The organism is Nitrosomonas halophila (assembly GCF_900107165.1).
GTDB lineage: Bacteria > Pseudomonadota > Gammaproteobacteria > Burkholderiales > Nitrosomonadaceae > Nitrosomonas > Nitrosomonas halophila.
Window position 1 is genome coordinate 1 of sequence record NZ_FNOY01000016.1, and the last position, 53,586, is coordinate 53,586.

The window sequence follows — 53,586 nt, forward strand, 5'->3', positions numbered from 1 at the left end:
CCCCTACTTTTAGCATCATGGTACGTCCAAAATTTTAAAAGATAAATCTTACCGCCTTAAAGGCGGTGGTTTTAACCTTACTTCGGACTAATAAAGCGTGGGGCTGGAGGCTCGATTCTAGCCAAGGATTTAGTTTCAAAAATTGACAAGGCTCAAAGTGATATTGAAGAGCTTATAAGTAATCTACGTGAGCTATCGGATATAGATTTAGTTAAAAATGGATTGTCTGAGGTGGTCAAAGAAATTCCAGAGAACCCCAGACCGCCTAAAGATAAAACAAATACTCCGGCAGCCATATCAAGTTATCAAAGTAAGAGAAAAGGACTGCGGAAGTATTTTGATATAAGCAGTTAACAATACGCTCGTGCGGGACGCTGTGTTGTGTTGCGACTTGCGCCCCACACAAGCACAGGACCAAGTCCCGAATTACAATAGACAATAACCTCTCCTGCACAATATTGAAATTTGGCAATTGACAAATTATCCAACCAATTTCTGCAGGCGCTGACAAAGCGCCATCACATCAGCTTTATCCTGATAAAGTCCGAAACCGAACCTCAAGCGGGCGCCACGGCGGTCTATTAAAATATCGTGACTATTTAAGGTCTGCAAGCATCTCTCGGCAAGATCCAGGGAGGATGCCTCAAACGTCAAGAAATGCCCATGCCAGACTAATGCCGGGTCGAACAACGGCGTCAGCGACCAATTCCGCATAAAATGCCGGGGCAGGTTTTCAAGAAAGGTTTTTTGCAATCCGGCAACGTAATCGTGAATGCCTGGTATGCCGATACCCTCCGCGTTGAATAAATCCCAGACCGCGTTGAAACGATAAAAGCCGCTTGGGTCCTGTGTCGAACCCATGAATGCCATGGCATCATTGGCATAACCGACTGTCTGTCCAGTTGGCCCGGAGAGCTTGGCATATTCGGCATACCAGCCGGTATAGGCCGGACGCCAATCCCCCTTGGGTACCACCATAAAACCCACTCCCTCGCCGCCTTGCCCATATTTGTAGCCGCCGCCAAGATAAAAAACCTTTCCTTCCAGCTTGGTCAAGCAACAGGGCAGGGCGGCAAAACCATGGTAGCCATCTATGGCGAAAAGTGTTGATTCGGGTGTGACCGCCACCAACGACACGATTTCGCTATCCGTCAAGGCTGCACCGGAATCAAAAAAAACTTGGCTCAGATAAACCAAGTCATAGTGTTTAGCAAGCTCGGTCCGCATGGCCCGCAGGAAAGCGTCCCGGTCATGAGGAAAATTATTTGCATCCACCTGATGGATGGTAATGTTGGGGATTTCCATCAGCCTAAAAAATTGCCGGCGCCAGGAATGAAACTCATTGGTTGTGGTAAGAATGTTTAGGCTTTTTCTGCCCAGGAAAAGCGAGAGCAAACGCGTGGAAAGCTCGTGGGTGTTGGGCGCCAAGGCAATTTGTCTCGCGTCGGCCAATCTCAGAATGCTGGCGATATGGTTTTGTGTGCGAGGAATCGTCTCGGAAAAAATCTTGTCCCACTTATCATCGCCCAGTTTCGCGCACTCGTCCCAATAGGCGATTTGCGCTTCACGGCTGATATCGGGCCAGAAGTGGTGGGAATGCGCGCGAAAATGCAATTTACCAGCATGGCCTGCCCAGAACCGTTGATAGTATTGCTTAGGATTGGAAGGCATCATAGACAATATCCAATTGATTCTTGACAAATTCCGGCAATTTCGGCGCTATGGATTTAGGTATGAGAAAAGTCGCCAGATTGAATAGATCCACAAAAACACGATTCCTTTCCGTCGTTGCCCGCAGGTATTGATGTCCAGAAGAACCACCGGTTCCAATTTTTGTGCCGAGTATCCTGTGCACCATCAGCGCATGGCGGAAACGCCAAGTGGTGAACTTCTCGTCGATTTCAACCAGCGAGCTGAGGATTTTGAAAGGCATTTGCAGGGCTGGATAATCACGATAGAGAAAAATGAAGACTGCGGATAGCATCGCTTTCTGCGACAGCCTGACACTGCCCTGCATCCGCTGTTTGGCAAATTTATCGGCGTCCAATAGCGTTGCGAAAGTCTCGCGCGTCGTTTCCAGATTTCTCAATTCGATTTCACGCATAGATTCATCCAGACCCGGGTTGTCCAGGATGATTTGATAGTCCTGATCCAGCATTTTATGAACTGCCAGGGAATACTCGCCCCAGAAGTCATACCCTTTGAACATGGAAAAAGGAATGCGTGCAAGCCATGTCTCGATTAACTCAAAAATACTGACTTTATTTTCCGCTTCTTCCAGTAGTTTCCTGTCCTCGGGCCTGAGGCGGGAATTGATGAATTGCTTTTCAATCTCCATCCGGTGCTCGGGTTTGATGCCCAATAACGCTTCCACCAGGCGAAACTGCACACTCTGGAAACCAGAAGCCGGCACCAGATAGTCCCTGAATTCCATGAAATCCAGAGTCGTCATTGTTTCCATGACCTGGATCTGATCGATAAGAATCTGCTGAATGGTGGTGACTCTTTCCAGGCGCGCTTGAATGACATAAAGATCGGTGGAGGGTACAAAAGACTCTGCCATGATCCGCCGGATGGAATCGAGTTCATGCAAAATTTGCTTGAACCAGAGCTCATAGGTTTGGTGGACCACGATGAACAGTGTTTCGTCATGAACCTCTTTGCCATATTTCGCACTTTCAGGCGCCTGGGCATTCAGGATTTTAGGCAATTGCAGATAATCGCGGTAGTAGAGCGGAGGATGAATCTTCATGCAAACCCTTACCTGAAAAATGATCAATCAGTTCAGTTCAATTTAGCACTGCTCTACAAAGCTAACATAAAACCTGGTAGCCAAGTTTACTATTGATCCAGCGCCTTTGCCCAAGGTGGCCTGTATCATGTGACCACCCGAGGAGATCGCTAGGAGGAAATTTATCAGGATGATGCTGACCGTATCAATTGGCTGACATTGTGAGTTTGCCATGCTGATTGCCTGATGGATGGCCATTGCTATATCGTTGTGGAAACGCTTGAAGGAAATCTGTCGAGGGGAATGTGGCAGTTGAGTGGCGGCTATGCACAAACCTTCAACCGTGCATACGAAGAGCAAATAAAATCATGGGACATGATATTTTATAGAAAGACCAGATCCCATTTTGCGAGCGTATGAAGCCCAAGTGGTGTATCGAGGTCTTGGTTTGAGAGCTGACCCGCTGCGACAGAGAAGGTCGAGCGCTGCATGAGGTCGGCAAGCTTGTGCGTTTATTCGATCCAGATGAAACGGGAGATTTCATGAAAACTTATCGCATCTTGGGGCAGATTGTTGGACTTTTATTGATAGTCACATCGGCCACGGCTAATGAGCCTGGCAGTGATAATCCATTGGTCAGCCGATACAGTGGTGCAACGATGCATGGCTACCTTGAACGCGAATATTATTCGGTGTCCCTGCCTTCGAACCCTATCCCCGGCGATGCCTACCGTAACCGGAGCGGATGGGATGGTGAGGTTCTTCAGGCAGTCGAAGTGCCTCTGGAGGGTCGCGTGACCTGGATTACCTATCAAGCGCCTGAAAACAAAAGTACATTGGAAATTCTGCGCAATTATCAGGATGCTCTTGCGGCTGGAGGTTATGAGGTGCGGTTCGAATGTGCTGATAAAACAGGGTGCGGAAGGTGGATTGGCTCATATGTAAAAGATGTCATTTTCCCGGATGTTTACTGGCGACAGCTGCGCAATGCCTTACACCCTCCGGTGCTGGTGCGCAGCAATACGCGTGCGTTGCTGGCCGGGCGTGAGGGCGATGCCGGATCGGCCCATGTCTTCCTGTACATCATGGACCAGCAGCCACAACCTGTCATTCATCAGGTTGTGGTCGAAGGGCAGCCCATGCAGACCGGACAGGTACAGACTGACATTCGTAGCGCCGATGAGCTTCAGGCATCGCTGACAACCGAGGGCAAAGCAATTGTGGACGGGATATTCTTCGAGTATGACAGTGCCGAGATCCGGCCCGAATCGGCGGAAGCATTGGTGCAAATGGCCCGGTTACTGGAGATGAATCCTGGCATCGAAGTATTGGTGGTAGGGCATACCGACAACCAGGGTGGCTTTGACTATAACGTCGACTTGTCCTTGCGTCGTGCCGCCGCCGTTCGTCAGGCGTTGGCGAGTAACTACGGTATAGCTATCGGTCGCATGATGGCCAAAGGAGCCAGCTTTATGGCTCCCATCGCCAGTAACGCTAGCGAGGCGGGGCGGGAACTGAACCGCCGGGTAGAGCTTGTGCTCAGGTGAGAGGAGGCGCCTCATGAAAAAGAGTTTGTTTTTACTTGGCGAGTTATTCGCCCTGGCCATCGGGTTCATGATTGGCTTGCCGTACACGCTTCTGGCAGCCGACACGGAGGTGCCGATGCGGGGCAGTGAGATCAAGTTGTTCGCAAGTTGCGATGATTTACAGGACATGCCTTTCATACGGCCTGGCCAGACATTGAGCGGAGAAGATGGCTGGGATCTGCTTTCTGGTCATCACACCCCCAATTTTTCTTGCGCATGGCGCCAGCAGGATGCAGCCCGCTGCCAGCGGCTCGGTCATCAGGTGACAGGAGGGCAATGGGAGCCTTGTTATGAAATGACGGATATCAGTCATGGTCCCGGCCGGCAACAGCAGACACGCAAGGCCGCAGAAGCCGCTGTCCTCAACGAGCCGCTATCCAGCCAGGCCGCCGAGGTTCTTATCCGGGATTCAAGGCTGGCTGAGTCGCAATATAGCAACGTCGTGATTTCAAAGCGTTCGGATAACAGTCCCATTGACTGGCAGTTCCAGATGTATGTGTTTACACCTGCCGAATGGTGGTTGCCGCAGGCCTCAAGGGTGTATGTTACATACAGATTTATCCCGCCTGGATCGACTCCAGAAAGCGTGCAGGCTGCGAAAAAGGCTTCTCCACCCGTCCCGGCAGACGAGGCCATCGTTACCTTTTTCCTTGAACTGTTGAAGCCCGCCGAATGCATCATTTCAACACAAGACTGTATCGCAAGGGATATGCAAAGATCCCTTCAAAACATGGATGGTGTCGGCGAACATTTTCGGGATCTTCAGCGACAGGGGGAGGAGGCTATTCGGCGGATGGAGGAACAGCTGCGTGAGATCGAGTTGCAGATGAAATCCGGATTGTCGGGATAAGAGGGGGGTTAATGAAGAGGCCTGGAGTAATTGGCATATTGGTGCCACTTCTGATTGTCAGTGGTTGTGGTGCCATAAGTGATGCCGATGAGATTATCTTTTTTAAGTATCGTCAACCTGACGAGCTGGAGCGTCAGTATCTGCACTTGGCCACCTATCTCAATTCGGCCAAGTCGTGTTTTCTTATTCACCCCGAGACTCTGTCGGTAGCGCCGCTCAACCCGGACGGGAGTAAGGTTAGCTTTTTAAGAAGCAGTTGTTTTATGCATGTCGCTTCTCTCTCTGGAGACGATGCGATTTGCCAGAAGGTGCGGTCGGTCAGTACTTTTTTATACACGGGAAATATGTTGAATGCTAAGCTTTGCCGCGAGTTGGCGTCTACGGCTAATCCTTATGCTGGTCGTCAAGTGGCAGGGGCTGGTAACTTGAACGTACAGAAAATTCTAACGTTGGCTGGCTACTCGGAAAGTGATGTTGATACATTTCTGGTCGCGGAAGGCCGCTTTTCAAGTGCCGAACGGGCCGCCTATTACCGGGACAACGAGCCCAGTGTATTTTGGTTAGAGGTCATGGAGTACGTGATCGGCTCCCGGGGGTTCTTCAATCGAATCGATATCTTGCCGGGTTTTGCCAGTGAACGAGATCTCGAAGCAATGAAGAATGTTACTTGGCGGCCTCGCTTTCAGAAGGAATTACCGCTCTCCGAGTAAAGATTGGATCTGCTGCGAGCCAAGACTTGACCCCTTATTTCTCAATAGGCTGAACTGCAAAAGTGCGATATTTTTCCATAAAATCAACCCAGTATTGATTCATTCATCAATCGAAGGCGAATCATCATGAAAGACTGGAATGTTGTGGTCACTGTCGCAGAGAATGGCTTCAAAGACGGTTTTTCTTTGCTGTCGAAATATGGTTCTGTCGAGAAAACGCCCTTTCGTAATGTACTAACCCTCAAGGTTGAGAATATCGAAGCATTTCTTGAATCTTTCTTGCAGGATATGCAAGCAAATCCTGCTTATGGGCAAGTATTCTGCCGGGTCATCCCATGCGCGCATGGCTTCTTTTTTCAAACGGTCGAAGCATTCGAGGAAAAAGCCAAGCAGTGCATCCAAGCTTTCTTGCCTCAAATGGCTCACCGCAGTTTTCATGTCCGTATACACCGCCGCGGTTTCCACGGAACGATAAGAAGCCAACAGGAAGCGGGCTTGCTCGGCGACTATCTGGATGAACAATTGAGCTTGCAAGATGCAGCGGATAAAGTGACGTTTGACGATCCCGACGTGATTCTGGATGTTGAAATCGTCGCTCAGCAGGCGGGACTGTCATTATGGCCGCGCGAGCAGCGCAAACGCTATCCTTTTTTGAAACTAGACTAATTCTGCATCCGCTGATGGGCCATCATGAAACGGCGGGATTTTCAGGTGCAATCATCAGCAGCCTTGTTAGCGCTAACGAGCGGGATGGCAAAAGCAATGTCCATCACCAATGCTGAAAATCCAGCATGAATACACCTATCAAGCTGTTTTTGTGTGGCGATGTCATGACCGGCAGGGGAATCGATCAATTGTTACCCTGTCCGAGCGATCCACAATTGCATGAACCCTATGTACGCAATGCAAACAGCTACGTGGAACTCGGTGAGGATGCGAACGGCGTGATTCCCAAGCCAGTGAGTTTCGATTATATCTGGGGCGATGCGCTGGCTGAACTGGATAAAGCAGCACCGGATGTACGCATCATCAATTTGGAAACAAGCGTTACCACCAGCAATGATTATTGGCTAGACAAAGGTATTCACTATCGCATGCATCCCCAAAATATTGCATGCCTTACTGCGGCAAAAATTGATTGCTGTGTCTTGGCGAACAACCATGTGCTTGACTGGGGATATGCCGGCTTAACGGAAACACTGAACACACTGAGCAATGCTCACATTAAAACCGCAGGGGCTGGCGCAAACTTGCCGGAAGCACAATCCCCGGCCATTGTGGCGATGCCTGCTAAAAGCAGAGTCATAGTCATTTCCTGCGGTACAACCTCTAGCGGCATTCCCGTTGAATGGGCTGCTAAGATTGGCAAAGCAGGCGTTTATTTGTTAACCGATTTATCCCGCAAAACGGTTGAGCAAATCGCTGCCATCGTACAGCTGAGCAAACGTCCCGGTGATATCGTGATGCTATCCATCCATTGGGGCGAGAATTGGGGATACGCCATCCGCCAAGAACATGTCGAATTCGCTCATGGGCTAATTGATTGCGCGCAAGTAGACATCCTGCATGGCCATTCTTCCCATCACCCTATCGGGCTGGAAGTGTATAAGGAAAAACTCATCCTGTATGGCTGCGGAGATTTTCTGAACGATTACGAAGGGATAGGCGGTCACGAACACTATCGCAGCGACTTGTCGCTGATGTATTTGGTCAGCATTGCACCCGCTACCGGCAAATTGATCGCGCTGGAAATGGTGCCGATGCAGATCAAGCGCTTCAGATTGAAGCGCGCCTCGCAACAAGATGCCCATTGGCTGCAACGCACGTTGGAGGAACACAGCCGCCAATTCAATGGCAGGATCGAACTGACACCAGGCCAGACGCTGAAAGTTGTGTATTAGGACGATCAATTTTTTAGCCAATCATTGAGGTCAGATTCGTTGATTATGGCTTCCCGGCGATAATCGTCCGATTTACGATCTTCTTCCCTTGGCACGGGCGAGGCTCGCCGCTTCAGTTGCCGCTCCGTTCGTAACAATGGTTGAAATACTGGACATAACAGCGCTCTCGCAGTCATGTCCGGCTGGGCCGCGACGGCTGATTGTTACGCTAACGGTATGAATCTGTGACGATTGGCCTGGGTATCTATTTCCGGGGCCGATCGAGATTCGGGGTGATGATGGCGCTGGATGTGATGGATTTCATGTCTCTGGTTAGCCCGGCAAGGCCAGATGTATGTTAATTTTAGAGGGTGGCCAAGCATTGCAAGGACAGGGAAATGCATCCGGTGCAAGGTTGAATGTTATCGACTTCCGTTGCTGACCAGGAACCATGATCAAGATAAATAAAATTGCGGGTCTATGCATGGTGATTGCCTTGGGTGGATGCGCCGTCGGTCCGGATTATCGGCGCCCGGCGGCTGTGGTCCCGGATCGTTGGCAGGCGGAAGCGGGCGATGAGCTGGGGCAAGCGATGTTCGAACCGGTCGAGCCAGAGGCGTTGAAAAAATGGTGGGAAGGTTTTGCCGATTCTCGCTTGGACTGGCTGATCGATCAGGCGCTATCGGACAATCTTGATCTCAAAATCACATTGGCCCGCATCGATCAGGCACGGGCAGCGCGTACAGCGGCACGGGCCCAGCTTTTCCCGAGCGTGGATGTGGGTGCTGGTATCCAGCGTAGCGACAATCCATTTCCCGGCTTCGCGCCTGGTATCAAATTCAATCTGTTTGAGATGGGTTTCGATGCCTTGTGGGAAATCGATCTGTTTGGCCGCCTGCAGCGCCGCCTGGAGGCCGCTTCGGCAGAGCTGGAGGCGATGGAGGCGCAATACAATCAGACCTGGGTCACATTGACTGCCGATTTGGCGCGCAGCTATATCGAATACCGGAGTTTTCAGAATCAGCTGCGTATCACGCACGCCAATCTGGCTGCCCAGCAGAAAACGCAAACATTGATCGAGAAGCTGTTTGAGGCCGGTGTGGGTACGCGTTACGATGCGGTACGGGCGCGCGCCCAGACAGAAGCGACCCGCGCCCAGATCCCCTATCTGGAATCCTGGCTGATTGCCGCGCTGCGGCAGCTCGAGGTGCTGATCGGACAGCCGCCGGGGGCGCTCGCCACTGTGCTGAGGGAGCCGGATGGGGTGCCGATGGCGTCCGGACAGGCGATGCTGGCGTCCCCCGCAGCAACCATCTGGCATCGCCCCGATCTGCGGATTGCCGAACGCCAGCTTGCTGCTGCCACAGCGCTGCAGGGGGCGGCTGTGGCGGAATTGTTTCCCCGGTTGTCGTTGTCTGCATTCCTGGGTTTACGCAATACCGATATCGAGAGTCTGTTTAAATCGGCGGCGTTTTCCTACAATGCTGCGGCGGGTCTTTTTCAACCCTTGCTCAATTTTGGCCGTATCCGCGCCGGCATAGATCAAGCTGATGCGCGGCAACAGGAGGCCTATCTGGTATTTGAGAAAGCGGTGCTGGAGGCGCTCCGGGAAACCGAAACTGCCCTGACGCGTTATCTCAAGGAAGAAGTGCGCAGGCAGGCGCTGGCACGCTCGGTGGCGGACTTGCATGAGGCTGTCCGGCTGTCGCAGCTGCGTTTTCAAGTGGGTGCCGTCTCGTTTCTGGATGTGCTCGATGCGCAACGCAACCTGTATAGTGTGGAAATCGAGCTGGCGCGTTCCGAGGCGAAGGCCTCGACCGATCTAATCGCGTTATACAAGGCATTGGGCGGGGGTGTTGCCATGGCCGCGCCACCCACTGAAACGGCTCTGGAAAAATGATGAATCAACGGAAAAAAACGCTGCACATACCCGTTTGGATTGGCTTGAGCATGGCTGTGGCAATCGCCGCCTGGTGGATGCTGCGCCCGGCCGGTTTGCCTGCCGGGATCGTCGCGGGCAATGGCCGTATCGAAGCGACGGAAATCAATATCGCCACCAAGACACCTGGGCGTGTCGTTGAGATTCTGGCCAGAGAAGGAGATTTTGTGCAAGCCAAGGCCGTGCTTGCGCGGATGGATACACAGGTGTTGCGGGCCCAGCAGGCCGAGGCGGTGGCACAGGTCCGCCGGGCCGAGCATGCTTACCAAACAGCCGAGTCCATTGTCATTCAGCGCCAAAGCGAACAGGCCGCCGCGCAGGCTGTCGTGTCCCAGCGCCGGGCCGAACTCGATGCAGCCCGTAAACGCTTGAAGCGTACCCAAGCGCTGGCTGGTGAAGGGGCCACGGCACAGCAGGAACTGGATGATGACCGTGCCCGGGTGCTGAGTGCGCAGGCAGCGGTCAGCGCGGCGCAGGCCCAGGTTGCAGCGGCCAATGCAGGGATCGCGGCGGCAAAGTCGCAAGTGGTTGAATCAGAATCCATCATTGCCGCTGCGCGGGCGACGGTGCTGCGTTTGCAGGCGGATATCGATGACAGCGAATTGAGGGCACCGCGTGACGGGCGTGTCCAGTATCGTATCGCCGAGCCAGGTGAAGTGCTGGGAGCTGGCGGGCGTGTGCTCAACATGGTGGATTTGACTGATGTGTATATGACTTTCTTCCTGCCGACCGAGGCGGCTGGCAAGGTTGCGCTGGGCAGCGATATTCGGCTAGTGCTTGATGCTGCGCCGCATTATGTGATCCCGGCCAAGGCCAGCTTTGTCGCCAGTGTCGCCCAGTTCACACCCAAGACGGTGGAGACCGAGAGCGAGCGCCTGAAGCTGATGTTCCGGGTGCGTGCGCGGATCGATCCCGAGCTGTTGCAGCAGCATCTTGAGCAGATCAAAACCGGTTTGCCCGGCATGGCCTATGTCAAGCTCGACCCGGCAATTGACTGGCCTCCTGAGCTCGAGATCAGGTTGCCGCAATGAGTACAAACCTACCAGCCGAACCGGTTGTGCGCATACAGGGTGTCAGCTTGCGTTATGGCGAGCAGCTTGCGCTGGACGGCCTTGATCTGGAGATTCCCGGCCACTGCATGGCAGGCCTGATCGGCCCCGATGGCGTCGGTAAGTCCAGCCTGATGTCCCTGTTGACCGGCACGCGGGTGATACAGCAAGGCCGGATTGAAGTGCTGGGCGGCGATATGGCCGATGCTGCCCACCGCCGCGAAGTGTGTCCACGGATTGCCTACATGCCGCAGGGGCTGGGCAAGAACCTCTACCTCACTTTGTCGGTGTTCGAGAACGCCGATTTCTTCGGCCGCCTGTTTGGTCACGCGCAGCGTGAGCGCCATCAGCGCATAAACGAGCTGCTGGAAAGCACGGGGCTCGCTTCGTTCCGGGATCGTCCCGCAGGCAAGCTGTCGGGAGGCATGAAACAAAAGCTCGGTTTGTGTTGCGCGCTGATCCATGATCCGGATCTTCTGGTGCTGGATGAGCCGACTACGGGAGTCGATCCGCTGTCGCGTGCCCAGTTCTGGGAACTGATTGAGCGTTTGCGGGTGCGCCATCCGGGCATGAGCGTACTCGTTTCCACCGCCTACATGGACGAAGCGGAGCGTTTCGACTGGCTGGTGGCGATGGATGCAGGCAAGGTGCTTGCAACCGGCACCGCAGCCGAGCTGCGCGAGCGCACTGGCGCCAGGACCTTGGAGGACACTTTCATCCGGCTGCTGCCGGACGAAAAAAGAAAAGGCCATCAGACCGTGCTGGTCCCGCCGCGAGAGGCCCGGGGCGAAGGGGAAATCGCGATCGAGGCGCATGATCTGACCATGCGATTCGGTGATTTTGTTGCGGTCGAGCGAGTCAACCTGCATATCGCGCGCGGTGAGATTTTTGGTTTTCTCGGTTCCAACGGTTGCGGCAAATCTACCACGATGAAGATGCTGACCGGCCTGCTGCCACCCAGCGAAGGCCAGGCATGGCTGTTCGGCCAGGTCATCGATGCCGCCAATCTGGCGGCACGCAAGCGTGTCGGTTACATGTCGCAGGCATTCTCGTTGTATGCCGAGCTGACTGTGCGGCAGAATCTGGTGCTGCATGCCAAGCTGTTTCACCTGCCCGATGCCGAGATTCCAGCCCGTGTCGCCGAGATGGCCGATCGTTTTCTGCTCGGTGCCGTGATGGAAAGTCTGCCCGATGCCTTGCCGCTGGGTTTGAAACAGCGCTTGTCCCTGGCGGTGGCGGTTATTCATAAACCGGATCTGTTGATACTCGATGAGCCGACTTCCGGCGTCGACCCGGTCGCGCGCGACATGTTCTGGGCGTTGATCATCGATCTGGCACGCCGTGATCAGGTCACGATATTCATTTCCACGCATTTTATGAATGAAGCCGAGCGTTGTGACCGCATCTCGTTCATGCATGCTGGCAAGGTTCTTGCCAGCGATACCCCCGCCGCGCTGATCGAGCACAGTGGCTGCACGACATTGGAAGCAGCCTTCATCCGCTACCTGAAACAGGCGAGTAGGGCGGAAGACACCCTGGTGACCGAAATGCCTTCACCGCCTGCAAGTATCCCGGAGCCGCCACATGATGCCCCATCCGCCAGAACCGGCACGCGCTTCAGCCTGCTGCGCCTGTTCAGTATCGGCATGCGGGAGGCGCTTGAGCTCTATCGTGATCCCTTGCGTATTTCGATTGCGTTGTTCGGCAGTTTCTTTTTGATGATCACATTTGGTTACGGTATCACGATGGATGTCGAAGATCTGCGCTACGCCGTGCTCGACCGCGACCAGACCACCCTCAGCAACAACTATGCGCTTGACCTCAGTGGCTCGCGCTATTTTATCGAGCTGCCACCGATCACGGATTATGCCGCGCTCGATCGCCGGATGCGCAGCGGTGAATTGAGTCTCGCGCTGGAGATTCCCCCCAATTTCGCACGCGATCTGGCGCGCGGGGACAATGTCAAAATTGCTGCCTGGATCGATGGCGCGATGCCGACCCGGGCCGAGAATGTGCTCGGTTATGTGCAGGCCATGCACCAAAGCTGGCTGCTGGAACAGATGCGCCGCCATGTGAGTGGCCAGGTGCCGTCCGGATCGATAACGATCGAGACCCGCTTTCGTTACAATCCTGATGTCAAGAGTCTGCCAGCCATCGTGCCTGCCGTGATACCGATGCTGATGATGCTGATTCTGGCCATGCTGAGTGCACTCAGCGTGGTGCGCGAGAAAGAGCTCGGCTCCATCCTCAATCTGTACGTCACACCAGTGACCCGGCTGGAATTTCTCGTTGGCAAGCAGCTGCCCTATATTGCCCTGGGAATGGTCAGTTTCTTTTTGCTTTGTGCGCTGGCGGTATTTGTTTTCGGCGTGCCGCACAAGGGGGATTTTCTGCTGCTGACCCTGGCCGCATTGCTTTATGTGACGGCAGCCACCGGATTGGGTCTGCTGATTTCTGCCTTCACGCGCAGCCAGATCGCTGCTGTTTTTGCAACCGCGCTCGCCACCATCATTCCGTCCACGCGCTTTTCCGGCATGATCGATCCAGTGTCCTCGCTGGAGGGCGGCGCGCGCCTGGTCGGCGAGATTTTTCCGACCACGCATTTTCTGACGATCAGCCGTGGCACTTTTACCAAGGCGCTGGGCTTCGCCGAGCTGGGGCCCTCGCTGCTGCCGCTTGTGCTTGCCATTCCGGTCATTTTGATTCTGAGTGTGGTGCTGCTGAACAAGCAGGAGCGGTGATGAGGCATATGCTGCGCAATATTTTCCATCTCGGTGTCAAGGAGCTGCGCAGCCTGGGGCGTGACAGGCTGATGCTGATTCTGATCCTGTTTTCTTTTACCGGCCAGGTATACCTGGCCGCCACCCGCATTCCCGAATCATTGCACAAGGCACCGATCGCGATCGTCGATGATGACCGGTCGCCCCTGTCTGCACGGATTATCGGTGCCTTTTATCCCCCTTATTTCCTGATGCCGGAGATGATAGAACGCTACGCAACTGATCCCGGCATGGACTTGGGCAAATATACCTTCGTGCTCGATATTCCTCCCGATTTTCAGCGCGATGTGCTGGCCGGACGTCAGCCGGCGATTCAGCTCAATGTCGATGCCACGCGCATGTCACAGGCTTTTATCGGCAATAACTATGTCCAGCATATCGTCACGGGCGAGGTGGCGGCTTTTATCCAGGGACACCGCGCCATGGTCACGTTGCCCGCAGAGTTGGAAGTGCGAATGCATTTCAATCCCAACCTGAGTTCAGTCTGGTTCGGCTCGGTGATGGAGGTCATCAACAGCATCACCCTGTTATCCATTGTTCTCACAGGCGCGGCGCTGATTCGTGAGCGCGAGCGCGGTACCATCGAGCATTTGCTGGTCATGCCGTTGACGCCATTCGAGATCATGCTGGCCAAGGTGTGGTCAATGGGGCTGGTCGTGGCGATGGTCGCGACGGCATCGCTCATCCTGGTGGTGCAGGATTTGCTCGGTGTGCCGATCGAAGGCTCGCTGGGATTGTTCACGGGCGGCATGGCGTTACATTTGTTTGCGGCCACTTCTATGGGTATTTTTCTTGGTACAGTTGCACGCTCGATGCCGCAAATGGGCCTGCTGGTTGTGATCACCCTGCTGCCGCTGCAAATGTTGTCCGGCGGCATCACGCCCCGCGAAAGCATGCCCGAACTGGTGCAGCATGTCATGCTCGCAGCACCGACGACGCATTTTGTCTCGCTTGCCCAGGCCATACTTTACCGCGGTGCGGGCTTCAGTATAGTTTGGCCGGATTTTCTCGCCTTGGCTGTCATCGGCGGTACTTTTTTCCTGCTGGCCCTGGCGCGTTTTCGTCAAACCATCAGCACCATGGCATGAACGGTTTGCTGCGGGGATCAATGCAAAACAGGGATGGTCCGGCCTGAATGGCGTAAAGGGCATGGTTCTTACGCAAATCCAGGCTTGTCGAAAAATTAACCGGCAGTTGCTGGGTGTTGCAAGACTGGTTGCAGATATGGAAGGCTTATCACAAGGAGGTTGTATGCGTTCACAAGATTGTCATCATGAACACAAGCCAGGCGAGCGTCCGGCGCAATCTGCATCCGCTGTGGGTGCAGACGGGATCTACACCTGTCCGATGCATCCCGAGATTCGGCAGAAAGGTCCTGGCGATTGTCCGATTTGTGGCATGGCGCTGGAAGCGGAAGCGATCACCGGAGAAGAGGGTGAAAATCCCGAGTTGACCGATATGCGCAAAAGGTTCTGGATCGGCCTGATATTGACGCTGCCTGTTTTTATTCTGGAAATGGGTGCGCATGTGGCCGACATGCAACGTTACGTCAGCGCGAGCTTGTCTGGCTGGATCCAGCTGGTGCTGGCGACGCCCGTGGTGCTGTGGGCGGGGCGTCCTTTCTTCGCGCGCGGCTGGATTTCTTTGACAACGCGCAAATTGAACATGTTTACCCTGATCGCCATGGGGATAGGCGTGGCCTGGTTGTACAGCATGGTGGCGGTATTGGCGCCGGGTGTTTTTCCCGACGCTTTCCGGCAGGCGGATGGCACGGTGGCGGTCTATTTCGAGGCGGCAGCCGTTATCACGGTGCTGGTTCTGCTGGGCCAGGTGCTGGAACTCAAGGCGCGCGAGCGGACAGGCGGCGCGATTCGTGCATTGCTGGATCTGGCGCCCAAGACCGCCCGCCGGCTGGGTGATGAGGGAGAGGAGGATGTGCCGCTGGCGCAGATTCAGGTGGGGGATTTGTTGCGTGTGCGGCCGGGTGAAAAAATTCCCCTGGACGGTGTCGTGACAGAAGGACGTAGTGCCGTGGATGAATCGATGGTGACAGGGGAATCCATGCCAGTGAAGAAAGTGCCGGACAGCCAGGTGATCGGTGGCACGATCAATCAAACCGGCAGTTTCGTGCTGCGCGCCGAGCGCGTGGGCAAGGATACGATGCTTTCACAAATCGTGCAGATGGTTGCCGAAGCACAGCGCAGCCGTGCTCCGATCCAACGCCTGGCCGACCATGTTTCCGGTTGGTTTGTGCCAGTGGTGATAGCTATCGCGCTGCTGGCTTTTGTCATCTGGTCGCTGGTCGGGCCTGAGCCTGTCTTCAGTCATGCCCTGATTGCCGCAGTCAGTGTTTTGATTATCGCATGTCCTTGCGCGCTGGGGCTGGCCACACCCATGTCGATCATGGTGGGTGTCGGCAAGGGTGCGCAAGCGGGCGTGCTCATCAAGAATGCCGAAGCGCTGGAGCGTATGGAGAAAGTCGATACATTGGTGATCGACAAGACCGGCACCTTGACCGAAGGCAGACCCACCGTGACCCAAGTCGTGGTCACAGCGGGTATGACTGAAGACAGCTTGTTGGCACTTGCCGCCTCGCTGGAGCAGCAGAGCGAGCATCCGCTCGCGCATGCCATTGTCACGGCTGCGAGGGAGCGGTCACTCGATCTGGCCACTGCAGAAGAATTCGACTCGCCAACCGGCAAGGGCGTGGTCGGGAAAGTCGGGGACCAGGCGGTTGCGCTCGGCAATGCCATGCTGATGGCAGAACTGGCCATCGATGTTGCCTCACTTGCGGAGCAGGCCGATGGGCTGCGTGCGGACGGTGCAACGGTCATCTATATGGCTGTGAACGGCCGTCCTGCCGGGTTGCTGGCAATTGCCGATCCGGTCAAGGCAACGACTGCGGCCGCAATCGAAGCATTGCAGCAACAGGGTATCCATGTCGTGATGCTGACCGGGGATAACCGCCGCACTGCCGAGGCGGTTGCCAAAAAGCTGGGGATTGATGCAGTCGAATCGGAGATCCTGCCCGAAGACAAAGGGAAAATTGTCGAGAAACTGCGTGCATCAGGACGGGTGGTGGCCATGGCCGGCGACGGTACCAACGATGCACCGGCCCTGGCAGCAGCCGATGTCGGTATTGCCATGGGAACCGGTACCGATGTTGCGATGGAGAGTGCAGGCATCACGCTCCTCAGGGGAGACCTGACCGGCATTGTGCGTGCCCGCAAGTTGTCGATAGCCACCATGCGCAATATTCGCCAGAACCTGTTTTTCGCGTTTGTTTACAATGCCGCCGGTGTGCCGATCGCGGCGGGTGTGCTCTATCCGTTCTATGGTCTTTTGTTGTCGCCCATTTTTGCAGCTGCTGCGATGTCGCTCTCTTCAGTCAGCGTGATTGGAAATGCGTTGAGATTGCGCTTCACTTTGCTGCAGTGATTGAGCCGGGCATGATCGTTATGAGGACAAAGGCCCTGCCTGCTTGAGTTTGGGCGCATCGATAAAGCGTTTGCGGAGTATGGGGATTTGCTTGCTATGCGTGATCAGGACCACTTCGTCATCGTTCCTGAGTTTCATTTCCGTATCGGGCAGCATGAAGTCCCCGTTACGGTAGACGCATATCAGGCGCGCATTGTCTGGTAGCGCCAGGGCTGAAACTGGCCCTGCCAGGCTCTCGTTAATGACGAAGGAGAGCACCCTGGCCTCGCCTTTGATGATCGAGGATGATTCAAGGAGGTTCTGGCCTTCCGCCATGTCGGCGAGAAAGCTGCCGATTGTGCGTGCCGGCACGATGATGTTGTCCAGTCCCAGCTCAATGGCGATATGTTCGAACTCCGGATCCTCGAGTTTAGTGATGACTCTGGGGAAATTGAGCGAATGGGCGACCAGACTCGCCAGAATGTTTGCCTGGTCGTTGGCAGTCATGCAGTAGACGATGCTGGTGGTTCTGGCATCCACTTCGCGCAGAATATCCGGCCGTGTCCCATCGCCGAGTATAAAGCCGCAGTCCAGCTGGCCGGCCAGCTCATCGATACGGTCTTTGTTTTTTTCTATGATCACCACGTCATGGCCACGATGGATAAGCTGCCTGACTGCCATGACAGAGGTCGCGCTGGCACCGATAAAGACCAGTTTCATCAAATTTTCCTTGTCTTGATCCAGGTTGCGGGATAGAGCAGTATCAGCAATGCAATAATCTCAAGCCGTCCAAGCAGCATATCCATGCATAGTACGATCTTGAGCCAGCTGGACAATTCTGGCTGCGTGATCCCGCTCGACAGTCCAACCGTGCCGATGGCGGATACCACTTCAAACAGGGCCTTCAATGTATCATGGCCTGCGGCAACAAAGGCAAGCCAGGAGCAGAATATCACGGAGATAAACAGCAGAATCAGTGCGAGCGCACGGATGACTTCATCATGATCGAGATACTCCCTGCCCAGCTTTTGTTGAATGACGGCATGGGGTGCAAGGGTGATGCGTTGCATGATCAGCCGGATCAAATGGGCGAAAGTGACCAGCCGCAGTAATTTGATGCCGCCAGCGGTCGAGCCCATAGAACCGCCGACAAACATGGCGAAAATCAATATCAGCAACATGTCATGGCTCAGTCCGGTCAAGGGGAGGGTGGCGAAACCGGCTGTGCTTTGTGCGGAAATGGCCAATAGCGGAGCATGCCATAATGCTTCGGACCAGGGGAGATTCAGTTGCCAGATGAACATGCCGCCCAGTGTCAGACTGATGATGAGGCTCAGAATCAGTAAAGCGCGCAGCTGAATATCGTGAATGAAGGCTTTCCAGTCGCGTCGCTGGAGACGCTGATACAAAAGTATGGGCAGTGCACCAAACAAGCATGCCGTGATGACAGCGAGGGCCGCGAGTTTGTTCTCGAAGCCGGCCAGGCTATTGTTATAGCCGGAAAAACCACCGGTCGAGACGGCCGCAAACGCATGGATGATGGCGATGAAGACGTCGCCCTGCACTGCCCATATCAGCACAGCCACCAGTGCAGTCAGGATCAGATAGATCTTCAGAATTGTGCGTGCATAGGTGCGTGTGGAACTGGCCAGATCCTCGCTTTCATCCAAATGAATCAGGCGTCTTGCGGCAATACCGGGGCGGACAAGCAGTGCAACCGTCAGCACGACAATACCGAGTCCACCTATCCATTGCATGTAGGCGCGTGCGAAAATGAAGGTGGGCGGCATGGATTCTATATCCGCAATCGTGGTCAAACCCGTGGTCGTGACGGCCGAAATGGTTTCGAACAGGGCATCGATAAAGGTCAGCCCCGCACCGCTGAACGTGATGGTCATGATGAGCGGTGTGATGATGAACATGAGACTGGTAATGACCAAACCTTCATTTGCCTGAATGTCTGCCGGTGCATCCAGCCGGGATAACAGCGCGCCACCCAGAAAGAGCATCAGTTCGATAAGCAGATAGCGTAAGGTGCTATCGAAGTCGCTGAAGTAGAGGGAGACCAGGCAGGGTACAAGTGTCAGGCAGCCCAGTACGACCAGTAATTGGCCGCTATACTTGGCAATGACATCGATTCTGACTACTCTTTGTAACGGCGCAAGTTTGTGATCGAGTAACATGAGTCAACTCCCTGCCAGGATTTACCCTCAAGTAAGGCGCAAATTATCATCCTGCCAGTATGCGATAAAATGAATCGGCCGATCTGAGAATAAGCAGCGTGATATGCTTGTCAAGCAGTTTGTCCATAAAGGAAGGAGCACGAACCCGTCATGAAGACCCCTCGCCTGATGATGCAGTACCAGCAAGATTTGCCTGCCGATCTGTTGCCATTGGTGGAGCAAGTGACCGATTTGGCCACGGATTTGCGCTGGACCTGGAGTCATGCCGGTGATGTGGTTTGGAAGGCGATGGATCCGCAGTTATGGGAGCAAAGCGAGAATCCATTTGTGGTTTTGCAGAACCTGTCGTATGAGCGGCTGGAAAAACTGAACCGCAGCGCATCGTTCAAACAGCATCTTGATTTGCTGTCGGAAGCACGCAGGCACTACTGCGAATGCCCTGGTTGGTTTGGGGAGGCACATGCAGAGACCAGGCTCAAGGGCATTGCCTATTTCAGCATGGAATTTGGATTGGGCAAGGCCCTGCCACTGTACGCCGGTGGATTGGGTGTGCTGGCCGGAGATTATCTCAAGGCAGCCAGTGATTTGGCCGTGCCTGTCACTGCGATCGGTCTGCTCTATCAGGAAGGCTATTTCCGGCAGATGCTGGATGGAAATGGCTGGCAGCAGGAAATCTACACTTATAACGACTCCAATAGCCTGCCGCTGCGTCCCGTGTTGACGCGTAATGGTACCTGGCTCTGTATTCCGATCGAGTTGCCCGGACGTACCGTCCGCTTGCATGCCTGGGAGGCGCAGGTGGGCAGGGTGAACCTGTATCTGCTTGACAGTAACAACTTGCTGAACAGTGCGCTTGACCGCGGCATTACCGGCAAGCTATACGGCGGAGGAGAGGAAATCCGCCTGGTGCAGGAGATTGTTCTGGGCATTGGCGGGTGGCGCTTGATCGAAGCCCTGGGGCTGGAAATCGATGTTTGCCATTTGAACGAGGGGCATGCCGCTTTTGTGACGCTTGAGCGCGCCCGCTGCTATATGGAAAAGAAGCGGGTGGATTTCTGGGAAGCGCTATGGGCGACCCGGCCGGGCAATGTATTTACCACCCATACGCCCGTGGCAGCCGGTTTTGATACCTTTCCACGCGAGCTGCTGGCCAAGTATGGTCTGGTCTATGCCGGAAATCTGGGAGTGGCGCCGGAGGATCTGGTGGCGCTGGGCCGCAGCAATGCGAAAAATGGCGATGAGTTTTTCAACATGGCCTATCTGGCGGCGCGAACCTGCGGCCTGATGAACGGTGTCAGCCGCCTGCATGGCCAGGTCAGTCGGGGCATATTCCAGGACCTGTATCCCCACTGGCCCCAATGCCAGGTGCCGGTAAGTTATGTGACCAATGGCGTGCATGTGCCATCATGGGATTCTCCGTGGGCAGATGATATCTGGACGGAGACTTGCGGCAAGGGCCGCTGGCTCGGTAGCGAGGAAACGCTGGCCGCCGCGATCGAGGCGCTGGACGATACGACACTCTGGACATTGTGCGGTCAGGAGCGTGCCGATCTGGTGCGCCACACCCGGCAACGCTTGCGCTTGCAGCTCGGCCAGGGGGGTGCGCAGCTGCATCTCATCGACCAGGTTGACCGGATTCTGGATCCCAACGTTTTGACACTTGGATTTGCGCGCCGCTTCACTGCCTACAAACGTCCTAACTTGTTGCTGCGTGATTCTGACAGATTGATCAGACTGTTGACGCATTCAGAACGGCCGGTGCAGCTGGTTGTCGCGGGCAAGGCCCATCCTGCCGACAAGGAAGGCAAGCGTTTCATTCAGGCCTGGGCACAGTTTGCCGCCCAACCGGCGGTGCGCCAGCATGTCGTTTTCCTTGAAGACTATGACATTGCCTTGGCGCAGGAGCTGGTGCAGGGAGTGGATGTGTGGATCAACACGCCGCGCCGGCCATGGGAAGCAAGCGGCACCAGTGGTATGAAAGTACTGGTTAACGGGGGATTGAATCTTTCCGAGCTGGATGGCTGGTGGGCAGAAGCCTATACCCCGGAAGTAGGCTGGGCGTTGGGTGATGGCCAGGAGCATACCGAACCCGAGTGGGAGGGTGTGGAAGCGGAGCAGCTCTATCGTCTGCTGGAAGAGGAGATCGTGCCGATGTTTTACGATCGCGATGCCACTGGCATTCCCCGGGCCTGGGTTGCCCGCATGCGTGCCAGTATGGCCGGTCTTACGCCTCAGTTCAGCAGTAACCGGATGGTGCGTGAATATGTCGAGAAGTTGTATCTGCCTGCGGCCAGTGCTTTTCAGCAACGCACTGCCGAAGGTAGCGAGGTTGCCCAGGCGTTGCGTTTATGGGACGAGCAGTTGAGGTGCAATTGGCATGAGATTCATTGGGGCAATCTGAGCGTGTCTCCAGAACAGGGCGGCTGGGTCTTTGAAGTGCAGATCTATTTGGGGGAGGTAGTGCCCGATGCCGTGCAAATCCAGCTTTACGCTGATCCAGATGGGATGCAAGCGCCTGTCTGCGAGGTGATGACGCGTCATGCCAGCATCCCGGGCGCTTTGCATGGGTATCTTTATCGTTGCCAGGTGCGCACGGCACGCCCTTACACGGATTTCACGCCACGCTGCGTGGCGTTTCATCCCGCTGCGCTTATCCCGATCGAGAACAATCTGATTCACTGGTGGTCGGGAACGGCCAACTTGCTCGCAACCAGCGCATAACATCATGATTTCGTCATTCAGTCTGTTTGATGGCCATAGACGCGCAGCACTGCCTGGGTCGACTGAGGGAGGGTGTCCCAAGCCTGCCGGGTTTGCGCATGCAGACGATCGTGCGCCCGCTTGTTGCCGGGAACCAAATAAGTGGAATGGCGCGTGGTGTAGTGAATCATCAACACTCTGCGCTCGATACCGGCTTGCATCCTGGAGCCGTGGTGATAACACCTGGCCGTGTCGGTCAGGAACATATCGCCACTTTTGCCCGTCAGTGATAAAAAATGGGGGCGGAAGGGTTCAAATAACGCTTCGTCTCTGACCTTTTCGGAAGAGGCGGGGCCGAGTTTTTCGGCAACCTGGTCGGAGTATCTGGTAGGCAGAATGATGGTGGGGCCGTTGGCTGGCGTGATTTCGGAGCACAGCAGCCAGAGCTTAAGTGTCGTGATGTCCTCTCTGTCGATATGCCATAGCTGACTGCCTTTCAGGCTGTTTGTATTCGATGCGGGCGGCGGGGAATACATGGCCGTGATGTTCCAGAGTACCGGGCAGCTTCCAATATAACGGGCCACTGCGCCGAGTATGTAAGGCGCGGTAGCGAGTTGAAAACAAGGGTTGTCAGGTGCGTAGTCCTTCAATGAAGATGTTTCCGCCAGGTATGGCTTGGCATTCATCTGCATGCTGGCGCCCGCGATGAAGTGTTCGATACGGGCATGCGTGTCGGCAATGCAGGCCGGTGCCAGCTGATCCTGTATGTCTAGGCGTGCCGCACCCATTTGCGGATCAACCGCAAGCGTCGTGGGGCAGGCCTCCAACAGTTGTGCGTAGTGTTCGCGTTCCTTTTTTTGTACTTCGGCAGGCAGGCTGGTTGCAATTTTCTCGACCAGCTTGGCTCTGTGTGCGCGTGACAAAAGGTTGTTGTTGCCAAGAAAGCGGTGCAGCTTGATATGGCGGGGCGCATTGATATAGCGGACATCGGAGATGTTCCTGGCCCAATTGAAGATTCTGCGGGCTTTGATTTTGGCACGGTCTTTGAATATTGCGAGGTCCACGTTGCGCTCCCAGTTGCGAAGGATCAAGAATCCAGCCGCGAGTGATGGAAAAAGTCAATGCTTTTTTGAGTGGGGTGACTGTACTGAAAGCATCCGGGGTTGTCAAACCAGGTGTTGTAACGATGAAAGCAACAGCTTGTGCTTTTGATGCCAATACATGGGCTGCATGAATGGTGACCCAATGCGCCAGCCGGGGTGGTTTCAATCTGGAAACAAATCACGGGCCGGCTGTGGCGGGCCGAAAAAATGGCCCTGAGCGAGCGCTGCGCCACATTGCTTGAGCGCGTCGGCCTGGTAGGCATGTTCCACGCCTTCGCCGAGCGTGATGCCACCCAACCGGGTAATGGCCTGAATGGTTCTCGATATCTCACGCTCAACACCGTCTTTGCGGCCGATACGGCTGATCACAGTGATGCACAGTTTGATGATTTCCGGGCGCAGTTCCTCGACAGTAGTCATATCGAAGAAACCGCATCCCGTATCATCCAATGACAGTTTGAATTGCGTGTGCCGCAGCTCATTCAGCGTGACATGCAGCCGCACCGCCGATTCGATCGGCAGGTGTTCGGTCAGCTCGAATACGACCCGTGACAGCAGCGGCGTGATGACCGGATTGGCGAGGTATTGCTGCAACAGGGAGGACATGAACAGTCCCGGGCCTAGGTTGACTGAAATCCAGAAATGGGAAGGAATGCGGGGCAGCCAGTCGAATGTGCGTTTGAGACAGGCAAATTCGAGTGCTTGCGTCATGCCGAATTGATGCGCCGCAGTAAACAAGGCATCCGCGCTGTGCAAGGCTGAATCGGCCGGCCCGCGTGTCAGGGCTTCATAACCGACGATGGTTTGGTCTGCGAGTGAGCATATCGGCTGGAAATGGCATTCCAGCCGATCGCGTTCGATCAGATCCTGTAAAAGTGCCTGAGTCTCGGTGCCGTGCAGCACCGGATTGACTTTGGGCGGCGCCAGAAGTGCAAGATCGATCGCTTGATCGATCGATGCCGGGTGGGTATTTTCGGGCGCAGGCAGAATCAAAATTCTGAAATCCTGGCGGCTGCCCGTTGCCTGGCCGAGATTCTCCAGTAGCAGTGCATGCATTTCTGCTGTCCCTACTGCCTGCAGCACTGGGATTTGCTCCAGCATATCGAAAGGCATCAAGGTTTCCTTCAGGCCGAATAGTGCATGCCAGCGGCCGAAATACGCGCTGGTGATCGGCCGGTATAGCCGGTATTTCTGTAGCAGCCTGTCCGACATGCGTCGAATGTCGCGAGTCAAATCGGCATAGGCGAACTTGGCGATTGCTTCACCGAATATTGCTTCAAACCGGCCTGGCTGATTCAGTTGTACGACGAAAAGATAAAGCTGGTTGTTTGGCATGTTCGCCTCCCTTGCGCCGGAACGGGTTCGGAATCGGTGGTTGCGCGTGTTCCAAGTGCTCCGTTCCGTCAATTAGCTTACAAATGAAGTCGTTGGATTCGCCTCCTAGGCGCAAACCGCAGTCATATAGCCGTAGCTATGGCGAGAATTTGCAATAGCGCATGACAGGCGAAGGCGCGATTTCATGTAAGCGGTTTGGCGGAACGGAGTAGTAGGATAATCATACGCCTAATCTCGCAAGAGTGAGCGGATCAAACGGGGCGCCTAAGAGATTGAATGGTTGGGAATTCCGACTTTCCACAATCATGCTGGGCACGTTTGTGCGTGCGTGTTGCGCGGTTTTGCCCTGAGGCTGAAAAGCGTTCAGAGGCAAAATTGATAGTTTACCGAAGGGCTGGTCTGACACAGGTGTTTCTGGGGGGGGCTAATTATCATGAACCCGCTGCATGGCAGGGGTGGAATAGCAGCCCTAAACTCGCGCTTATTTGCGTTTTGCAGCAGCCGGACGCATTCTATATTGCACATGTGCCTCTCCAAGCACAACGCGACCCACACATACAGTTGCCCAGGAGCGTGTTGGGCGTGGCAACCAGGATCCTGGGAATCTGCTTGAGTTTGCTCGCCGATCTCGATGCTACGGTCAAGGCAGTGCTGACCGATCCGCAAGCATTCAAGGCGAGTCCGCTGCCTCTTGTCAGCGAGGTAGCTGATTGGTTGTAGCGCGCCCCTGGAAGCACTATCTGTTTCAGGGGCGCTTCGTCATTCACCCGTCATTTGAACTGACGCATTCCGCAAATAACCATCCAATCGGGTGTTAAACCCGCATTTTCATCTTGTTGTCTCGAACTAGAATGTAGCCAGAAGGTAATGCGCCCCCCTGGCCACACATGACCAGGTGGGATCAACTGTGAACTGTGGTTTGTTCGTTTGAACTTCGCGATGACTGTTCAGCCTGTCAACTAAAAGAATGAAATGATATCGTTTCTCGATTATATGAGTATACGCAGGAAACTGATTATGGTTTTTGTGGTTTCCCTGCTGTTGGTGCTCACGCTTATCAGTGCCGGAATTTTTCAGATGATCTGGGTGAAAAGAACACTCAATGCTGAATTTTACAATGCGATCTCAGAGATGCATTATTCGCTTACCCTGAAGAGTGTGCTGGAGCAAAGCCGGATTCAGCTGCTGACATTGCTGCTTGAACAAAATAACCGTAACCTGATTCAAGAACATCAGGCGATCAAACGTTCAACGGAGCTTATCAACCATACGCTGGGCGTTTTGCTGCATGAGGATGGTGACAAGGCACGGGAGATCCATGCGCAACGGGATGCGCTCAAGGCAATATGGGATCAATTTGTGCTGACTCGGGACGAAGAAATCTTTCCCGCTTTGTTCCGGGGGGAAAACCGCACGGCGCTTGAATTGGTCATGGGAAAGCAGAGAGAAAGGTACGAGACCTTTATGGCGCTGGCGGACGCGCTGGTCGAGAAAACCAGTCGAACCGCCGGAAATACTCAGGCCTTTCTGGAGCATATGCTCCTGCAGACGATCACGCTGTATGTGATCGTTGCCCTGCTTGGGCTGTCTCTGGCGACGATATTGGTTTATCGATTCACAGGAAATATCTTTGCAAGATTCAATACGATCGTTTCAAGACTGGAAGGGTTTAAAAGAGGAGAAAAACCCGCCTGCTCCGATCCTGGGAAGATCAGGAAAGATGAGCTCGGCAATTTCGAACATATGCTGGAACATTTTCTGGTGGAGTTGTATGAGCATCGAATAGAGCATGAGCGATTTCTGTTGTTGCTGCAGTCGGAAATGGAGGAAAACCGGAAGAAAAAAGATGCATTGAAAAAGAGTGAAGAAAAATACAGGGCTTTGGTTGAGACCACGACTGACTGGGTGTGGGAGGTCAATGCCGATCTGGTCTACTCCTACGCAAGTCCGAAAGTGGAAAACTTGCTTGGCTACAAGCCGGAAGAAATCATCGGGCAATCCCCTTTTGCCTTGATGCTGCCTGAGGAAGCGGCAAGAATATCCAAAGACTTCGCCGAGATTTTTGAGAAGCATCTGCCCATTTTTAATCTGGAAAACAGGAATTTGCATAAGGATGGTCATGTCGTGGTGCTGGAATCGAGTTGTACGCCGTTTTATGACTCTTATGGTGTCTTTCTGGGTTACCGTGGCATAGACCGGAATGTCACTGCAAGGAAAGAAGCCGAGGAGGAAGCAGCAGCTATGCGGGAACAGCTTCTCCAATCCGAAAAAATGGCTTCTGTCGGGTTGCTCGCTGCCGGTGTTGCGCATGAGATCAATAATCCGGTTGGCTACCTCAGCAGCAATCTTTATGCCTTAGCGGAAGATATCTCAAAAATCCGTGCTGCTTTCCGGGGCAATAAAGCATTGCTGCATGCACCAGAGCGTGGCGGCCAACATGCGGTCAAGCTGGGCGAGACTGAGTGGATTCGTGATATGGATGCGACTTTGCAGGAAATGGCGCAGATCGTCAATGAATGCAAGGATGGACTGGAGCGGATACAATCGATCGTAACGGGGCTTAAAGGCTTTTCGCATAGAGAAGCGGATGAGGCGAAAGCATACGATATCAACCAGTGTATCGAGGATGCGGTCAGGCTTTCCTGGCATGAGGTGAAATATGGCGCCAGTCTTGAGAAGGCGCTGCAGGCGCTGCCACGGGTCTGGTGCAAGCCGCGGCAGATTACCCAGGTCTTGGTGAATATGTTGCTCAATGCCGTTCAGGCGATGGAGCAGGGTCATATCAAAATCAAATCCTGGGCCAGCAGCGACTGCAAGGAAGTGTTCGTCAGCATAGAAGATAATGGGCCTGGTATCAGCAAGGAGATGCAAAGACGGATATTCGATCCCTTCTTTACCACCAAACCGGTTGGCCAGGGCACTGGCCTGGGTCTTTCGGTCGCTTATGGGATTGTTTCCGGGCATGGCGGCAAGATTCAAGTGAAGAGCGCGCCGGGAGGCGGTGCGGCTTTTGTGATCAGCCTGCCGGTAATGAATAATTTTGCCAGCACAGAATAGGAGTGGTATGCGTGACACAATCATGATCGTTGACGACGAGCCTAACATTCTCAATGCCCTGGGGCGCTTGTTTAGAAGAGAGGGAGTCGATGTCATCACCGCTGAAAGCGGGGAAGCCGGTCTTGAGCTGATCAGAAAGCATCAGGTGGCGGTGGTGATTTCGGATCAGCGGATGCCGGGAATTGATGGCGTGGAGTTCCTGCAGCGATTCATGGCCGTATCGCCGGATACCATCAGGTTCATGCTCACGGGTTACGCCGACATGAAATCGGTTCTGGATGCGATCAATCGGGGAGAGGTGTACAGATTCATTACCAAGCCTTGGGATGATGAAAAACTCAAATTGGTCGTCGGCGAGGCGTTGGAAAAACATCGTGTGACGGTGAGCAGCAAGAAACTTGGCGATGCGATAAGAGGACAATACTTACGCATGCTTGAGCTGAATCAGCAGCTCGGCACTGAAATTGAGACAAAAACAAAATGTATCGAAGCGAATTTTTCGATATTTGTCGAGCTCTGTGCCGATATGATCATGCTGCATGACAGGTGTTCTGGTGAGCATGCAAGGCGCGTGGCGGTGCTCGCTGAAAAACTGGCGTTAAAACTTGGAAATGGCGAAGCGGACGCAGAAGCTATCCGGGCGGCAGCCTTGCTGCATACTATCGGAATGGGGACTGCTCCCGGTCAGGCATGCACACAGGCCAATGAGGAGGCGTCCGCCAGTGCGCGAACGCCGTATGGGGGCAATGGCGCGCTATCCCGAGAGCTGCTCGTGAAAATGGATACGCTCAATCAGCAGGTGAGTACCATCATGCGCAGTTATGCGGAGCGTTGCCAGCTTGATCAATATTGTGATCTGTCGCAGGGGAAAGCGGTTCATCCTGGCGTGAAGATTATCGTGGTCTGCAAAGCATACGATGAACTCAGGCATCGTTCTCGTCCATTCTCCAGATCTGAAGCGCTGGCGAGGATTGAAGCCGGACGGAATAAAAAATATGACCCTGCCGTGATTGATGCCTTGGCTGAATGTGTGACGGAGGAGGCATCCCTGCTTTGACCGGCTTGATTGTTATAGTCAGGGCTGCTCGTGCAGTGTAACTGGTGCCTGCTTGTATGTGGTGCCGCAGAGAGGAGTCGAACCTCCGACTTGCTGATTACGAATCAGCTACTCTACCAACTGAGTTACTGCGGCAGCAGGCAAGGCTGTGAAGCTGCCTTTTTGTCAATGCCATAAACCCGGCGATTATAAAGCTTTATTGAGATGTGAGCAAATGCTGCTATTGGGCTCCGCGGATGGATTTTTATAATTCTGGTGTGTTGATTCTGTCCGGTGCAAGCATGTAATTTTATTCATCGGTATCAAAAATCAATAGCGGGATGATAATATGATGGAGAAATAGTGGCTATTGTCTTGGTTCTGTTTTTGGTGTTCAATTTCAGCAACTGGAATGAGCATTAATGTGCTGGTGCATCAATCAGGTTGATTTTAACCGTTTGTTTTGTGTTGTAAATCGAGCTGTACATGGGTTGTTTGACTGATGTTTTTAATCAAGGAGATAAATATGAATAAGCAAAACACCTTAACAGTATCTGCTTTACTTGGCGTGTGTGTCATCTTGTCGGGGTGCGCGACGACCGGTGACTTCAATGCACTCAAGGCGCGTGTTGATGCACTGGAGGCCAATGTCTCGGCTGCGCAGTCGGATGCTGCGGCAGCGCGTGCTGCGGCCAATGATGCGGTCAATATTGCGAATCAGGCGATGGACAAAGCGGCAGAAGCAAATGCACGTTCCCTGGATACCGAAACCAAGATTGATCGCATGTTCAAACGGGCGATGCATAAATAAATTTTCAGATTTTCCCGGATTCTGCTTCGCTGTCCGGCCGCCTGCTTTCAGGGTATAGCGGCTGGGAGCGAGTAGAATCTGGGGCTGTATGCTCCGGGTTTAATCTTCGGAAATCAGTCTCGGTATGCCGTTGCGCTCCTGTATCGCCAAGTCGAGCGCCTCCTGGTCGATCCTAACGAACTTGATGGTTTGGCCGCGCGCATCCCGGGTGGTTTTGTCCAGAAATTCGACAATTGTGTCATGCACCATATGGATATAGTCGGCCGGTGCGACCTCTTCTTCCTCCAGTGGCGGGTGGAGCTCGATAAACAGTAGTTTACCTACCCAGCCGAGTTTGATGGGCTGGTTGACTATCTGTACGGGCGTGCCTACCGGTACCATGTCATAGAATTTTTCAATGTCTTCAGGATACATGCGGATGCAGCCATGTGTGACCCGCATGCCGACTCCGAATGGTTTATTGGTGCTGTGTATGAGGTAGCTGGGTATTCCCAGGTAGAGTGCATAACGGCCCAGCGGATTGTCAGGACCTGGTGGTACCACGTCAGGTAATGGCGGGCCGCCTTCCGCTATGGCTTTCTCGCGCAGAGACTGGGGCGGGGTCCAGGTCGGGTCTTTCTGTTTTCTAGCGATAGTGGTCCGGCCAAGCGGTGTATTCCAATCCATTCTGCCTATGCTGATAGGATGCGTGATGATTTGCGGTTTCTGTCCTTTTTCCGGCTTGGGGAAGTAATAGAGCCGCATTTCCGGTAGATTGATCACTATTCCAGTACGCTCTGCCGCTGGGATGATGAATCGCAGGGGCAGGATGACCTCGTCGCCATCTTGCGGTAACCAGCGGTTGATATGTGGATTGGTCAGCAGGATCTCATCCTGGCCGATACCATAACGCCGGGCGATATCAAGCAGTGTTTCATCGCGGCTGGCAAGCGTGGTCTGGACTTCGCCAATAAGATCCACGTCACGAGGCGGGAGTACCCAGCTGTTGGCGTGCACACTCCCGAGAAACAAAGCGGCCAATAATGCACACCACAGTCGTGGACCGGTTTCGGGGAGACGCCGCAGGTTTTCGCCAGGACGTGACGGAGCCAGCCGTGGTGATCTGCCGTTATTTGATTTTGACAACCTCCTGGATGGATTGGCTGTGTTGGCAGCAACAGTCTTGAAGTGCTTCACTGTGTCCTTAACCTTAATAAGTACGCGCATGTTTGTTAAATGTTTTCATATGATGTGCTGCTATCCATGCCTGACCTAACGAGATAGCGCTGTCATCCGGTAATAATCGTTCGGCAGACAGCACTTTCAGGCCCTGTCGGGTGAGCAGATTGACCAATTGCTGGGAGAGCAGCTTGTTGTGGAAGCAACCGCCGCCCAGTGCGATGTGCGATAGTTGGTGCTGCCTCGCAGCCAGTACCGCCCATTCGGCCAGTCCCGCAGCGAGCGTAGCATGAAAAACTGCCGCCGCGTGACGGGTGTCGTGCTGGTTGCTGAGCCAGCTGATCAGCGGCGTGAAGTCAAGTATATTATCTTTATGGATTTGATGGCCTTGCGACAAAGGCGCCGATAAGTGGCCGTATTCACTGGCCAAATTTTGCAGTTTTATGGCCGCTTGCGCTTCATGTGCTTGAACCGGTGCAATATTCAGCAATCCTGCGGCGGCATCGAATAACCGTCCCATGCTGGAAGTCGAGGGGCAGTGCAGTTTTTGCTGCAGCATGGTGGTGACCGTGCCTGCTGCCGATTGATCGGGAAATCTGCGCATAATTTCATCGACACGTCCCAGGTGATGCAGCGCAGCGGCCGCCATGCGCCAGGGTTCGCGTGCCGCGCGATCTCCGCCTGGCATGGCCAATGGTTGCAAATGCCCGATGCGTTCGAAGGTGGCGCCCGCACTGTACAGCAGCTCACCCCCCCAGGGGGTGTGGTCTGTTCCCAGTCCTACGCCATCCAGCGCAATACCGATCACTGCCTGAGTGATGCCATGTTCTGCACAAAGTGCGCCAATGTGTGCGTGATGATGTTGTACCGCAATCACCGGCAGGTTGTGTTGGTTTGCATAATAATGGGCGAATTGGGTGCTATAAAAATCAGGATGCAGGTCATGGGCGATACACTCGGGCCGGGTGCCAACGGTCGCAATCAGCCTGGTGATGGTGTCAGTGTATGCTTGGCAGGCATCAGCGCTATCCAGATCCCCAAGCAAGGGGGAGACATAAGCGGTGCGACCGCTTATCAGGCAAACCGTATTCTTCAGCCAGGCGCCGCACGCCAGTGTTGCAGGCGCATCAAACGGCAGTTCAATGGCAATCGATGGCGATTCAGTCAGAATTGGGGGGCGACTTGATTGGGTGCGCATTTGGGCTTGAGTTCCTGATCCAGTCCAGCCATACGGGCATACCTTCGCCGCTGGTGGCTGAGATTTGAATAATCTGGAGAGATGGATTGACGCGGCGCGCATAGTGTATGGCAAGCGCTGGATCGAAATTCAGGTAAGGGAGCAGGTCGCATTTGTTGAGCAGCATGAGACTGGCCGCCCGGAACATATCCGGATATTTAAGGGGCTTGTCTTCTCCTTCGGTAACGGACAGCACCACCACCTTGTGCGCTTCACCCAAATCGAAGGCAGCCGGGCAGACCAGGTTGCCCACATTTTCGATCAGCAACAGGCTTTGCTCGTCAGGTGCAAGCTGGAGAAGTGCCTGCTCGATCATCTGCGCGTCCAAATGACATCCTTTGCCGGTATTGATCTGTAGCGCGGATACGCCGGTTGCGCGGATACGTTCGGCATCCTGGTCGGTTTGCTGGTCACCTTCGATTACAAAGATGGGCCGGGTATCCTGCAGGGCGCGAATGGTTTGGATCAGCAGTGTGGTTTTGCCGGAACCCGGGCTGGAAACCATATTGAGTGCAAGGATGTCATGTTCGGCCAGGTAAAGGCGATTTGCCTCGGCGTATTGATTGTTTCTGGAGAGGATGTCGCGTTCGATACGGACCATGCGTGACTGGCTGATGCCGGGTGCATGTGTGCCCGCAATGCCTGCGCCAAAATCGATCAGATCCGGCTGAGGTGCAGTGGATGGATCGGGTGCTGGCCGGGCAGCCGAGGGTGGGCGATACCGTATTGGGCCTTTGGTCTTGCGCAGGCCGTTGTGAGATGATTTGCCGGGTGAAATTGAGCTGCTGCCACATCCGCAAGTGGTACACATACTTTTGCTCCCTATTCGACTTCCAGTTCCTTTATTCGTAAGCTGTCGCCGCCCGTGACCGCAACGCCATAGCTGCCGCACCGGGGACAGGCATCATAGACTGTCGTTAAAGATACCTTATTTTGACAATTGTGGCACCAGCCGTCGCCCGGTAGCCGGATGATTTCCAGCTGGGCGCCATGGGCGAGACTATGGCTGTGCTGGGTAATGCTGTCAAAACAAAAACGTAGTGCTTCGATTTCCACACAGGAAAATTGACCGATTTCCAGCCAAATGGTTTTGACGCGAGTGAAAGATTGCTGCCGGGCTGCATCTTCTATGATGGCCAGCACTTCGGTCGCGAGAGACATTTCATGCATGCTGTTCGCGTGCGGGCGGGGGGGGGGCTGGCATTGCCACCTCCAGGTTGCGCGCCTTGCAGGCCTGTATGGCCCATTGGGAGGCAATTTCCAAATTTGCGGCGGCACCGGCGCTGAGTGTGGCGCCAAGGTCAAATTGATATCCCCGGATTTGCAGCAGGAAAACTTTGGGCGGGGCGGTTCGAAAATGCTGTGTGTAGAGATATAACAGGGCTGCAGGTGTCATTGCATGCGTCGAGTAGCTGTTGTCTTTTGCCGGCAGGACTCTTGAGTATTTGCAGGGCGGATGACACGAACAATCGGCGTCGATGAACAGGATCTGGTCGTGGGCAGCCAAATCCGTGACATGTTCAATCTGTAATTGCATATCGTTCTGGCAGCAGACCTGTTCCAGGCCGAGCGCCTCGATGCGTTCGACCAGCTCGGGCCCAAGCATGTCATCTCCTCGACCAGGGTTGCCATATCCAAATATAAGTAGTTTTGTCATGCTTCAGGTCGTCTAATTACTTTTGTGGCGGCCGATAATTGGTCGGCGCTTGTGTGTTTGAAATACGGCGGGATCGAGTGTGGACAGTGCCTGCAGGGCGCTTTGATAACTTCTTTCGATGATTTTGTCGGCCTGATCGAAAGCCAGAAAATGCACGTCGCCAAGTGGCGGCTGGATGACTAGATCAGGCGGATCAACTTTCATCCGGCTTTCAGTGATCTTGGCTGCCATGATGTTGATCGAAGAAAGAATGATTTCGAAAATATTCAGTCCCGTATCCATTTCAAGCCATTTCTTGAGGCGTGTGGAAGTGGAATGATCCAGTGTGGACATGACTTGTTTGAAGTGCTGCATGGCCTGCAGTACTGATACGGATGTATCGTTGTGCATTGGATGCATCGCAGTGTTGTCCATTGATGAATGGGCGGCTGTTTCTGCTTTTTGAGTTAAGGAAGAAAGGGGCTTCTTGTCCCTGCTATAGGGCGCTTCATGATTCAGGTCGATTGCAATCACAAAATCTGCGCCCATTGCACGCGCCACGCTTACCGGGACCGGGTTGACGAGGCCACCATCCACCAGAATGTGTTCATCGCTATAAACTGGAGTGAAGATGCCTGGTACAGCAATGCTTGCGCGAATGGCATTCATCAGGTCGCCTGTGCCGAGCGCAATCTCTCTGGCAGTGAGAATGTCAGTTGCCACAGCCTGGAAAGGACGCGGTAATTGCTCGATTTCTCTGATTTCCAGGTGTGTGCTGACGAAATCCATGACTTTTTTGCCATCCATCAATCCTGATTTGGGCAAGGTCAGGTCTAGCAGCGAAACCAGCTTTTTCCAGTCAAAGGTTCTAAAGCTGGATTCGAGGGCATCAAGATTGCCTGCGGCGTATACGGCACCCACTAAAGCGCCAATGCTGGAGCCTGCGATCAAGTCCACTTTCATGCCATGTGCCTCGATGGCACGTAGGGCGCCGATATGCGCGAGTCCGCGTGCGGAGCCGCTGCCAAGCGCCAGGCCGATTGTTATATCTGATGCAATCAATGTAGAGGGGATGAATGGTTTTTGCATAAATATGCGAATGGATCTATTGCCATCTGTTGTATTAAAACAACGCCAAATGTAACGTTATCTTGACAGTCAAGCTGCCCTTATATAAGCTCGCTGCTCAAATAATTATGTTCAAATATGACACACTTGTTATAAACAGGCAATGAGAGGGTATTCGCAAGCATTTGAGTGGATTAAGAAATTAGTTTCAACACTTACTCTGAAATACGTTGCGCTGAATACGCCCGGCTTTATCAAACAAGTTGGCCAGACCAATATTTCTAGGGGAAGATCTTGAGTTCGACAATAACCACGTTGGGCGTTCCGCTAATGCTAAAAACTGATTCTCAGCCTTCCAACATAGATCTCGATTCAGCAACGCCTACCCTCCATTTGCTGTCACAACGGAGAGCAGACTTCACGACCTTGGTGGAGGCATTGGAATATGCCGCACAAGGAGACACAGGGTACAACTTCTACGATGCCAAAGGCCGGTTGCGCGCCGTGCTGACCTATCGTGAGCTGCGTGCGCGTGCACAAGCGACAGCAAAACGGCTTTCCGGTCTAGGGCTGGCGCGTGGCAGCCGGGTCGCCTTGGTTGCTGATACAACGCCTGAATTTATTGAGATATTTTTTGCCTGCCGGTATGCAGGGCTGGTGCCGTTTGCTATGCCGGTACCGGTCAATCTCGGCAGCCATGCGATCTATGTACGGCAGCTCCAGGGAATGCTTGAGAGCAGCCAGGCAAGTGTTGCAGTCGCTGGGCTTGATTTTGTCGGATTTCTTGAAGAAGCAGCGAGCGGGGAGAACGACAATGCGCTCAAATGGTGCGGAACACCGGCGCAGCTGAATCTGTTGCCTGAAGCCAACGTGACTTTTGCTGCCAATTCTCCGGAAGAAACCGCCTATCTCCAGTTTACTTCGGGCAGCACGCGCGCGCCGCGCGGTGTAGTGATTACCGAGCGTGCGCTGATGAGCAACCTGCGTGGAATTGTCTGTAATGGATTGAAAGTCCGGCAGGGCGATCGTTGCGCTTCATGGCTGCCTTTTTATCATGATATGGGACTGGTGGGTCTGGTGCTGGCACCCTTGGCAGCGCAATTGTCCGTTGATTATCTCGCTACCCGCGATTTTGCGGTTCGGCCGTTGCAATGGCTGAGATTGATCAGCCGTAATCGCTGTACGATCGCTTTCAGCCAACCCTTTGGACTTAAATTATGCACCCTGCGCGCACGGGAGTCGGATCTGAAGGAGCTTGACCTGAGCTGTTGGCGCGCGGCAGGTGTGGGTGCGGAGATGATCCGGGTAGATACGCTAAAAAGTTTTGCCGCCAAGTTTTCTGCGGCGGGGTTTGATGAGCGTGCCTTCCTGCCCTGCTATGGTCTGGCAGAATCGACCCTGGCCGTCTCCTTTCCGGCGCTTGATCAGGGAGCACAAAGCCTGTGTGTGGATACCAAAACATTGGTTGAAAAGAAAATGGCGGTACGCGTGCAGGCAGACGGTAGAAAGTTCAATGAATTTGTCAATTGTGGCCGACCCCTGTCGGGACACGTAGTCAAGATCGTCGATGAGGATGGCCAGGAATTGCCGCATATGATGGTTGGAAGTGTCTGGGTCAGGGGTGATAGCGTCATGGACGGTTATTTCAATAACCCGGCTGAAACCACCAGAGCAATTAAACCAGGCGGCTGGCTGGATACCGGCGATATTGGTTTTGTGTTCGAGGGGGATTTGTATATCACAGGCCGGCGCACCGACGTGATTATTGTCAACGGCCGGAACATCCGGGCTCAGGATGTGGAAGAGCTGGCGGAACAGCAACCAGAGGTGAGAAGCCGTGAAGCATCTGCTTTCGGTGTCAGCGACCGTGATGGCTCGACGATCGTTGTGTTGGTCATAGAAACTCGGCTGGCGTCGGCGGATGACCGGCAATCGCTGATCAACCGGCTGCAACAAATGATTTATATGGCATTCGGCGTGAATTGCCTGGTTGAACTCGTGCCACCCCATACATTACCCCGGACCTCCTCCGGAAAACTATCGCGTTTTGCCGCCCGCCAGGGGTTCTTGCATCGTACCAATATCGAGAACCTTACTGCTGCGAGTACAGTTGGATAGACGGAGCAGCTTATTGCCTGCTGACATGTAACCAGCGCTGCTGGCGCGGTGGGCTGGCGTGTCAATAGCATTTATTTTTGGAATTTTATAGTCTTATATGGCCCGGACCGTGGCAGTGACGGGCGCTACAGGTTTCATCGGTCGCGCACTGCTGGATAAATTGGTTGCATCTGGATGGGCAGTGCGTGCGCTGACCAGGCGTGCGCTGCCCGGGGATAACCATCCTGCGATCAGCTGGATACGGGGAGATCTTGATGATCTTGCCGCATTGCGCAGCTTGGTGAAAGACGCCCATGCTGTCATCCATTGCGCGGGAGCGGTGAAGGGCAAGTCCTGGCACGATTTTCATCGTGCCAATGTCGTCGGTACACGCAATATCCTGCAAATTGCCGCTGAAGCCGCGCAGGCTCCCAAATTTCTCTACATATCTTCCTTGGCTGCTCGTGAGCCAGGCCTTTCCTGGTATGCACGCAGTAAATTTGAAGCTGAGCAGCTGATGCCCTTATTTTCAGATCGATTGACGCTGGCCGTGTTGAGGCCCGCAGCGGTATATGGTCCGGGTGACAAGGCCTTGCGGCCGCTTTTCCAGTCGATGCGATATGGCATATTTCCTGCGTTGGGGGCACCTGGTAACCGCTTCGGATTGGTGCATGTCTACGATTTGCTGGCTGCAATCAATTGCTGGCTTGATGCTGCGCGGCCCGTCACCGGGACTTATGAAATCGATGATGGCACGCCGGGCGGCTATGATTATGTGACCATTGCCAGAATCGCACAGGCAGTCACGGGCAAGCCCGTCCGCTATTTTTATCTGCCATGGGTGGGCATGCAGTTGATCGCCAACCTGAATTTGTGGCTTGCCCGTCTGTTGAACTATGCGCCGATGCTGACGCCCGGTAAGGTGCAGGAGCTTCGGCACCCTGATTGGGTTTGTGATATATCGCCATTGTTGGCAGCATTGGATAACTGGCATCCTGTCATCCGCTTGCAGGCAGCTTTGCCTGAACTGATCAAATCATAACGAGACCCTGTCGCCATACATTTTCAATATCAAACCTTATCGCTCGAATGCGTAGATTGCCTGCATAGTGGTATCATGCAGCGACCTGGCTCTTGCGCTTCACTTGTCTTGGAAGAACGCACTTTGAGTTGTCCTGAATTCGATCAATCATGTCTGAAATTACTCAAGCACAAATTACCGAACAGCTCTGCCGGCGGCTGGCAGATTTTACCAATGCCGAGATGGAGATTTCTCCCGAAACCAATTTGATTACGCATCTTGCAATCGATTCAGTTAAGCTCCTGAATCTCGTCATGGAGATCGAGGATCATTTTGACATCTCGGTTCCGTTGAATGCACTTGTGGATGTGCTGACAGTCCAAGATCTTTCCAATCTAATTTATAAAATCAAATCAGCGACAAAATGAGCTTGCTCGAAAAACTTGATACTGCTGCGGCAGCCAGAAAGGCGCAGTTACCCGATGGCCTGGGTGCCTTTGGTATCCCCATCGAGGAAACTTATTCCGCGACCGAGGCCAGAATTGGCGGGCGGCGTGTCTTGATGCTGGGCACGAATAACTATCTTGGGCTGAGCTTTACGCCGGAATGCCGGCAAGCGGCGCACCAGGCTATCGATCAGGAAGGTACGGGTACGACCGGCTCGCGCATGGCGAATGGCAATTATTCCGGGCACCGCGCCTTGGAGAAGGAGTTTGCCGAGTTTTATCAGTGCCGTGCATGCATTGTGTTTACAACCGGATACCAGGCCAATCTAGGCACGATCTCGGGATTGGTCGGCGCGGGAGATGTCGTGCTGATCGATGGAGATGCGCATGCCAGCATTTACGATGGCTGCATTCTGAGTGGCGCGGATATCATCCGCTTCCGGCACAACGATATGGCGGATCTTGAAAAGCGGTTGCGCCGCTTGGGGGAACGGAGCCGGAATACGCTGATCATAGTCGAAGGGATCTACAGCATGCTGGGCGATCAGGCGCCGCTGGCCGAGATCGTGAAACTGAAAAATGCCTACCACAGCACCTTATTGCTGGACGAGGCGCATTCGCTCGGTGTCCTGGGTGCGACCGGTCAGGGTCTGGTGGAGAAAACGGGGTTGATCAAGGAAGTTGACTTTATCACTGGCACCTTCAGTAAAAGCCTGTGTGGAATAGGCGGTTTCTGTGTCAGCAATCACCCGCAACTCGATCAGCTGCGCTATGTGAGTCACCCCTATATTTTTACAGCCTCGCCTTCGCCGGCCACCATTGCTTCAACGCGCGCAGCCCTGAAGTTGTTGCGTGACGGACAATTGTTACGTGAACGTTTATGGCGGAATGCGCAACACCTGTATGCATCCCTCAAGGAGATGGGCTATCAGGTGGGCCCTGAGCCCGGCCCGATTGTTGCCGTCATGCTCGACAGCCCGCAGCAGGCTCTGGCCCTATGGAATGGATTGATGGGGGATGATATCTATGTCAATCTGGTGCTGCCTCCGGCCGCGCCGGACGGTAAGTCGCTGGTCCGCTGCAGCATCAATGCCGCACATTCGCTTGAGCAAATCGATCGTGTTTGCGAGACGTTTTCCAGACTGTATGCCAGTCTGGAACGGTAAGCGGCCGATTCGACCCGCTCTGAATCCCGTTCGGTGATTGATGTGCTGCTGAACTCCCGTCGGAATATTTCCTGTCATGATCGATTGGATCGTCCCTGACTGGCCGTCTCCTGGAAATGTAAAAGCTGTTGTTACAACCCGTCAGGGTGGGGTCAGCCAAAACATTGCGGGTGCCTATGCAAGTTTCAACCTGGCCACTCATGTCAACGATAATCCGGATGCCGTTTTACAGAACCGCGCACGGCTGCGCCGGTATTTGCCTGCCGAGCCATACTGGCTGACACAAGTGCATGGCACTCGGCCCATTTGGGTTGACACAAGCAACGAACGGGAAGGCGATGCTGCAATCAGTCGCAATCGAGGCATTGTATGCGCGATCCTGGTGGCGGACTGTTTGCCAGTGCTTTTATGTGATACCGCCGGCAGTGTGGTCGCTGTGGTCCATGCAGGGTGGAGAGGACTGGCCGGGGGTATTGTTGAGAATACAATCAGAGAAATGCGTAAATATGTGTCAGGCGGGCAAATCATTGCCTGGCTAGGCCCGGCCATCGGCCCTGGGTATTTCGAAGTCGGTGAGGAAGTGCGGGCAGCTTTTGTCGCCTATAATCGGCAGGCCGCTGGTGCTTTTGTGCCGGCCAAGGAAAAGGACAAATGGTATGCGAACCTCTTCGATCTGGCACGGCAACGCCTTGCCGGTACTGGTGTAGACCAGGTATATGGCGGTGATGTCTGTACTTTCAGTGATGCGAGGAGATTCTATTCGTATCGCCGTGATGGGGTGACGGGACGCATGGCTGGCTTGGTATGGCTGGCATAAGCCTGCGCTTGATAGAATAAGGTCTGGTGTCGATCTCTTTCGACCTTCCTAGCAACGATATAGGATGGCATACACTCTCTGATTGCCTTTCCGAACAGATGGCCACACCGCTCTATTTGTCTCCGGCTTTCTCTTTTTGCAGCGTTCCGGTGTTTTGCGCCCGGACTGCTCGCTTCAATTCTTTATCAGTTTTGGTGACTTTGGAATTTAATATATGTCAGTTCTAGCATGGATCGTACTCGCCAGTGTCTTAGGCGGGTTGCTGAGTATAGGGCTTGCAGCATTATTGACGTTGAATACCCGCAGCAATGCATGGATATCCATCCTTATTTCCTATGCTATTGGCGCGCTGCTTGGCGCGGCATTTCTCAATGCATTGCCCGAGGCGCTGGAAATGACCGACGAACCTAAGCAACTTACAATCATTGTACTCGGCGGGATTCTGGTTTTTTTTATACTGGAAAAACTCCTGTTGTGGCGCCACTGTCATCTGGAGGCATGCGAGGTGCATGAATCCGCCCTGGAGATAGTGCCGCCTGCACCGAGCCACCATGATCATGGCCGAAGCGGCATGATGATCGTGCTCGGCGATACATTCCATAATTTTGTAGACGGCATCCTGATTGCCGCGGCCTTCATGGCCGACATTCAGCTGGGTATTGTGACCGCGATCGCCATTACCGCCCATGAAATTCCTCAGGAAGCCGGAGATTTCATCATCCTGCTCAACTCGGGATTTAGCCGGGCGCGCGCACTCTGGTTTAATTTTCTGTCAGGTGCAGCGACGGTATTGGGCGCATTGCTCGCATATTTCATGCTGCATCAGCTTGATCATCTGATCGCCCCGATATTGGCATTTGCCGCAGCCAGCATGACGTATGTGGCGATGGCCGACCTGATTCCCAGCTTGCATAAACGCCCGGAAATTGGGGCGACTGTTCAGCAGGTTGTTCTTATCGTATGTGGCATCGGTACCGTATGGTTGGTTGGGGCATTTTTTGGACATAACCACTGATCTGCCGTCTTATTCTTGACTGGGCGTAACCGGCGTGGCTGCCGTATGGCCAAGATAGCCGCTGGCTGTGCGGTAGTAGAGGGTCCGCAATGGTACGCCGTCCTGCCGATAAATGGTGCGCGCACCGATTTCCGTGGGTTCCTGCAGCATGTGGCCGATATTGCCATCGGCCTGATCCAGTTCGAGCGTCCGCCGTTTCATGCCAATCATCAGAATGGGGCGCGTGCTGGGCGTGGCTGACGGATGCCAGAAATCATACATGGCAGCCGGCACACCAAACAAATTGCGTGAACGAATCTCCAGCGGGGGGTCGCTGCGCTGATAGAAGGCGAGGGCACTGGCGATGGACCATTTACTCATGCCGACTATGATCGGCGACTGACCGGTCTGGTGTTCAATGTCCAAGGCGATTTTCTCCACTTCGGCGGTAGTTTCTTTCCAGAAATAATGTTCGCTCAGGAAGCGATAAGGCAGTCCGGGTATACCGAGCGCGACATAGTGCAGCACAAACGCATAAGCCAGCAGCAAGAGAATGAGGGTGGGCTGCCAGGCAGCGCGCAGCGCGTGGGCGACTTTTGGGTGTGTGTTGTTTTGCCCGAGCATCCATGCCATGGTCGGGATGAGTGCCAACCAGAGTGGACTGTTCCAATGAAAGCGGGGCGCATCAAAAGTGCTGACCGCTATAAAGAATAATAAAGGCACGCCAGTAAATACACCGATAAACAGGCGTTTTCTGGATGCCTGAGACGGATCGGACACGAGCGTTCGTAACGCGAGCAGGGCCGCGGCCAATCCGACTGGCGTCAGCACTATGGCGATGTAGAGTATCAGCTTGTGGGTGGAAAATACAGGCTGCGGACCGCCAATCCTGTCGGTCTGGAACAGAAAAGAGGCCCAATTGTTTTCCATATTCCAGATGATGACGGGGCTGAATAGTACCAGCGCCAGCAATGCTGCCAGGTAGGGGTGTGGCCGTGACAGCCAGCGGCGTGCTAACGGATCCAGTAAGGCAAAAATGAGCGCTGCAATCCCCAACAAACCGAGTGTATATTTGGACAGAATGCCCAATCCAAAGGCGATGCCCATGCCTATCCAGGCCCGGCCTGTCTGGCCGGCGAGCAGTGTCCGTTCCATGTAATAAAGCGTGGCGACCCAAGCGGCAATCAGCGGGGCATCTGGCGTCATGGCCAGGCCGGTTGCAAAGCCGAACGGCAATACCGCCAGCAGCAATACTGAACGCATGCCGGTGGATTTATCATAGAGATTGCATGCGAGTGCATACAGATACCCCATGGCGACCAGGCCGCAGACAAATGCACCAATTCTGACTCCAAACTCGTTCTGGCCGGCTAGCGTGGTACCCAGCCAAATCAACCAGGCAACCATCGGCGGATGATCGAAGAAGCTGAGATCCATATGCTGCGTATACTGCCAATAGTAGGCCTCATCGGGGATGAGTTGGGCAACGCCCATGTAGACGAGACGCAGCAAAATGACAAAACCCACGATGCCTATCGCTGCGGTGCGCCAGCGTATGTGCAGTGGAACAGGGGGATCTGCTTTCGGGAACACATAGAAGGCTGACCCGAGGTAGTTCACGCCCGCTGCGGCAATTATTGCCGGGAAGATTGCCCATTCACTGCCGACCCCCCAGCCATAGACCAGCCAGGCCAGCACGCCGCCGCGCAGCAGCAGTGCGAACAGCCCAACTGTCAGGAAGCGAATGAACTGGCTCCAGCGCAGGTGGCCCGGATGATGGAGGCGGAAGGACCACTTCGAGTTCAGCGTGTAATTAAAGGTCGCGGCAGCAATGAAACTGGAAATATGGGCCAGGGCAAGACCACTTCCTTGACTAATCATCCATTGATAAATCAGGACATCGACAAAAACGCCGAGAAATCCGACCACGGCAAAGCGGCTCGCTGTCCGGATCGAGACGGTACCGCCGGCCAGAGCAATCAGCCGTTGCAGAAAAATCAGGTTATGTGAGAATGACAGTTTTGAGGTGCCCCGTGTCCGGTCCCGGAAACAAATGGGTATTTCTTTCACGCGCAGCTGGCCCTGCCCTGCCATGAGTAACTCCAGCAGAATTTTATAGCCACGGGCATTATTGGGTATATGTGTGGCAAGCGCTCGCCGGAAAGCAAAGAAGCCCGAAGTGGCATCATTCACATCACAGATCGCGCGGGCAAGCAGGCCGCCGGCGCGGGATAACCATTCCCGATAAAATGGCCAGTTTTCTGTCCCTCCCCCTGGGATGTAACGGCTGCCAACCACTACGTCATGGCTGCCGTCGACAATGGGTTGCACCAGCGCAGCCAGGCGATCGCTGGGATGACTCAGATCGGCATCCATGACTGCTATGACGGGATGCCTGGCGGCGGCTACACCCTCAAGGATGGAGGCGGTTAAATCGGGTTCGGCATGTCTTTCGATCAGGCGGACATTATGGGTGGCTTCCCATGATTTCACTTTCTCGGGCGTCCCGTCTGTCGAGCCGTCATCGACGATGATCACTTCAAATTGATCGCCCAGGCAATCAAGGGCAAACAGGCTGTTTAAAAGCGGGTTGATATTGCTGGCTTCATTCAGCGTGGGGATGATGAGGGAGAATTGCATGGTAACGTTCGCTTATCTGGATTCTTATAGTTATCAACAGTTGATCTTCTCATGGCAGGGTGCGCTGCATACAAAATGGTCGGGTTCTATCACGATAAACCACAACGCATGTTTTCTTTCGGCCAGTTATGGGCTGTCAATGAAAAAACAGCCGGATTAGACTGATCGGCCGCCTGACACTTCGATTCGGTCAGCCAGACAGGATCGGGCGTAATTTACGGGCGGTTTTTCTGATATTTCAGAACAGCGCGATTATGTTCTGCCAAGGTGGCCGAGAATTTTGAACTGCCATCACCTCTGGCAACAAAATAAAGCGCATCGGTCGTAGCAGGATTGAATGCTGCTTGTATGGATGCCAGACCGGGCATGGCTATCGGGGCAGGAGGGAGACCAAAGCGGGTATAGGTATTGTAGGGATGATCAGTTCTCAGGTCAGTCTTGCGCAGATTGCCATCAAATTTGTCGCCCATGCCGTATATGACGGTGGGGTCGGTTTGGAGCTTCATGCCGCGTCGCAGGCGATTGATAAATACACCGGCAATCATCCTGCGTTCACTTTCTACACCGGTTTCCTTTTCAATGATCGAAGCCAGGATCAAGCCTTGGTAGGGATTCTGCAAGGGGAGCGGTTCTTGCCGGGCGAGCCAGGCTGCTTCAAGATGACGCTGCATGGTTTGGTAGGCGCGTTTCAGAATGGCTATATCGCTACTATTCTTACGAAAAAAATAGGTGTCCGGAAAGAAAAGTCCTTCGGCTGTGGTTTCATGCGCGCCGATCAAGCGCAATATTTCGAGATCGCTCAAACCCGATGCATCATGCTGAAGGGCGGGATGCTTATCCAGTATCTGCCTGAATTGCGAGAACGTCCAGCCTTCGATAAAGGTGATCTCATGACGCTTGACGTCACCTTGTACCAGGTAGTCAAGCAGCTGCAGAGGGGTCAGGTTTGCGGTGAGTTCGTAGTCACCTGCCTTGATTGAAGATTGATCGCCTTTAACATGGGCCAGCAGCATGAATGACCAGGCATTGGGAATCACTTGCTCGTCGGCCAATTGGCGCGCAATCCCCTTTAAACTGTCTCCTGGCGCGATCGAAAACGTGTAGGGCACCACTGGCAGCTTGGACGGCGACATGACAAGGAGGCTGATCCAGGCGGCAAGCAGGAGACTACAGGCCAATATCACCCGCAGCAGGAAAACCAGCCAGCGCGCTAGGCGTATCGATTTCGGCATGTCAGCACATTCAGGCGTACCATCGCTAATTGTTGGGGGGCTACTGCGGCCAATCAGCCACACCCAGCCATGGATGAAGCCGGATGCCTCGTCATGGTGTCAAACTTTGCGGAACACGAGTGTGCCGTTCGTGCCACCAAATCCAAATGAATTGGAAAGGGCAACATTGATTTTCATTTCCCTGGCCTCGTGCGGAATATAATCCAGATCACATTCAGGATCGGGATGGTCAAGATTAATCGTTGGCGGGGCAACCTGATGAAAAACAGCTAGTGTGGACAGCACTGCCTCGACACCACCAGCCGCGCCCAATAAATGGCCTGTCATCGATTTGGTGGAACTGATTGCCAGATGCTTGGCACGCTCACCAAAACATCTTTTTACCGCAATGGTTTCGGCGATATCGCCTAATGGGGTCGATGTGCCATGCGCATTGATATAATGCAGCTCATCCACGTTAACCCGCGCATTGGCCAGCGCATTGGTCATGCAGCGTGCGGCACCTTCCCCGTCTTCACAGGGTGCTGTCATATGATGCGCATCCGCGCTCATGCCAAATCCTGCCAGTTCTGCGTAGATTCGTGCGCCGCGTTGCCGGGCGTGCTCCATTTCTTCCAGAACCAGAATGCCTGCGCCTTCGCCCAGCACGAAGCCATCCCGTTTGATGTCCCAGGGCCGGCTCGCGGCAGCCGGATCATCGTTACTTGAAGAGAGTGCGCGCGCAGCAGAAAACCCGCCGACAGTCAAAGGCGTAATACATGATTCCGTGCCGCCACAAATCATGATATCGGCATCACCGTATTCGATCATGCGTGCCGAATTGCCGATACTGTGGGTGGCAGTGGTACATGCCGTGACAATCGCTAAATTGGGCCCCTTGTAGCCATACATGATGGACAGATTGCCCGCAACCATGTTGATGATGGTGCTGGGAATAAAGAAAGGCGAAATCTTGCGGGGACCGCCTGCATGATAGGCGGCATCAGTCGTCTCGATCATGGGCAGCCCGCCGATTCCAGAGCCAATATTGACGCCAATACGCTCCGCGTCAAATTTGCTTGCATCTTCAATTTCCGCATCCCGGACTGCTTGGATTGCTGCTGCCATGCCGTAGTGGATAAATATATCCATGCGGCGTGCTTCCTTGGCAGAAATATATTGCGTGATATCAAATTCCTTGACCTCACCGGCAATCTGGGACGAGAAGTTGGAAGCATCAAAGCGCGTGATTCGGGTAATGCCGGATTTGCCGGCAATGATGTTCTCCCAGGCATCGGACACAGCGTTACCGACCGGTGATATGATACCTAGCCCGGTGATGACTACTTTGCGTTTGGACAAAATGGCTCCAGTGAATCAGTGTAGATAAAATCAATCTTTATTGAGAGGCATTGGATGCGACATAGTCAATCGCTTCCTGAACAGTGTTAATTTTTTCTGCTTGTTCATCAGGGATTTCGCATTCGAACTCTTCCTCCAACGCCATGACGAGCTCTACTGTATCGAGTGAATCGGCACCCAGGTCATTAACGAAAGAAGATTCATTTTTGATTTCCGCTTCATTGACGCCCAGCTGTTCCGCTACAATTTTTTTGATGCGTTGTTCTATTTCTGCAATTTCCATTGATGTACCCATCCTTTTCAGGTAAGAAAATTTCCGCAAGTTTAACAAATTTCAAACACCGGCAAAACCCACGTGAATTTGTGAGTTAAACGCCTCTTACTACTACCAAAAACAACCTTATCCTATCATCATTTTTAACCATACAAAGATGATGGAAATTTCTTGAGGCGCATCCAAGACTTGGCATGGACGGGCCTGAATTGATGATTAATCCATATACATGCCGCCATTGACGTGCAGTGTCGTCCCGGTAATGTAATCTGCTGCTGGGGAAGCCAGAAAAGCGACCGCTGCGGCAACATCTTCCGGGCGGCCCAATCGCCCCAGCGGAATATGCTGGATCAGGGCTTGCTGCTGATCTGGGGAGAGTGCACGGGTCATGTCGGTATCGATGAAACCGGGGGCGACACAATTGACTGTGATATGCCTGCTGCCAATTTCTTTTGCCAGCGATTTGCTGAAGCCAACCATGCCTGCCTTGGCTGCCGCGTAATTGGTTTGACCCGCATTGCCCGTTGCGCCAACGACTGACGAGATGTTGATGATGCGGCCGCTGCGTGCTTTCATCATCGCGCGCAAGACGGCCCGGCTGAGCTGGAATACAGATTTCAGGTTGGTCTGCATGATCGCGTCCCATTCCTCATCTTTCATGCGGGCCAACAGGTTATCACGTGTGATGCCGGCATTGTTGACCAGGATGGATATGCCGCCCAAAGACTTTTGTACCCTGTCGATGCCAGCGTTGATCTGCTCAACATGATTGACATCCATGACCAGCCCCATTCCTTTGATATTGGCATCCTGTAAATATTGATCGATTTGGTGGGCACTGTTCTCGGTCGTTGCGGTGCCCGCGATAGATGCGCCTTGCTTGCCTAGCTCAAGGGCGATGGCTTTGCCAATGCCGCGGCTTGCACCGGTAATCAATGCGACTTTATGCTCGAGTAACATCATAGGGTCCAAAAGATTGATGGGAAATCATTATTCTGCTGACAATGCCATGCCGCCGGATTATTTCAAGGTATCCGCGTTTTGCTGGAGCAGGTCGGAATCACTCAAGGCGATACTCGTCAGATTCTTGTTGATGCGACGGTTGAGTCCCGATAATACTTTCCCTGGGCCGCATTCCACGACATGAGTCACACCTTGATCTGCCATCGCCTGAATCGTCTCTGTCCACCGGACCGGGCAATAGAGTTGCCGGGCAAGTATCTCCCGGAGGGATGTGGCCTCGGGATGTGGCTGTACATCGACATTATGTAAGACGGGGATATGAGGCAGCTGCAGCGGGATCTGTTCCAGCAGCCGCGCAAATTTATCGGCTGCAGAATGCATCAGCGCACAATGCGATGGGATGCTCATCGGGAGCAAAACCGCCAGCTTCGCTTTTCTCTGTTTGGCGAGCGCAATGCCTTGCATGACAGCCTGTTTATGGCCCGCTATGACGACCTGGCCGGGTGCATTGAAGTTAGCCGGCTCCAGGAAAGTGCCTGGCAGGTTCTGAACGATTTCAGAACATATCGCTGCCACGGCGTCGTCATCCAGTCCGACGATTGCAGCCATGCCGCCGGTGCCTTCGGGCACACTTTCCTGCATGACTTCTGCCCGATAGCGTACCAGCTTGAGCGCATCGGAGAATGTAAGCGATCCAGCCGCGACCAGGGCGGCATATTCACCCAGGCTATGGCCAGCCAGCAGCTGCGGTTGTTTGCCGCCTGCCTGTTGCCATGCACGGTAAATGGCGACATCAGCGGTTAACATGACGGGCTGGGTGTGAACGGTGAGATTCAGTTTTTCTTCTGGTCCGTCATTGACCAATGACCAGAGATCTTCCTGCAGCACATCGCTGGCTTCAGCGAATGTGGCATGTATCGATGGCAATGCCGCATAGCCTTGCATCATGCCAACTGACTGAGATCCCTGTCCAGGGAAAATAAAAGCGATTTTCATAGTCTACCAGCGTATCAGAACCGAACCCCAAGTGAATCCACCTCCCACTCCCTCAAGCACAACGTTGTGCCCGGATTGAACGCGTCCATCCCGCACGGCGATATCCAGCGCGAGTGGCACGGAAGCAGCCGAGGTGTTGCCATGTTGTGCGACGGTTGTCACAACTTTCTCTGGAGAAATGCCAAGTTTTTTGGCGGTGGAGGAAATGATCCGGATATTGGCCTGATGCGGTATCAGCCAATCGATATCAGAGGGTTGCAGTTGATTTGCATCCAGTGCCTCATGAACAGCTTCTTCCAGAACTTTGACCGCGAATTTGAACACGGTGTTGCCTTCCATGGTTATAAAAGGCTTGCCTTGTATTTTGCCCGCACTGATATTGCCAGGCACGGCTAGAATCTGACTGTAACTGCCATTGGCATGCAGGTGTGACGAGAGAATGCCAGGCTGCTGATCCTGCGTGAGTATGACAGCACCTGCGCCGTCACCAAACAGCACACAGGTGCTTCGATCGTTCCAGTCTATGATGCGGGAGTAGACTTCAGTGCCGACAACCAGGGCATTGCGGCATTTTCCAGAGCTGACAAACATATCGGCTGTCGCCAGTGCATAGATGAAGCCACTGCAAACCGCCTGCACATCGAATGCCGGTCCGTTGGCAATGCCGAGCTTATGTTGGAGGATGCAGGCAGTACTGGGAAAGACCATGTCCGGCGTGGTCGTTGCAACGATGATCAAATCGATTTCGTTGGGCCGTATGCCTGATGCCGCTATTGCTTTGCGGCTCGCTTCCAGGGCCAGATCGCTGGCCATTTGGTCTTCAGCAGCGATGTGGCGCTGGGTGATGCCAGTCCGTGTACGTATCCATTCGTCACTGGTATCTACCATGGATTCAAGGTCCTGATTGGTCAGGATTTTTTCTGGCAGATAACCGCCGGTCCCAATGATGCGTGAATACATAGTTATAATCGGCTCACTTTGCTGATGCTGGGTTGGGAATATTTTGTCCGATATTATGGCGCAGCTGCTCGACATGTTCGCCGATATGGCGCAACATTCCGCCCCGCACTTCACCGGCTGCGCGCCCGATGGCGCAGCGGAATGCGAAGCTGTCGGCCGAACCATGGCTTTTAATGACGATGCCACGCAGACCCAACAAGCTCGCGCCATTATATCGGCGGTGATCGACGCGCCGTTTGAAGGCATTGATGACAGGCAACGCGACCCAACCGGCCAATTTACTGAAGGGGGTGCGCTTGAACTCCTCGCGCAAATAGCTGGCCAGCATTTGCGCCAGTCCTTCCGATGTCTTGAGCGCAACATTGCCCACGAACCCGTCGCAGACCACTACGTTGGTGGTGCCCCGGTAAATGTCATCCCCTTCGATGTTGCCGTAGAAATTCAGGCCGCTGGAGCGGAATAATTCGGCCGCCTGCTTGACAATGTCATTGCCCTTGATGTCTTCCTCGCCAATATTCAGCAGGCCTATGCTTGGATTGGGTTTCTGCTCTACCGAAGAGACCAGCGTAGCGCCCATCATGCCAAACTGAAGCAGGTGTTCCGCGGTGCAGTTGACATTCGCACCCAAGTCCAGAACATAAGTGTGTCCCGAGATGGTGGGCAGCACCACGGCCAATGCAGGCCGGTCGATACCGGGAATGGTCTTCAATACGAACCGGGAAGTGGCCAACAGCGCACCTGTGTTGCCCGCGCTGATACATGCCTGGGCTTCGCCACTTTTGACTAAATTGATGGCAATGCGCATGGAAGAGTCCTTCTTGTTGCGCAGGGCGAGCGCCGGCGACTCATCCATGCCAACGACTTCACTGGCTGGATGTAATCTGAGCCGTGGGTTGGGAGCTATTTTGAGTGCATGCAATTCCGCCTCAATCGCATCCGGTATGCCAACCAGAATGATGTCTGCCTCAGGATCCTGGCGCAGATATTCGACAGCGGATGGAACGGTGACATGTGGGCCATGATCGCCGCCCATACAGTCGATCGCTACAGTTATATTCACTTGTTACGAAGAGCTAGGCAATGACGAAAGTAAATAAGGGTAAATGGATAAATTAATCGTCGTTCTTGGTTTTGATGACTTTTCGTCCGCGATAGTAGCCATTGGGGCTGATATGGTGACGCAAATGCGTTTCTCCGGTGGTCGCTTCGATTGCTAGAGGAGGATTGGTCAACGCATCATGGGAACGATGCATCCCGCGTTTGGAAGGGGATTTCTTGTTTTGTTGCACAGCCATAAGTTTAGCTCCAGAATAAAGAACGTCTGTAAAACGTTGGGAACCTGACACGATACTGCGTCTGAAAGGCTGCGGAAAACATACTTGCTTTGTTTATCCCGTTTTCAGACATCTGCGTGACTTGTTCCAATACGATTGATTAATGTTATTGCTTCAGTGTTGCCAATGCCGCAAAGGGATGTTCGTCGGTGACGGCCCTGTAAATTTCGAGTTTGCTTGTCGTCAGGCACGCAATATCCTGATGCCTGGGCGAGTTTGGCAAGCTCAAAATGATTTCATCCTCGATCAGGGTCAGAATATCAAGCGCTGTCGAAGCCATGATCGCATCAACGGTAACATCCTCGTCATAGCGGCATAATTCATCCTCATTTCTGGCCAGGAGCAGTTCAGATTCAAGCTCAAGCGCATGCTCCAATTGCTCCAGGCAGCGCTGGCAACTCAGATTGACGGTGCCACTGACCGCTATCCTCAACATCGGCCTGTCTTGATGGTCGAATAATCCCTCGATCGAGTAGACAAGTTCCCCTGCCTTGTCTGTCAGGTAATCCTGCAAACGTTCAAGATCGCATGGGCATACTCTGCCACGTAGTGAACCGGCATTACGGACAAAATCTAATGTATCGATAACTAATTGGTCGGACATAAGGCGCGCATGTTATATTTTTTATCTTCAAGTGTCAAAAATTGCCAATCAACATACTACTATAATATTTTGAAAACGCACACGATTCATCCTCCTTTGATATTGGGTTCCAGTTCTGTCTACCGGCGCGAGCTACTAGAGCGCTTGCAAATTCCCTTCCAAACCGCCAATCCTGCTATTGACGAAAGCGCGTTGCCCGATGAGACGCCGGCTGCCACCGCGCTCCGGCTGGCGAAAAACAAAGCCCGTGCAGTCGCTGAACTATTTCCTGATGCACTCATCATCACGGCAGATCAAGTGGCTGTGTTGGGGGGTATCCAATTGGGCAAGCCCCTGAATCATGCCAATGCCACCCGGCAACTCCAGTTGATGCGCGGAAAGGAAGTGATCTTTCATACCGCGCTGTGCTTGCTTAACACTAGATCAGATCATTTGCAGTCGCGTATTGTTCCATGTTCGGTAAAATTTCGTGAGATGACCGATCAGCAGATAGCGCGCTACCTGGCAAAGGAACAGCCTTATCATTGTGCGGGCAGTGCCAAAACCGAGGGATTGGGGATCGTCCTGATTGAACGCATCATGGGTGATGATCCCAATGCCTTGATTGGATTGCCGTTGATTGCGCTGGTGGAAATGTTGATGGCAGAAGGGGTGGAAATCGTGTAAGCTGCGTGAGTCGTCGTATTCGTATATCAGCTTGTTCATGCTTGTTCATCCTAGGCAGCGTACCCGATATTCATACCGTTCGATCCTGGCGCAAATAGCATGCCCTATACTGCACACCGTCCGGCTTTCCCGTATGCGCTCCCAGGTGAGATGCATGCGTATCTGGATGGGGTAATGGGGGAAATGGCATGAGCAACCGAGTTGGAGGTATTTCGTTGCGCGTGATGGTGATCCTGGCAGGGTTGATGGGGGGGGTCACAGGCTTTTCGCATCCTGGCCTGGCAGCTTACCCTGGCGCAGAGGCTGATCTGAATGCAGCCGCAGCAGCTTTGGATCCGGATGACCAGGGGGGGGTAACCCTGCGCCTGGCGCTCCAGCGTGTTTTGCAGCGCAATCCGGAACTTGCCGCTTTTTCCAAAGAAGTGCGTGCATTTGAGGGCAGCAAGCTGCAAGCCGGTTTGTTTAAAAATCCCGAGTTCAATATCGAAGCGGAAGACGTCAGTTCATCCAATGCCGCGCTGCAACGATTTGCGACCTTTCGTATCAGTCAGCTGATAGAGCTTGGCGGCAAGCGGCATGCCCGTGTGAATGTGGCGGTAACAGGCCAGGCGCTCGCTGATCAGGCTTATGCAGCGAAACGGTTGGAAATGATTGCACGCACCGCCAATGCCTTCATCGGTGTGCTGGAAGGTCAGGCGCAGGTGAGTGTGGTGGAGGATACCTTGCGGTTGGCTGAGGCGGCGATGCAGGCGGCTGTCAAGCGGGTGGATTTGGGGCAGGCCCCCCCCATGGAGGCGATGCGCTCGAAAGTCGCGCTGGCTACGGTCAGGATAGAGCTTGAGCAGGCGAAACGCGATCTGGCTGCCGCCAGGACACAATTGGCACTGCTTTGGGGAGACACCGAACCGCGCTTCAATCGAGCGCTGGGGGAGCTGGAGGCGTTGGTTGAGATCCCCAGTTTCGATCAATTGGCCGGGTATCTGGAGCAAAACCCGCTGATACTGCAGAGTTCGCAGCAAATCGTGCAACGTCAGGCGATGGTCGAGTTGGAAAAGGCGCATCGTATTCCCGACATTACGCTGGGTGCCGGTGTGCGGCGTTACCTGGAAACGGACAATACCACTGCATTGCTGGATATTTCGATTCCCATTCCAGTTTTTGACCGGAACCAGGGTAACTTGCTGGAAGCGCGCCAACGCTTGCATAAGGCCATGGACGAACGGCTGGCGGTTGAGTTGCAGCTGAAGACCGAATTTGCACGGACCTACGAGAATTTGCTCGCCGCCCAGAACGAGATCCGGGTGCTGCGTGATGAGGTGCTGCCAAGCGCTCAGCAGGCCTTTGAATTGACCAACCGGGGCTATCAATTGGGCCGGTTTGGTTTTTTGGAAATGCTGGATGCCCAACGTACTTTTTTTCAGAGCCGTACCCTTTATGTGCGAGCATTGGCCAATTATCAACGATTGATCAATACCGTCGAACAGTTGGTGGCAGCGCCGATCGACAGTCTGCGGGATGCCGCAGCGAATGATCGCAAGCAAGCAGACTAAACAACCACCAGCTAAAGCTGGTGGGTTAGTGACAATGACTAAAGTCAGGATACGGGTCTTAAGACCCGTTTAGCTTTCGGTTCTGAAATTATCATCACCTTTAGGTTCAAAATGATGCTCCAAATAGTTTTGAATCATTTCTTCTGTCAGTTCTCCTGATGTTACACAAAAGTATCCTCGCGCCCAAAAATGGCGCCCCCAGTAGCGTTTTTTTAAGTC

The 53,586-nt window shown here is 53.8% G+C and carries 47 protein-coding genes and 1 tRNA gene; 24 read left to right on the top strand and 24 right to left on the bottom strand.

The features are described 5' to 3' along the window. Positions 1-480: 480 nt before the first annotated feature. Together BLV85_RS05630 and BLV85_RS05635 are read right to left on the bottom strand one after the other, a co-directional pair. Positions 481-1,674, bottom strand: a complete 1,194-nt coding sequence (locus BLV85_RS05630) for a hypothetical protein (protein WP_090413128.1) — start codon at positions 1,672-1,674, stop codon at positions 481-483. After that, positions 1,655-2,752: a tryptophan 2,3-dioxygenase family protein gene (locus BLV85_RS05635; RefSeq protein ID WP_090413130.1), complete on the bottom strand. Its 1,098-nt coding sequence runs from the start codon at positions 2,750-2,752 to the stop codon at positions 1,655-1,657. The genes BLV85_RS05630 and BLV85_RS05635 overlap by 20 nt, the downstream gene beginning before the upstream one ends. Before the next feature lie 521 nt (positions 2,753-3,273). On the opposite strand from BLV85_RS05635, the gene BLV85_RS05645 reads away from it, so the two are divergent. From BLV85_RS05645 to BLV85_RS05690, 10 genes are all read left to right on the top strand, one after another. Next, positions 3,274-4,278: an OmpA family protein gene (locus BLV85_RS05645; RefSeq protein WP_143032291.1), complete on the top strand. Its 1,005-nt coding sequence runs from the start codon at positions 3,274-3,276 to the stop codon at positions 4,276-4,278. Between the two features lie 13 nt (positions 4,279-4,291). Then, positions 4,292-5,167 (top strand): hypothetical protein, encoded by an 876-nt coding sequence (locus BLV85_RS05650; RefSeq protein ID WP_090413136.1) that lies wholly within the window; start codon positions 4,292-4,294, stop codon positions 5,165-5,167. 38 nt (positions 5,168-5,205) lie between these two features. Beyond that, the gene (locus BLV85_RS05655; RefSeq protein WP_176973943.1) at positions 5,206-5,877 is read left to right on the top strand and encodes a hypothetical protein; all 672 of its coding nucleotides are present in this window, start codon (positions 5,206-5,208) and stop codon (positions 5,875-5,877) included. Positions 5,878-6,003: 126 nt separating this feature from the next. Next, entirely contained in the window at positions 6,004-6,543 is a 540-nt protein-coding gene (locus BLV85_RS05660; RefSeq protein WP_090413141.1) for a THUMP domain-containing protein, read from the top strand. A gap of 125 nt (positions 6,544-6,668) precedes the next feature. Further along, complete coding sequence (locus BLV85_RS05665; protein WP_090413143.1) at positions 6,669-7,778, top strand: CapA family protein; 1,110 nt, start codon at positions 6,669-6,671, stop codon at positions 7,776-7,778. Positions 7,779-8,208: 430 nt separating this feature from the next. Beyond that, a complete protein-coding gene (locus BLV85_RS05670) occupies positions 8,209-9,657 on the top strand; it encodes an efflux transporter outer membrane subunit (RefSeq protein WP_090413145.1) in 1,449 nt (482 codons plus the stop codon). Then, entirely contained in the window at positions 9,654-10,727 is a 1,074-nt protein-coding gene (locus BLV85_RS05675) for an HlyD family secretion protein (RefSeq protein WP_245725101.1), read from the top strand. Before BLV85_RS05670 ends, BLV85_RS05675 begins: the two co-directional genes overlap by 4 nt. Beyond that, positions 10,724-13,486 carry a ribosome-associated ATPase/putative transporter RbbA gene (gene rbbA, locus BLV85_RS05680; protein ID WP_090413152.1) on the top strand — a complete coding sequence of 921 codons (2,763 nt, stop codon included), beginning with the start codon at positions 10,724-10,726 and terminating at the stop codon, positions 13,484-13,486. The genes BLV85_RS05675 and rbbA overlap by 4 nt, the downstream gene beginning before the upstream one ends. Continuing rightward, complete coding sequence (locus BLV85_RS05685; protein WP_090413153.1) at positions 13,486-14,613, top strand: ABC-2 transporter permease; 1,128 nt, start codon at positions 13,486-13,488, stop codon at positions 14,611-14,613. Before rbbA ends, BLV85_RS05685 begins: the two co-directional genes overlap by 1 nt. Positions 14,614-14,776: 163 nt before the next feature. Further along, positions 14,777-16,963 (top strand): copper-transporting P-type ATPase, encoded by a 2,187-nt coding sequence (locus tag BLV85_RS05690; protein ID WP_245725102.1) that lies wholly within the window; start codon positions 14,777-14,779, stop codon positions 16,961-16,963. An 18-nt stretch (positions 16,964-16,981) separates the two neighbouring features. On the opposite strand, the gene BLV85_RS05695 is transcribed toward BLV85_RS05690, so the two are convergent. Both BLV85_RS05695 and BLV85_RS05700 read right to left on the bottom strand, forming a co-directional pair. Continuing rightward, positions 16,982-17,662, bottom strand: coding sequence for a potassium channel family protein (locus BLV85_RS05695; RefSeq protein WP_090413155.1), 681 nt, complete (start codon positions 17,660-17,662; stop codon positions 16,982-16,984). Continuing rightward, positions 17,662-19,125 carry a TrkH family potassium uptake protein gene (locus tag BLV85_RS05700; protein ID WP_090413156.1) on the bottom strand — a complete coding sequence of 488 codons (1,464 nt, stop codon included), beginning with the start codon at positions 19,123-19,125 and terminating at the stop codon, positions 17,662-17,664. Before BLV85_RS05700 ends, BLV85_RS05695 begins: the two co-directional genes overlap by 1 nt. Positions 19,126-19,275: 150 nt before the next feature. On the opposite strand from BLV85_RS05700, the gene glgP reads away from it, so the two are divergent. Then, entirely contained in the window at positions 19,276-21,846 is a 2,571-nt protein-coding gene (gene glgP / locus BLV85_RS05705; RefSeq protein ID WP_090413157.1) for an alpha-glucan family phosphorylase, read from the top strand. 17 nt (positions 21,847-21,863) lie between these two features. Here glgP and BLV85_RS05710 read toward each other — a convergent pair whose 3' ends face one another. Further along, positions 21,864-22,889: a phytanoyl-CoA dioxygenase family protein gene (locus BLV85_RS05710; protein WP_143032293.1), complete on the bottom strand. Its 1,026-nt coding sequence runs from the start codon at positions 22,887-22,889 to the stop codon at positions 21,864-21,866. A gap of 44 nt (positions 22,890-22,933) precedes the next feature. Between BLV85_RS05710 and BLV85_RS15785 the strand changes: the two genes are divergently transcribed. After that, a complete protein-coding gene (locus BLV85_RS15785; RefSeq protein WP_281245721.1) occupies positions 22,934-23,059 on the top strand; it encodes a hypothetical protein in 126 nt (41 codons plus the stop codon). A 31-nt stretch (positions 23,060-23,090) separates the two neighbouring features. On the opposite strand, the gene BLV85_RS05715 is transcribed toward BLV85_RS15785, so the two are convergent. Then, the gene (locus BLV85_RS05715) at positions 23,091-24,263 is read right to left on the bottom strand and encodes an EAL domain-containing protein (RefSeq protein ID WP_090413161.1); all 1,173 of its coding nucleotides are present in this window, start codon (positions 24,261-24,263) and stop codon (positions 23,091-23,093) included. Positions 24,264-24,845: 582 nt separating this feature from the next. Between BLV85_RS05715 and BLV85_RS15135 the strand changes: the two genes are divergently transcribed. The 3 genes from BLV85_RS15135 (at position 24,846) to BLV85_RS05730 (ending at position 28,377) form a co-directional block, all read left to right on the top strand. Continuing rightward, positions 24,846-24,983 (top strand): hypothetical protein, encoded by a 138-nt coding sequence (locus BLV85_RS15135; RefSeq protein ID WP_176973945.1) that lies wholly within the window; start codon positions 24,846-24,848, stop codon positions 24,981-24,983. A gap of 297 nt (positions 24,984-25,280) precedes the next feature. Continuing rightward, positions 25,281-27,320: a two-component system sensor histidine kinase NtrB gene (locus BLV85_RS05725; protein WP_176973946.1), complete on the top strand. Its 2,040-nt coding sequence runs from the start codon at positions 25,281-25,283 to the stop codon at positions 27,318-27,320. Positions 27,321-27,327: 7 nt separating this feature from the next. Further along, on the top strand, positions 27,328-28,377 hold the full coding sequence (locus BLV85_RS05730) for a response regulator (protein WP_090413170.1): 1,050 nt from the start codon (positions 27,328-27,330) through the stop codon (positions 28,375-28,377). Between the two features lie 59 nt (positions 28,378-28,436). Here BLV85_RS05730 and BLV85_RS05735 read toward each other — a convergent pair. After that, positions 28,437-28,512, bottom strand: a tRNA-Thr gene (locus BLV85_RS05735). Between the two features lie 370 nt (positions 28,513-28,882). Between BLV85_RS05735 and BLV85_RS05740 the strand changes: the two genes are divergently transcribed. Next, positions 28,883-29,167: an Lpp/OprI family alanine-zipper lipoprotein gene (locus BLV85_RS05740; RefSeq protein ID WP_090413173.1), complete on the top strand. Its 285-nt coding sequence runs from the start codon at positions 28,883-28,885 to the stop codon at positions 29,165-29,167. Between the two features lie 99 nt (positions 29,168-29,266). On the opposite strand, the gene BLV85_RS05745 is transcribed toward BLV85_RS05740, so the two are convergent. The 6 genes from BLV85_RS05745 to BLV85_RS05770 are packed head-to-tail and all read right to left on the bottom strand — an operon-like array spanning position 29,267 to position 34,260. Then, positions 29,267-30,373, bottom strand: a complete 1,107-nt coding sequence (locus tag BLV85_RS05745) for a L,D-transpeptidase family protein (protein WP_090413175.1) — start codon at positions 30,371-30,373, stop codon at positions 29,267-29,269. Continuing rightward, a complete protein-coding gene (locus BLV85_RS05750) occupies positions 30,357-31,523 on the bottom strand; it encodes a Kae1-like domain-containing protein (protein ID WP_090413177.1) in 1,167 nt (388 codons plus the stop codon). The genes BLV85_RS05745 and BLV85_RS05750 overlap by 17 nt, the downstream gene beginning before the upstream one ends. After that, on the bottom strand, positions 31,486-32,373 hold the full coding sequence (gene hypB, locus BLV85_RS05755; RefSeq protein WP_090413179.1) for a hydrogenase nickel incorporation protein HypB: 888 nt from the start codon (positions 32,371-32,373) through the stop codon (positions 31,486-31,488). The genes BLV85_RS05750 and hypB overlap by 38 nt, the downstream gene beginning before the upstream one ends. Positions 32,374-32,384: 11 nt before the next feature. Next, complete coding sequence (hypA, locus tag BLV85_RS05760; protein WP_176973947.1) at positions 32,385-32,732, bottom strand: hydrogenase maturation nickel metallochaperone HypA; 348 nt, start codon at positions 32,730-32,732, stop codon at positions 32,385-32,387. Further along, positions 32,725-33,219, bottom strand: coding sequence for a hydrogenase maturation protease (locus BLV85_RS05765; RefSeq protein WP_090413181.1), 495 nt, complete (start codon positions 33,217-33,219; stop codon positions 32,725-32,727). The genes hypA and BLV85_RS05765 overlap by 8 nt, the downstream gene beginning before the upstream one ends. A gap of 12 nt (positions 33,220-33,231) precedes the next feature. Then, positions 33,232-34,260, bottom strand: a complete 1,029-nt coding sequence (locus tag BLV85_RS05770) for a patatin-like phospholipase family protein (protein WP_245725103.1) — start codon at positions 34,258-34,260, stop codon at positions 33,232-33,234. Between the two features lie 336 nt (positions 34,261-34,596). On the opposite strand from BLV85_RS05770, the gene BLV85_RS05775 reads away from it, so the two are divergent. From BLV85_RS05775 to BLV85_RS05800, 6 genes are all read left to right on the top strand, one after another. Continuing rightward, positions 34,597-36,384 (top strand): fatty acyl-AMP ligase, encoded by a 1,788-nt coding sequence (locus BLV85_RS05775; protein ID WP_245725104.1) that lies wholly within the window; start codon positions 34,597-34,599, stop codon positions 36,382-36,384. Between the two features lie 97 nt (positions 36,385-36,481). Further along, positions 36,482-37,405, top strand: a complete 924-nt coding sequence (locus BLV85_RS05780) for an NAD-dependent epimerase/dehydratase family protein (RefSeq protein WP_090413186.1) — start codon at positions 36,482-36,484, stop codon at positions 37,403-37,405. Between the two features lie 149 nt (positions 37,406-37,554). Continuing rightward, positions 37,555-37,812, top strand: coding sequence for an acyl carrier protein (locus tag BLV85_RS05785; RefSeq protein ID WP_090413188.1), 258 nt, complete (start codon positions 37,555-37,557; stop codon positions 37,810-37,812). After that, a complete protein-coding gene (gene spt / locus BLV85_RS05790; RefSeq protein WP_090413191.1) occupies positions 37,809-38,996 on the top strand; it encodes a serine palmitoyltransferase in 1,188 nt (395 codons plus the stop codon). Before BLV85_RS05785 ends, spt begins: the two co-directional genes overlap by 4 nt. 76 nt (positions 38,997-39,072) lie before the next feature. After that, positions 39,073-39,813, top strand: a complete 741-nt coding sequence (gene pgeF / locus BLV85_RS05795) for a peptidoglycan editing factor PgeF (RefSeq protein WP_090413193.1) — start codon at positions 39,073-39,075, stop codon at positions 39,811-39,813. Between the two features lie 214 nt (positions 39,814-40,027). Beyond that, positions 40,028-40,828 carry a ZIP family metal transporter gene (locus BLV85_RS05800; protein WP_090413195.1) on the top strand — a complete coding sequence of 267 codons (801 nt, stop codon included), beginning with the start codon at positions 40,028-40,030 and terminating at the stop codon, positions 40,826-40,828. Between the two features lie 9 nt (positions 40,829-40,837). On the opposite strand, the gene BLV85_RS05805 is transcribed toward BLV85_RS05800, so the two are convergent. From BLV85_RS05805 to BLV85_RS05850, 10 genes are all read right to left on the bottom strand, one after another. Beyond that, the gene (locus BLV85_RS05805; RefSeq protein WP_090413197.1) at positions 40,838-43,447 is read right to left on the bottom strand and encodes a glycosyltransferase family 39 protein; all 2,610 of its coding nucleotides are present in this window, start codon (positions 43,445-43,447) and stop codon (positions 40,838-40,840) included. Positions 43,448-43,662: 215 nt separating this feature from the next. Beyond that, the gene (gene mltG / locus BLV85_RS05810; RefSeq protein ID WP_090413199.1) at positions 43,663-44,679 is read right to left on the bottom strand and encodes an endolytic transglycosylase MltG; all 1,017 of its coding nucleotides are present in this window, start codon (positions 44,677-44,679) and stop codon (positions 43,663-43,665) included. A 99-nt stretch (positions 44,680-44,778) separates the two neighbouring features. After that, positions 44,779-46,020 (bottom strand): beta-ketoacyl-ACP synthase II, encoded by a 1,242-nt coding sequence (fabF, locus tag BLV85_RS05815; RefSeq protein WP_090413201.1) that lies wholly within the window; start codon positions 46,018-46,020, stop codon positions 44,779-44,781. A 37-nt stretch (positions 46,021-46,057) separates the two neighbouring features. Beyond that, entirely contained in the window at positions 46,058-46,297 is a 240-nt protein-coding gene (gene acpP / locus BLV85_RS05820; RefSeq protein ID WP_090413219.1) for an acyl carrier protein, read from the bottom strand. 213 nt (positions 46,298-46,510) lie between these two features. Continuing rightward, the gene (gene fabG, locus BLV85_RS05825) at positions 46,511-47,254 is read right to left on the bottom strand and encodes a 3-oxoacyl-ACP reductase FabG (protein WP_090413222.1); all 744 of its coding nucleotides are present in this window, start codon (positions 47,252-47,254) and stop codon (positions 46,511-46,513) included. A gap of 60 nt (positions 47,255-47,314) precedes the next feature. Further along, complete coding sequence (gene fabD / locus BLV85_RS05830; protein WP_090413203.1) at positions 47,315-48,253, bottom strand: ACP S-malonyltransferase; 939 nt, start codon at positions 48,251-48,253, stop codon at positions 47,315-47,317. A gap of 3 nt (positions 48,254-48,256) precedes the next feature. Further along, the gene (locus BLV85_RS05835; RefSeq protein ID WP_090413205.1) at positions 48,257-49,213 is read right to left on the bottom strand and encodes a beta-ketoacyl-ACP synthase III; all 957 of its coding nucleotides are present in this window, start codon (positions 49,211-49,213) and stop codon (positions 48,257-48,259) included. 13 nt (positions 49,214-49,226) lie between these two features. Continuing rightward, positions 49,227-50,273 (bottom strand): phosphate acyltransferase PlsX, encoded by a 1,047-nt coding sequence (gene plsX / locus BLV85_RS05840; protein ID WP_090413208.1) that lies wholly within the window; start codon positions 50,271-50,273, stop codon positions 49,227-49,229. A gap of 52 nt (positions 50,274-50,325) precedes the next feature. Then, on the bottom strand, positions 50,326-50,508 hold the full coding sequence (gene rpmF, locus BLV85_RS05845; RefSeq protein WP_090413209.1) for a 50S ribosomal protein L32: 183 nt from the start codon (positions 50,506-50,508) through the stop codon (positions 50,326-50,328). A 145-nt stretch (positions 50,509-50,653) separates the two neighbouring features. Continuing rightward, positions 50,654-51,151 (bottom strand): YceD family protein, encoded by a 498-nt coding sequence (locus tag BLV85_RS05850; RefSeq protein ID WP_090413211.1) that lies wholly within the window; start codon positions 51,149-51,151, stop codon positions 50,654-50,656. A gap of 69 nt (positions 51,152-51,220) precedes the next feature. On the opposite strand from BLV85_RS05850, the gene BLV85_RS05855 reads away from it, so the two are divergent. Both BLV85_RS05855 and BLV85_RS05860 read left to right on the top strand, forming a co-directional pair. Beyond that, entirely contained in the window at positions 51,221-51,817 is a 597-nt protein-coding gene (locus BLV85_RS05855) for a Maf family protein (protein WP_245725105.1), read from the top strand. Positions 51,818-52,005: 188 nt separating this feature from the next. Continuing rightward, positions 52,006-53,367 carry a TolC family protein gene (locus BLV85_RS05860; protein WP_090413213.1) on the top strand — a complete coding sequence of 454 codons (1,362 nt, stop codon included), beginning with the start codon at positions 52,006-52,008 and terminating at the stop codon, positions 53,365-53,367. A gap of 69 nt (positions 53,368-53,436) precedes the next feature. Here BLV85_RS05860 and BLV85_RS05865 read toward each other — a convergent pair. Then, the coding region (locus tag BLV85_RS05865) for a transposase (RefSeq protein ID WP_176973882.1) at positions 53,437-53,586 on the bottom strand (150 nt) is incomplete at its 5' end.

Excerpts from the sequence above, each read along its gene's own strand:
- BLV85_RS05630 (WP_090413128.1), bottom strand. The coding sequence starts at position 1,674 with ATGATGCCTTCCAATCCTAAGCAATACTATCAACGGTTCTGGGCAGGC.
- BLV85_RS05635 (WP_090413130.1), bottom strand. The coding sequence starts at position 2,752 with ATGAAGATTCATCCTCCGCTCTACTACCGCGATTATCTGCAATTGCCT.
- BLV85_RS05645 (WP_143032291.1), top strand. The coding sequence starts at position 3,274 with ATGAAAACTTATCGCATCTTGGGGCAGATTGTTGGACTTTTATTGATA.
- BLV85_RS05650 (WP_090413136.1), top strand. The coding sequence starts at position 4,292 with ATGAAAAAGAGTTTGTTTTTACTTGGCGAGTTATTCGCCCTGGCCATC.
- BLV85_RS05660 (WP_090413141.1), top strand. The coding sequence starts at position 6,004 with ATGAAAGACTGGAATGTTGTGGTCACTGTCGCAGAGAATGGCTTCAAA.
- BLV85_RS05665 (WP_090413143.1), top strand. The coding sequence starts at position 6,669 with ATGAATACACCTATCAAGCTGTTTTTGTGTGGCGATGTCATGACCGGC.
- BLV85_RS05670 (WP_090413145.1), top strand. The coding sequence starts at position 8,209 with ATGATCAAGATAAATAAAATTGCGGGTCTATGCATGGTGATTGCCTTG.
- BLV85_RS05675 (WP_245725101.1), top strand. The coding sequence starts at position 9,654 with ATGATGAATCAACGGAAAAAAACGCTGCACATACCCGTTTGGATTGGC.
- rbbA (WP_090413152.1), top strand. The coding sequence starts at position 10,724 with ATGAGTACAAACCTACCAGCCGAACCGGTTGTGCGCATACAGGGTGTC.
- BLV85_RS05685 (WP_090413153.1), top strand. The coding sequence starts at position 13,486 with ATGAGGCATATGCTGCGCAATATTTTCCATCTCGGTGTCAAGGAGCTG.
- BLV85_RS05690 (WP_245725102.1), top strand. The coding sequence starts at position 14,777 with ATGCGTTCACAAGATTGTCATCATGAACACAAGCCAGGCGAGCGTCCG.
- BLV85_RS05695 (WP_090413155.1), bottom strand. The coding sequence starts at position 17,662 with ATGAAACTGGTCTTTATCGGTGCCAGCGCGACCTCTGTCATGGCAGTC.
- BLV85_RS05700 (WP_090413156.1), bottom strand. The coding sequence starts at position 19,125 with ATGTTACTCGATCACAAACTTGCGCCGTTACAAAGAGTAGTCAGAATC.
- glgP (WP_090413157.1), top strand. The coding sequence starts at position 19,276 with ATGAAGACCCCTCGCCTGATGATGCAGTACCAGCAAGATTTGCCTGCC.
- BLV85_RS15785 (WP_281245721.1), top strand. The coding sequence starts at position 22,934 with ATGGAAAAAGTCAATGCTTTTTTGAGTGGGGTGACTGTACTGAAAGCA.
- BLV85_RS05715 (WP_090413161.1), bottom strand. The coding sequence starts at position 24,263 with ATGCCAAACAACCAGCTTTATCTTTTCGTCGTACAACTGAATCAGCCA.
- BLV85_RS05725 (WP_176973946.1), top strand. The coding sequence starts at position 25,281 with ATGGTTTTTGTGGTTTCCCTGCTGTTGGTGCTCACGCTTATCAGTGCC.
- BLV85_RS05730 (WP_090413170.1), top strand. The coding sequence starts at position 27,328 with ATGCGTGACACAATCATGATCGTTGACGACGAGCCTAACATTCTCAAT.
- BLV85_RS05740 (WP_090413173.1), top strand. The coding sequence starts at position 28,883 with ATGAATAAGCAAAACACCTTAACAGTATCTGCTTTACTTGGCGTGTGT.
- BLV85_RS05745 (WP_090413175.1), bottom strand. The coding sequence starts at position 30,373 with ATGCGCGTACTTATTAAGGTTAAGGACACAGTGAAGCACTTCAAGACT.
- BLV85_RS05750 (WP_090413177.1), bottom strand. The coding sequence starts at position 31,523 with ATGCGCACCCAATCAAGTCGCCCCCCAATTCTGACTGAATCGCCATCG.
- hypB (WP_090413179.1), bottom strand. The coding sequence starts at position 32,373 with ATGTGTACCACTTGCGGATGTGGCAGCAGCTCAATTTCACCCGGCAAA.
- hypA (WP_176973947.1), bottom strand. The coding sequence starts at position 32,732 with ATGCATGAAATGTCTCTCGCGACCGAAGTGCTGGCCATCATAGAAGAT.
- BLV85_RS05765 (WP_090413181.1), bottom strand. The coding sequence starts at position 33,219 with ATGACAAAACTACTTATATTTGGATATGGCAACCCTGGTCGAGGAGAT.
- BLV85_RS05775 (WP_245725104.1), top strand. The coding sequence starts at position 34,597 with ATGCTAAAAACTGATTCTCAGCCTTCCAACATAGATCTCGATTCAGCA.
- BLV85_RS05780 (WP_090413186.1), top strand. The coding sequence starts at position 36,482 with ATGGCCCGGACCGTGGCAGTGACGGGCGCTACAGGTTTCATCGGTCGC.
- BLV85_RS05785 (WP_090413188.1), top strand. The coding sequence starts at position 37,555 with ATGTCTGAAATTACTCAAGCACAAATTACCGAACAGCTCTGCCGGCGG.
- spt (WP_090413191.1), top strand. The coding sequence starts at position 37,809 with ATGAGCTTGCTCGAAAAACTTGATACTGCTGCGGCAGCCAGAAAGGCG.
- pgeF (WP_090413193.1), top strand. The coding sequence starts at position 39,073 with ATGATCGATTGGATCGTCCCTGACTGGCCGTCTCCTGGAAATGTAAAA.
- BLV85_RS05800 (WP_090413195.1), top strand. The coding sequence starts at position 40,028 with ATGTCAGTTCTAGCATGGATCGTACTCGCCAGTGTCTTAGGCGGGTTG.
- BLV85_RS05805 (WP_090413197.1), bottom strand. The coding sequence starts at position 43,447 with ATGCAATTCTCCCTCATCATCCCCACGCTGAATGAAGCCAGCAATATC.
- mltG (WP_090413199.1), bottom strand. The coding sequence starts at position 44,679 with ATGCCGAAATCGATACGCCTAGCGCGCTGGCTGGTTTTCCTGCTGCGG.
- fabG (WP_090413222.1), bottom strand. The coding sequence starts at position 47,254 with ATGTTACTCGAGCATAAAGTCGCATTGATTACCGGTGCAAGCCGCGGC.
- fabD (WP_090413203.1), bottom strand. The coding sequence starts at position 48,253 with ATGAAAATCGCTTTTATTTTCCCTGGACAGGGATCTCAGTCAGTTGGC.
- BLV85_RS05835 (WP_090413205.1), bottom strand. The coding sequence starts at position 49,213 with ATGTATTCACGCATCATTGGGACCGGCGGTTATCTGCCAGAAAAAATC.
- rpmF (WP_090413209.1), bottom strand. The coding sequence starts at position 50,508 with ATGGCTGTGCAACAAAACAAGAAATCCCCTTCCAAACGCGGGATGCAT.
- BLV85_RS05850 (WP_090413211.1), bottom strand. The coding sequence starts at position 51,151 with ATGTCCGACCAATTAGTTATCGATACATTAGATTTTGTCCGTAATGCC.
- BLV85_RS05860 (WP_090413213.1), top strand. The coding sequence starts at position 52,006 with ATGAGCAACCGAGTTGGAGGTATTTCGTTGCGCGTGATGGTGATCCTG.